Here is a 53,396-nt window from a genome sequence, read left to right as displayed (position 1 = left end):
TCGCCGCGGGTGGCGTGAGCTCCTCCTCCGCCTCGACCTGCTTCGTGGAGTCCACGGCGGGCGTCGGCGAGGGCGCCCGTACCGGGCTGGCGAGCGTGGTGAGCGGGCTGCTCTTCACGGTGGCGCTGTTCCTGACGCCGCTGGCGACGATGGTCCCCTCGCAGGCGGCCACCCCGGCACTGATCGCGGTCGGGTTCCTGATCCTCGCGGGCAACATCCGGGACGTCGACTGGAGCGACTACACGCTCGCCATCCCGGCCTTCATGGCCATGCTGATGATGCCGCTCACGTACTCGATCACCAACGGCATCGGCATCGGCTGCATCGCCTTCAGCGTGATGCGCCTGGCGGCGGGCCGGGGCCGGGAGGTCCCGGTGGCCATGTACGTGGTCTCCGCGGTCTTCGTCTTCTACTACGCGATGCCGGCGCTCGGCCTCACGTAGGCGCGTACGCGCGCAGTCCTCACCCCTGCGGGGCGGAGGCCCGTCATGTGACCCGGTCGGCCGGGTCCGGGTGACGGGTGTCCGCCCCGTAGAACTTCTCCGTCTCGTCGACGGCCGCGTGGAAGCGCTCGTCGAAATCGTCGCGGACGAGCGTCCGGACCACGTAGTCCTGGACGCTCATGCCGCGTCTGGCGGCGTGCTGGCGGAGCCGGTCGAGCAGCTCACCGTCTATGCGCAGGCTGAGCACTGTCGATCCCATGCCAAGCAGGGTCGCGGCACACGTGGCCTTTTCGCGGCTCTTTCCGCCTCATACTCACTCGTTCGGGTGATCAGTTTCTCGCGCGTGTACCACCAGTTGGTATTTAGCATGGCTAATGAGTTACGCTAAGGAACATGCCTGACCTGATCCACGACGGTGACAGTGCCGCCGCCGTGAGCTCCCTCCGCTCCGCCGTGATGCTGCTGGGCCGTCGCCTGAAGCACCAGCGTGTGGACGAGTCGCTGAGCCCCACCGAGATGTCGGTGCTCGGCACACTCGCCCGCTGCGGTTCCGCCACCCCCGGTGAGCTGGCCCGCAAGGAGCACGTGCAGCCGCCGTCGATGACCCGCATCGTCGCGCTGCTGGAAGCGAAGGGCCTGGTCAGACTGGAACCGCACCCTGATGACCGTCGGCAGAAGATGGTCAGCCGGACCGAGCAGGCGGAAGCCATGCTCGCCGAGAGCCGCGACAAGCGGAACGCCTGGCTGGCCAACCTCGCCGAGGGCCTGGACGAGGACGAGTGGGAGAAGCTGCGGGCCGCCGCGCCCGTGCTGGAGAAGCTCGCCCACCTGTGACCCCGACGGGCGCCGTCGGACCCCCTCACGGGTCCCGCAGCGCCCGCAGTCACGTCCCCGTCGGTAAGAACGCCGTATACGCCCGAGGAGGCGAACTCTTTTGAGTACGGGATCCGGAGCAGACTCCGCCCCCGCACCGACTTCCGCCCACGAGAGCAAGACCGGCGGGACCTTCTCGTCGCTGAAGATCCGCAACTACCGCCTGTTCGCCACGGGCGCCGTGATCTCCAACACCGGTACCTGGATGTCCCGCATCACGCAGGACTGGCTCGTCCTGAGCCTCACCGGGTCCGCAGCCGCCGTCGGTATCACCACGGCCCTCCAGTTCCTCCCGATGCTGCTCTTCGGCCTGTACGGCGGCGTCATCGCCGACCGGCTCCCGAAGCGGCGTCTCCTGCTCATCAGCCAGGCAGCGCTCGGCCTGTGCGGCATCGCACTCGCCGTCCTTACCCTCTCCGGCGTCGTCGAGGTCTGGCACGTCTACCTGATCGCGTTCCTGCTCGGCATGGTGACCGTCGTCGACAACCCGGCACGCCAGTCGTTCGTCTCCGAGATGGTCGGCCCCGCGCAGCTGCGCAACGCCGTCAGCCTGAACTCGGCGAACTTCCAGTCCGCCCGGCTCATCGGCCCCGCCGTCGCGGGTGTCCTGATCACGACGGTCGGCAGCGGCTGGGCGTTCATGTTCAACGGGCTGTCCTTCATCGCCCCGCTGGTCGGCCTGATGATGATGCGTACGAGCGAGCTCCACGCGTCCGTCACCGTCAAGCGCGCCAAGGGCCAGCTGCGTGACGGCCTGCGCTACGTCTCCGGCAGGCCCGAGCTGATCTGGCCGATCGTCCTGGTCGGCTTCGTCGGCACGTTCGGGTTCAACTTCCCGATCTTCCTGACGGCCTTCGCGGACGAGATCTTCCACGGCGGCGCCGGGATGTACTCGTTCTTCAACATCCTCATGGCGGCCGGCTCCCTCGCCGGGGCCCTCCTCGCCGCCCGGCGCCGCTCCTCGCGGCTGCGGATGCTGGTGGCCGCGGGCACCCTGTTCGGCCTGCTGGAGGTCGCCGCTTCCCTGTCGCCGTCCGTCTGGCTGTTCTCGCTGCTGCTGCTGCCGATCGGGATGATCGGCCTGACGACCAACATCAGCGCCAACACGAGCGTCCAGATGGCCGCCGACCCCGAGATGCGGGGCCGGGTGATGAGCCTCTACATGATGGTCTTCGCCGGAGGCACGCCGGTGGGCGCACCGATCGTCGGCTGGATCAGCGACACCTACGGCGCCCGGATCGGCATGGCGGCCGGAGGCGCGATCTCGATGGTGGCCGCGGTCGGTGTCGGCTTCATGCTGACCCGCGTCGGCGGCCTGCGCCTGAAGGTCGACCTGCGGCCGGGTCGCCCGCATGTGCGAATAGTCCCGCGCGAGCAGCTGGCCACGGCTGCCTGAACCGGCCCACGAGCGCTGCCCTTCCCGGTGGGGAGGGCAGTGTTCCCATTTTCAGTCGCGGGGGAAGCCGCCCGTCTCCAGCGTGAGGCCCACGACCGTCTCCGTCAGCTCGATCGCGGCGCCGAAGTCGAGACTCAGCGTGCTGCGGTACTCGTCGTCCTTGGGGAGCGTGTGGAGGTGCCACGTTCCCGTGTACGGGTCGACGATGAGGTACACGGGAACACCGGCAATGGCGTAGGTGGCCTTTTTGGAGCCGTAGTCGTTGGCGGCCGTGCCCTTGGAGATCACTTCGGCGACGAATTCGATGTCCTGGTAGCGCCAGTGCCCCTGAGGGTCCTTGGTGGCACCCTCGGTAAGGGCGACTACATCTGAGGCGAATCCGTTGAGCCGGCCCGGGAAATCGATCCGCACGTCCGTCTTCAGCCGCTTGCGCAGGTAGGCGGCGCGAAGTTGCTCCAAGAGGTCGAAAATGATGTCCCAGTGTGTGTCCCGTTGCGGCGACATGTAGACGTTCCCCTCGACGATCTCGACCTTGAATCCCTCGGGGGTGGGCTCAAGCCACTCGAACATCATGTCCAAGGTGCGCTCGTCGCTGGTGTCGGCCATCTCGATCCTGTCGTCGACGACGGTCATCGTGCCGCTCCTCCCCGCTGCCGCACAGGCGCGGGTAGCCGCGTAGTACAACGATAGGCGCGGCCCCCCCCGGACACGCCCGGACGCTGGGACACTCGCCGCATGAGCAGCCAGAGACTCTTCGCCGCCGTCCTGCCGCCGGAGCCCGCCGCCGACGAGCTGGCCAGGGCCGTCGGCACGCTGCACACGATCCCCGGCGCCGTGGACCTCCGCTGGACCGCCCGGCCCGGCTGGCACTACACGCTGGCCTTCTACGGGGAGGTCGGCGAGGAGCTGCTGCCGGAGCTGTACGGCCGGCTGGAGCGGGCCGCGCACCGGACCGAGCCCTTCCCGCTCCGGATCCACGGCGGTGGCCGGTTCGACGGGCGGGCGCTGTGGGCGGGGGCCGCGGGCGGCCTCGACACCCTGCGGCTGCTGGCGGCGCGGGCCCACGCCGCCGCGCGCAAGGCCGGTGTCCCGATGGAGGAGCCGCATCGCCACACCCCGCACCTCACGCTCGCCCGCAGCCGGGGCCACGCCGACCTGACCCCGTACACGGCGGCGCTGGAGGGCTTCGAGAGCGGGGAGTGGGAGGTGGGTGAGCTCGGTCTCGTACGCAGCAGACTTCCGGTGGACGGGGTGCCGGGGGAGCAGCCGCGCTACGAGGTGGTGCGGGCCTGGCCGCTGGGACGGTGAGCGGGGCGGTTACGCTCGACGGGTGGATCCGAAGACCAGAAACCGCATCATGGCCGCCGTGCTCGTACTGATGTTCGTCGTCGTCGCGGCGGCGTCCGCCCTCGGGGGCTGAGCCCGCCGAGGACGTACGCACGCACGCCGGCTACCAGGCGAAGTTCTCCGGCGACGGGCCCGGGCCGGGGAAGATCTCGTCGAGCGCCGACAGCACCTCGGACGACAGCTCCAGCTCCACCGCGCGCAGCGCCGAGTCCAGCTGCTCCCGGGTGCGCGGGCCGGAGATCGGGCCCGTGACGCCGGGGCGGGTGAGCAGCCAGGCCAGGCCGACCTCGCCGGGCTCAAGGCCGTGCTTCTCCAGCAGGTCCTCGTACGCCTGGATCTGCGCCCGCTGCTTCGGGTCGGCGAGCGCCTCGGCGGAGCGGCCGGAGGTGGACCGGGCGCTGCCGCCCGCACCCTCCTTGCGGATCGCGCCGCTGAGCAGCCCGCCGTGCAGCGGCGACCACGGGATGACCCCGAGGCCGTACTCCTGGGCGGCCGGGATGACCTCCATCTCGGCGCCGCGTTCCATCAGGTTGTAGATGCACTGCTCGCTGACCAGGCCGTAACTGCCCCGCTGCCTGGCCCGCTCGTTGGCCTGGGCGATCTTGTAGCCCGAGAAGTTGGACGAGCCCGCGTAGAGGATCTTGCCCTGCTGGATCAGTACGTCGATGGCCTGCCAGATCTCGTCGATCGGGGTGTTCCGGTCGACGTGGTGGAACTGGTACAGGTCGATGTGGTCCGTCTGGAGCCGCTTGAGGCTGGCGTCGACGGCTCGGCGAATGTTCAGGGCGGACAGCTTGTCGTGGTTGGGCCACGCCTCCCCGTCGGCGCCCATGTTCCCGTAGACCTTGGTGGCGAGGACGACCTTGTCGCGGCGGTCGCCGCCCTGTGCGAACCAGGTGCCGAGGATCTCCTCGGTGCGGCCCTTGTTCTCGCCCCAGCCGTAGACGTTCGCGGTGTCGAAGAAATTGACGCCGGCCTCCAGGGCGGCGTCCATGAGCGCGTGGCTGTCGCTCTCGTTGGTCTGGGGGCCGAAGTTCATCGTCCCCAGTACGAGGCGGCTGACCTTGAGTCCGGTGCGTCCGAGCTGCGTGTACTTCATGGGTCCCCAGCCAACTCCTTCGAGCGCGCTCGAAGCAAGGTCCGGCTCAGGCGCGCCGCGCGAACCGGTCCAGCGCGGCCAGCACGGCCCGGGTCGTCGCGGGGCCGCCGAGGTGGCCCGCCTCCTCGATCACCGTGAGTTCGGCGTCCGGCCAGGCCTTCGCCAGCTCCCAGGCCGTGGTCAGCGGGGAGCCCAGGTCGAAGCGGCCGTGCACCAGGACGCCGGGGATGCCCGCGAGACGGCCGGCGTCGCGGATCAGCTGCCCCTCCTCCAGCCAGGCGGCGTGCGAGAAGTAGTGCGCGCAGATACGGACGAACGCCAGCCGGTCGCGGCCCGGCCGCCCGCCGTACGGCGCCGGACCGGTGTGCGCCTCCATGGACAGCACCGCGTCCTCCCAGGCGCACCAGTCGGCCGTGGCCCCCGCCCGTACCTCCGGGTCGGGGCTCTCCGTCCGCCGGGCGTACGCGGTGAGCAGGTCCGGGGTCGCGTCGCTCGTGGCCTCCGGGACGCCCGCGCGGAACCGGTCCCACGCCTCGGGGAAGAGCTGCCCGGCGCCCCGGTACAGCCAGTCGATCTCGCTGCGCCGGGTCGTCGTCACCGCGGGGATCACGATCTCCGAGGCGCGCTCCGGGTGCTGCTCGGCGTACGCGAGGATCAGCGTCGAGCCCCAGGACCAGCCGTGCAGCAGCCACCGCTCGACACCGAGGTGGCGGCGCAGGGCCTCCATGTCGGCGACCAGGTGCGCGGTGGTGTTGTGCCGCAGGTCGGTTGCGGGGTCGCTCGCGTGCGGGGTGGAGCGGCCGCAGTTGCGCTGGTCGAAGAGGACGACGCGGTAGAGGTCCGGGTCGAAGGACCGCCGGGCCCCGGGCGTGCACCCCGAGCCCGGCCCGCCGTGGACGACGAGCGCGGGCTTGCCGACCGGGTTGCCGCAGACCTCCCAATACACGAGGTTGCCGTCACCGACGTCCAGCATCCCCTGGTCGTACGGCTCGATCGGCGGGTACGTCCCGTCGGGGTCACGGGGCATGGCGGCGGTCCCTCCCGGGGTCACCCGGTGACGGTGAACGGGGTGTCGGCCTGATTGTCCGTGTCCACGTCATCCAGGCTGTACACGCGGAACACGGGTGACTCGTCCCCCGTGCCCGTCTCGCTGGGCACGTGGACCTCGGCGGCGAAGCTCCCGTCGGGGCCGGCGGTGACATCCCGCAGATCCTTCTCAATCGCTGTCCCGGAAGGTGATGCGGATCTGTTCGTCCGGGGCGAATCCGGTGGCCTTCAGCGTTACCACCGTTCCCTCCGGTGCCCGGTCGGGGACGGCGATTAGGCGCGGCCTGCTGCGCGGGGTCGCGGTCGTCGGATCGGCCGGCAGGGTCTGGAGCGGCGGATCCGACGGTGTCGAGGCGGGTTCCGCGGAGGCGGAGGCGGACGCGGACGCGGAGGCCGTCGTCGGACCCGACGGACCCGCCGGGCCGGCCGCCGACGCCGTCGGTGGCGACGAGTCCCCGCCCGACATCGCCACGGCGGCGATGACCGCGGCGACGATCGTCGCCGCCGCCGTGATCACGGCGGCGGTCACATGCTGGCGTCCACCCTGGGGCGTCGGAGGGTGAGGCGGCGGCGGGGGGAACGGTTGCCCCGGAGGCATCGGCGGGTTGGGGCTGGACACGCGAATCCCCCTGCTGGCTCGTGAAGATCGTGGAGCCCGTCAGGATACCGGCCGGGGCGTGCCGCGTGCCGCTCAATTCGCCTTGGAGGAGGCGGAATTGCGCGGGCCTGCGAGCCTTACGGGGCGAGGGGCAGCCGGCGCTTGTGGTCGGTGAGGCGGTAGCGGGCGACGATCGTGTCGAAGGCTTCCTCGTCCACCGGCTTGCCCTCCAGGAAATCGTCGATGGTGTCGTAGGTGACGCCCAGCGCGTGCTCGTCGGCCTTCCCCGGGTCGAGCGTCTCCAGGTCGGCCGTCGGCACCTTCCCGACCAGCTCGGCGGGCGCTCCCAGCGCCTCCGCGACGGCGCGCACCCGGCGCTTGGTCAGCCCGGTCAGCGGGACCACGTCGGCGGCGCCGTCCCCGAACTTGGTGAAGAAGCCGGAGACCGCCTCGGCCGCGTGGTCCGTGCCGACGACGAGACCGCTGTGCGCCCCGGCCACCGCGTACTGGGCGATCATGCGCTGGCGGGCCTTGACGTTCCCGACCACGAAGTCCTGGTGGTGGGGGTCGCGGAAGGCCACGTCGCCGTCGAGCAGGGACTCCTGGGTGGCGTCGGTCGCGGGCTTGATGTCCACGGTCAGCACCTGGTCGGCCTTGATGAAGGAGAGCGCCAGCTGGGCGTCGTGCTCGTCGGCCTGGACCCCGTAGGGCAGCCGCATCGCGTAGAACCGGGCCTCGTGGCCCGCCGCCCTGGCCCGCTCGGTGGCGAGCTGGCACAGTCGGCCGGCCGTGGTGGAGTCGACGCCGCCGCTGATGCCGAGCACCAGGGAGCGCAGGCCCGTGGAGGTCAGCCGCTCGGCGAGGAAGGCCACGCGGCGCTCGATCTCCTGGTGGGGGTCGAAGGTCTCGGCGACCTCCAGCTCCCGGGCGATCTCCTGCTGCAGGACGATGTTCGCCGGCTCGCTCACGTCTGCTCCTCGGTCCGGTCCACGGTGTGCTGTCGCGCCCACCCTACCCAGGGCCCCTCGCCCGCCGGTCCGGGGCGGCGACGGACCCAGGGCGCCAGCTGAACGAGGCCGAAGGCCACCTCGGGGCCGAGGAACAGCCACAGCAGCTGCGGGCCACCGTGGGTGAGGGCGTACGCCTGCCACATCGCGAACAGGGCCCGGGCGGCACCGTCGTACAGTCCGTGCTCCGGCAGGGGCCTCACGAGGCGCAGGACGGCCCAGACGACCACGACCGAGCCCAGCAGGTTCGCGTACAGGGTCTGCATCGGGTCCTGCGCGGGCAGCGGGCCGAGACCGAGGGCGACGCCCAGGGACGAGAGCACGCCGTGCAGCAGGCCGTACGTCCATGGTGTGGCGAAGCCGGCGGTGACGACGAGGTCGTACCAGGCGCTCGTGCGTACGACGCGTAAGTAGCGGGCGGGGGGAAGACGCATGAGGGGCTCCCTGCGGTCTCGGACAAGCGATCGCCCGACGCTAAACAGTGGAGTACGGTCCAAGGTCAAGCCCGGCATCCGAGGGGGAGCGCCATGCTGATCGGTGAACTGGCCGCGCGGACAGGCCTGTCGAGGGACGCCATCCGGTTCTACGAGAGGAACGGGCTCGTCACCGGCGCCCGACTGCCCAGCGGCTACCGCGACTTCCCGCCGGAGACGGTGGCCTGGCTGCTCTACGTCCGCACCGCGCAGACGCTCGGTTTCTCCCTGGCGGAGATCGCCCGCCACGGCGACGAGCTGCGGGACGCGCCCGACCAGGCCGAGGCCCTGTCCGTGCTGCTGACGGAGAAGATCCGGGTGATCGACGCGCGTACGGCCGAACTCGCCTCCCTGCGCGCCGAACTCGTCGCCCGCGTCGGGACCGGGTGCCCGCTCCGGGGCGCCGGGGCCGTCAGCCCTTGACGGCCACGTGGTACGCCGACGCCCACAGCGTCACCGCGGAGGCCAGGCCCACCACGGCGCGCACGCTCCCGTCGGACAGACCGGCCGCGATGAGCACGAGACCGAGGACCGCGGCGGCGCAGAGCAGCACGGCCGTCCCCTTGTACTGCCACTGGTCGTAGAAGCGCGCCAGCGGGAAGAAGTGCAGGCCGACCACCAGCGCGATGGCCGGCGGGATGAACGCGGGGTGGCCCGAGGCGTTGGACGCCGCGATCACCGCGAAGATCGCCGCGAGTTCGACGGCGTTGACGATGCCGACCGACCGCGCCCAGTTCGCGGGCAGGTCGACCAGGCGGGGCGAAGGGGCCGCGCCCTTGCGGTAGGCGAGGAGGAGCGCCGCCACCGTGACCGGTACGGCGATGATCTCGACGGCCAGGGCGGCCCCCGAGGACGCCAGCCCGGACGCCCCGGCGAAGGCCCAGACGAGGGCGAACACCGACAGGACGACGGTGCCCCGGCGGCGCAGGGACCGGGTGAGCGCGACGCACTCGGCGTCCGTGGCCGTGGGGGGCGAGGGCGTCGGCTGGATCATCCGGCGAGAGTACAGCGGGTGTTGGGCCCGGTCGGCGGTTTCGGACCGGACCGGGAAGGCCTCCACTTGTGGAGGCCTTCCGTCCGGCTCTCCCCGCCCTGACCTGCCCGTTTCACGGCACCAGGACCAGTCGTCCCCGTACGCCGCCCTCCGCGAGGCGGGCGTGTGCGTCGGCTGCGCCCTCCAGCGGGTAGGTGCGGGCCACCCGGGGCGTCAGGGCGCCCTGGTCGACCAGCTTCACCAGCTCGGCGAGCCTGGTGCCGTCGGCGGCCACCTCGACCACCTGGACCCGGATGTCGCGCACGCTCGGCGGGCCCGCGTTCGGGATGACGCCCACGTAGTCCCCGCCGTCCCGCACGTACGCCAGCGCGTCCGCACCCAGTACGGCCGCGTCCAGCACCGCGTCGAACGGGCCCTGCACCGCGCCCCGTTCCACGAAACGGTCCGCGCCGAAGGACCGGACCAGCTCCTCGTCGGCCGCACCGGCCACCCCGGCGACGGTGATCCCGGCCCGGTGGGCGAGCTGCACCGCGTACCCGCCGACCGCGCCCGCCGCACCCGTGACCAGCAGCGTGGCGCCGGGGGCCAGGTCCAGCAGGTCGAGCGCCTGCGCGGCGGTCAGGGTGTTCAGCGGCACGGTCGCCGCGTGGACCGCGTCCACCGAGGCGGGCGCGGACGCGACCGCCGAACCGTCCACCACCACGTACTCCGCCTGGGCCTTGACCGGAGCCGGCCCGTACGCCAGGGCGACCACCTCGGCCCCGACGGCGAACGGCGCGCCCGCGCCCACCGCGTCCACGGTGCCCGCGACGTCCCAGCCGAGGCCGAGCACCCCGCCCTCGGGCAGCGGGACGAGGAAGCCCGCGCGGTACGCCGCGTCCACGGGATTGACGGCTGCCGCCGCCACCTTGATCCGCACCTGGCCCGGACGGGGCTCGGGTACCGCGGTCTCCACGAGCTCCACCGTCCCGGGACCGCCGAACGACTTGACCACCACTGCACGCATATCGATGACTCCCGTAATCCTGATCCTGGCGAACGCCGCGGGTTTCTCCCGCCCCACAAACCTAGGAAGAGTTACTCTCTTTCGGTAAGTACGTACTCCGAGGTGCGTAGGCCACCCACAGGTAGGACCGGAGGCGGACAGGCCATGGCGACCCGCACCGCGGCGCAGCGCCGCGAGGAAGCCCGAACCGCGTACGACGCGTTCCTGAGGGAGTGCCCGACGAACCAGCTGCTCGGCCGCCTCGGCGACAAGTGGGTCAGCCTGATCGTCAGCGCCTTGCGCGAAGGCCCCATGCGCTACAGCGACCTCGGGCGCAGGATCGCGGGGGTGAGCCAGAAGATGCTGACCCAGTCGCTGCGCTCCCTGGAGCGGGACGGGCTCGTCACGCGCACCGTGACGCCGTCGGTGCCGGTCCGTGTGGACTACGAGCTGACGGAGCTCGGGCACAGCCTCAGCGGCCTCCTGTTCGCCATGAAGAACTGGGCGGAGACCCACTTCGACCAGGTCCACGAGGCCCGCGAGCGCTACGACCAGGAGGCCGCGGCATGAGCGCCACCCCGCAGGTGCTCGCCGTGCTGGACGAGCTGCTCGCCTCCGCCGCCCCCGGCGAGCGCGGCGCCCTCTGGCACCTCGCCGAGCAGGGACGGGAGTTGGACGCCAACCTCGTCCGCCTCCCGCCGGGCGCCGGGGTGGGTGAGCACCAGGAGGACGTCCTGGACGTGCTGCTCGTCGTCCTCGCGGGCGGCGGCAGCCTGCGTACGGCCGGCGGCGACACCCTGGACCTCGCCCCGACGACGGTCACCTGGCTGCCCCGGACCTCGCGGCGGGCGCTGGAGGCGGGGCCCGACGGGCTGACGTACCTCACGGTGCACCGCCGCCGCCCCGGCCTCGCGATCACGCCGGCGGTGCGCACTCCCGCGTACGAGGGCGGCGAGGCGCCCTGCATGCTCGACCTGGTGTGCCCGGAGTGCGGGCGGCTGTCGGCGGACCGGGCGCCGAGGTTCTGCAGCGCGTGCGGGGAGCCGTTCCCCGAGCGCTGACACAGGCGCTGACCCGGGCGCGGCGCACGCGGCAGCAGCCCGGTGGGCGCTCCGGTGCCTCGCGCAAGCGCTCACGCAAGCGCTCACGCCAGCGAGAGGAACATCTTCTCCAGGCGGGCGCGCATCCGGTCCTTGTCGGCAGGCGTCCGACCCTCGTCGGCCAGACACTGTTCGAGCCCCGTGGCGATGACGGAGAACCCCGCCCGGTCCAGGGCCCGCGACGCGGCGGCCAGCTGTGTCACGACCTCCTCGCAGTCCCTGCCCTCCTCGATCATCCTGATGACACCGGCGATCTGGCCCTGGGCCCGGCGCAGCCGGTTGAGGACGGACTTCAGCTCGTCGGCCGCCATGTCGAGTTGCATGGTTCCTCCCGCGTTCGGGGCATACCCGTACGTATATACCCAGGGGGGTATCGTACCGGGGGCCTTCATCCGCCCTGGGTGCACCCAGCGCCACCCCGCACTCGGGGGCGTACGCCCAATGTGTCCGCCCGCTCCCGTCCGTAGCGTCGTCGACGGGGCGCGGAGTGCGCCCGACGAGCAGCGGGTGATGGGGGATGGCCATGTTCGATCGCAAGCGGAAGCCGGGGAGCCGGGCCGCGGAGGCCCTGCGTCTGGTCTCGGTGAGCAAGGTGTACGGGACCGGGGACGGCGCGGTGACCGCCCTGGACGGGGTGACCCTGAGCCTGCCGAGGGGCAGCTTCACCGCCGTCATGGGCCCCTCCGGTTCCGGGAAGTCCACGCTCCTCCAGTGTGCGGCGGGCCTGGACCGCCCGGACCGGGGGCAGGTCGTCGTGGACGGCGAGGAGATGAGCGGCGGCGAGGCGGCCCTCACGAAGTTCCGGCGGGACCGGATCGGCTTCGTCTTCCAGCAGTACAACCTGCTGCCCACCCTGACCGTCGAGGAGAACACCGCGCTGCCGCTCCGCCTCGCCGGCCGGAAGGCGGACCGCGGGAGCATCCGCGCGGTCCTCACCCAGGTGGGTCTCGGTGAGCGTCTCGGCCATCTCCCCGACGAGCTGTCCGGCGGGCAGCGCCAGCGGGTCGCGATCGCCCGCGCCCTGGTCACCCGGCCCGGCGTGATCTTCGCCGACGAGCCGACCGGTGCCCTGGACACCCGCAGCGCACGCGAGGTGCTGGGCCTGCTGAAGGAGACCGTCCGTCTGCACGGCAGCACCGTCGTGCTCGTCACCCACGACCCGGTGGCCGCCTCCTACGCCGACTCGGTGCTCTTCCTCGCCGACGGGCGGCTGGCAGGACACCTCCCCGCCCCCACCGCCGAGGCCGTCGCCGAACGCATGACCCACCTCGGGGACCGGGCGGCCGAACGGCGCGCGGACAACGGCCCCTTGATGGAGGTGTGAGAGATGCTGTTCCTGGCCGTGCGCTCGATCCGTAAGCGCCCGGGGCGCTTCCTCGCGACCCTGCTCTCGGCGTTCCTCGGCGCCGTGATCATCATGACGTTCGGCTCCCTGCACGACACGGCGGCGGCACCCGGCGTCGACAAGGTCAGTGCGGAGTCGATGACGATTTCCGCGAGCGTCGTCGGCGGATACGGCTCCCTCCTCGTCTTCTTCGCCATCGCCTCCACCCTCACCGTCGGCGTACGCCAGCGCGCCGAGGAGATCCAGCTGCTGCGCCGCACCGGAGCCACCCCCGCCCAGGTCACGCGGATGGTCGTCGGTGAGGCCGCCGTCGTGGCACTGGCCGGCGCGGCGCTCGCCGTCGGGCCCGCCGTGCTCGGCGGCCGGCTGCTGCTCGACCTGTTCAAGGACAGCGGCCAGGTCGCCGCGGGCGTCGACCCCGCCTTCGGTGCGATGGCCCTCGGCTCGGGCTTCGGCGTCGCGCTCCTCGCCTCCGTCGGCGCCGCGTTCCTCGCCGTACGCCGCGCCACCAGGGCCGCCGCCGGAGCACGTGGCCCGGCCCGGGGCCGGGGCCGCACCCTGGCGGGCTGCGCCGCCCTGGTGGCCGGCGCCGGGGGAGTCCTGACGACGTACGCCGTGGACCCGGCCGAGGAGATGCTGATGGCGTTCCCCGCCTACGGGGCGATCCTGCTCTCGGTCGGCTTCGCCGTCCTGGCCCCGGCCCTGCTCGGCAGGATCCTGGGACTGCTGCGGGGTCCGCTCGCGGCGGTGGGCGGCGCGGGCGGCTACCTGAGCGCCCGCAATCTGCGCCGCCGCCGTGCGGAGCTGGCCGGCGTGCTCATGCCGATGATCATCTTCACCGGCATGGCCACCGCGACCCTCTACATCCAGGGCGTCGAGAGCGACTGGGTGACCAGGTCCGGGCTGGACAGGACCGTCGAGGACAAGAACCTGGAGACCCTCAACCTGGTCGTCGTCGGCATCATCGTCGTCTTCTCCTGCATCATGCTCGTCAACAGCCTCTACGCGGCGACGACGTACCGCCGCCGCGAGTTCGGCCAGCAGCGCCTGGCCGGGGCGACACCGGGCCAGGTCCTGGGCGTGGTCGGCCGGGAGGCGGTGATCCTCACGCTGACCGGCCTGACCCTGGGCACGGTCGCGGGGATCGCGGGCATCATCCCCTTCACGATGGTCCGCACCGACCAGGTCCTGCCGGACCAGGGCCCCGGCACCTGGCTGGCCGTCATGGCCGTCGCCACGGCAGTCACCCTGGGTACGAGCCTCGGGACCGCGCGCAGAACGCTCACCACGCCGGCCATCGACGCGGTCACCGTGGCGGCGTGACGGTGGCGGGCCCCCGTGGGTGCGCGGGGGCCGTCACACAGGCTTCTCCCAGACCGAGACGTGGCGCCCGCTCTCGTTCGTGAACGGTGACCGGTCCCAGTCCTCCCACCGCTCCCGCAGCCGCAGGCCCGCGAGCCGGGCCATCAGGTCGAGTTCGGCCGGCCACACGTACCGGAAGGGGATCGACCGGAACGAGCCACGGCCGTCCTCGACCTCGATGTAGTTCGAGCTCATGGCCTGCGTGGCGACGTCGTACGCGTCGAACGCCCAGCGCGTCGCGGTCGCCTCGAACGGTACGAGGCTCTGCCCGGCCGGAAGCTTGCGCAGCTCGGGCACTGCCACCTCGACGACGAAGCAGCCGCCGGGGGAGAGATGTCCGGCGACGTTGCGGAAGCAGTCCACCTGGGCGTCCTGCGTCGTCAGGTTCATGATGGTGTTGAAGACCAGGTAGGCCAGGGAGAACGCACCGTCGACCCGCGTCGTGGCGAAGTCCCCGATGCTCACGCCGATGTCCTCGGCGCCCCCGCCCGGTTTGGCCCGCAGCCGGTCCACCATCGCCCGCGAGAGGTCGATCCCGTGGACCGGTACCCCGCGCGCGGCGAGGGGGAGCGCGATGCGGCCCGTACCGATGCCCAGTTCCAGGGCGCGGCCGTCGCCCGCCAGGCCGGCCAGGAAGCCGACGGCCGGGTCCACCACCGCCGGTTCGAACATCTCGCCCGACGACGCGTCGTACCTCGCCGCGACATGCTTTCCGAAGTAGCCGTCCTGGTCACTCATGGGCAGGACCGTACTGCCGAACGGCCCGGCCGCGCCCGGGGTTTTCGCGCCGGTGCAGGCGGGACGGCTCACCTAGCACCGTCCTGCTCCCCGGGCCCTCGGTGCCGGTGTCGGGCGGCGGCGGGGACGGCACGGCGTCCTTCGACGGGGCGACGGTCCGCCTCACCTGGAACTGGAAGGCCGAGGAGTCGAAGACCGCGGGCGGCGCGGTCACCCTGCCGCTGGCGGAGGTGACCGGGGTCCGCTGGATGCCCGCGATCGGGCTGGAGAACGGCTCGCTGCGTTTTGACCGGGGAGGTGCAGTCTCGGCCTCCCCGGCCAAATTCGACCCGTACTCCCTGGAGCTGTGGGGGCTGTCGAAGCGGGAGTACACGGCGGTGCTGGTCGCCGCCGCCGTCCTCGTACGGATGCCGGCGTCCGCCGAGCCCGCCGCGCTGGAAGCCGCCCCGGGGCCCGGGCCCGCGCCGTCCGCCGCGCCTGCCGACGACCACGACGTCCTGCTGCGGCGGCTCCGCGAGCTGGGGGAACTGCACGGGGCCGGCATCCTCACCGACGAGGAGTTCACCACCGCCAAACAGGCCGTGCTGAAGCGGCTCTGACCCGGGTGCGCCGTAACTGACCGGAGTGGTCGGCCTGCTGCCGGACCGAGGAGGGGGCACCGTCGGCGGTGTGCGCCTCCAGCACACCCGTACGAGCGCTCACCGGTCCTGGCGGACTGTGGGCGCGGCGGCGCGGCGCGGGACGTGTGCGGCGGGACGTAACGGGACAATGGCGCACGCGCCACCCAGAGGCGCCCGCGCCCTCTCCGGCCCTCGCGAACCGCTCGATGGTGTTCGCCGGGCACCGGATATGCGGCAGACCAAGGAGGACCCGTGGTGGATGTCCCGGTGGACCAAGTGACCGGTGCGGTCGACGGTGCGCGTACGCGGGCCCGTGGGCAGCTCCTCGACGCCGGCCTGGAGCTGTTCGGGGTGTACGGCTACGCGCAGACGTCGGAGTACGCCCTGTGTACGACGGCCGGAGTGCCGGAGGACGTGTTCCGGGAGGAATTCGGCTCCCGGGAAGGCCTGTTGATGGTCCTGCACAACCAGATCACGACGGCCGGACTGCGGGCCTCCGAAGTGGCCCTGCTCTCCGAGGGGATGGACGACTGCCCGCTGGAGCAGCGCTTCCGGAGGCTCTTCGACGCGTACGTGTCGGCGGTGACCCGGGACCTGCGCGAGGCGCGCGTGACGTTCGTCGAGGTGCTGGGCGTGAGCCCGGCGGTGGACGCGCACTGCAAGCGGTGGCGCGACCTGTGGACCGACTTCCTGACCGGCGAGGCCGAACGGGCGGCGGTGCGCGGCGAGGTGGAGGAGCGGGACCACCGGGTGGTGGTGATGGTGATGGTGGGTACGGTCCACGAGCTCATGGCGCACCACGCCCGCCGCCCGCGCAGGGCCAGGCCCGACGAGGTGTCGGAGGAGCTGACGAAGCTGGGGCTCGCCATGCTCGGGGTGGAGATGGCGGGCTGATTCCCGCCCCGGCACCCCTGCCTAGAACCTGATGTCCGCCGCTATGGGCAGGTGGTCGCTCCCGGTGGCGGGCAGCGACCGGACGCGGGTGACCGTCGCGGACCGGGTGAGGACCTGGTCGATCCGGGCCACCGGGAGCTTCGCGGGCCAGCTGAAGGCGAATCCGGGGCCCGGGGCGTCCATCAGCGAACTGACCGGTTCCAGGCCGCGGTCGTCCAGCGTGCTGTTGAGGTCCCCGAGGAGGATCACCCGGTCCAGGGGCTCGGCGGCGAGGGCCTTGCCCAGGAGAGCGGCGCTCTCGTCCCGCCGCCCCGAGGCCAGCCCGGTCGCCGGGCCGATCCGCACCGAGGGCAGGTGGGCGACGTACACGGCGACATCGCCCTCAGGGGTACGGGCGGTCGCCCGCAGCCCCCGGTCCCAGCCCTCCCCGACGTCCTTCGGCCTGATGTCCACCAGCCGTACGCCGGTGAGGGGGTACTTCGACCAGAGGCCGACCGTGCCCCGCGTCGCGTGGTGGGGATAGTCCGCGGCCAGCGCCGACTCGAAGGCCGGCAGGGCGGGGGCCGTCAGCTCCTCCAGGGCGATGAGGTCGGCGCCGGTGGCAGCCAACGCCCGTGCGGTGGCGGCCGGTTCGGGGTTCACATCGCTGATGTTGTGCTGGACCACGGTGAAGGTGGTGTCCGGTGCCCGGTCCCCGGTGAACAGCAGGCCCCCGAAGAGGGCGGCCCAGGCGACGGCGGGCAGCAGCAGCGCGGCCGTCGCCAGGAGCGAGCGGCGCAGGAGCGCCGGGACCAGCAGTACGGGGACGGCCAGGCCGAGCCAGGGGAGGAAGGTCTCCAGCAGACTGCCCACCCGGCCCGGGGCGTTGGGGACCAGGCCGGGGAAGAGCAGCAGGACGCCCGCCAGGAGGCCGAGCAGTGCGGTCACGCGGCCCCGCTGCCGGCGTCGGCCGGCCCGTTCCCTCGTCACAGGGTCCCTTCCGCCGTGGATGGTCAGGATCAGGCCGCTGCCAGGGCTCCCGCGTACGGGCCGCCCACGCCCCACGCCTGGTGCATCGCGTCGGCGAACGCCCCGGCCAGTTTGTGTTCGCCGGTGGGGCCGGGGTGGGTGCCGTCGTAGGTGTCCGTGTGGATGTCGTAACCCGTGGGGTGCGAGGCCAGCAGGACCGGGGAGGCGGGGGTGTCCAGATCGGCGACGGCCTTGGCGAGCAGTGTGTTGAAGCGGTCGCACTCGGCGGCGAAGGGGGCGTCGGACTCCGCCCGGATGTTCGGTATGACCGGGAGCAGCACCAGCCTGATCCGGGGGTTCGCGGTGCGCGCCGCGGTGATGAACTCCCGGGCGTTCGCGGCCGTCTGCGTGCTGTCCGTGTAGAAGCCGAGGTCTATCAGCCCGAGCGAGACCAGCAGGACGTCGGCGCGGGTCGCCGTGACCGTGTCCGCGATGACGGGGGCCATGTGGAGCCAGCCCTCGCCCCAGCCGGCCAGGTGCCGGCGGGCGGGCGCGGGGAAGGCCGCGTCGCCGTACGTGTGGGAGAGCGGGGCGTTCGCCTCGGTGTCGTACAGCTCGGTACGCGGGCCCGTGATCGCGTACCCGCCGTCGCCCAGGGTCGCTTCGAGGTGCTGCCACATCCGGTAGCGCCAGGTGAAGTCGCCGGCCTTGCCCACGGTCATGCTGTCGCCGACGAAGAGAAAACGCATGGCGACATCATGGCTGATCACTGCTCCGGCCTGCGACGTGACAGTGGACACTTGTGCCATGAGATCGCTGCTGACCGCCGCCGCTGCCGCCCTCCTGTTCCTGACGGGGACGGTGCCCGCCGTCGCGGACGACGGGGACGGGGCGGACCGGACCTTCACGATCGAGGACCCCCGGATCACCGAGTCCAGCGGTCTCGCCGCCAGCCGGCTCCACCCGGGGGTGTACTGGACGCACAACGACAGCGACGACGGGCCGTACGTCTACGCCGTCGACTCCCGGACCGGGAAGACCGTGGCGACGATCACCATGAAGGGCGTGGGGGAGCCCCGCGACGTGGAGGCGATCTCGCTCGGGCCCGACGGGAACCTCTACGTCGGTGACATCGGCGACAACCTCGACGGCACCTGGGACCACGTCTGGATCTACCGCTTCCCCGAGCCGAAGCGGCTCGCCGACGCCACCGTCCAGGCCACACAGTTCGACGTGACGTACGCGGACGGGGCGCGCAACGCCGAGGCGATGATGGTCCACCCCACGACGGGCCGGGTGTACATCGCCTCGAAGCGGGAGGGCGGCGGCGGGCTCTACGAGGGCCCGGAGAAGCTGACCGCCGGCGGGTCCAATGTGTTCCGGCGCGTGGGCGAGGTGCCGTGGGTGACCGACGGGGCGTTCTCGCCGGACGGCAAGGAGCTGGTGCTGCGCTCGTACTTCAGTGCCCGGCGCTACGCCTTCGAGAACGGCCGGCTCGGTGAGGACCATGCGGTGAGCGCGCCGCTCCAGGGGCAGTCCGAGTCGGTGACGTACACGGCGGACGGCTCGGCGATGATGTTCGGCTCCGAGGGGAAGAACAGCGAAGTGGCGCGCGTGGAGGTGGAGGGCGGCGGCAGCAAGGCGCCCTCCCCGAGCGGCGGGGGCGGCGGGACGACGTCCGGGGACGACGGGGACGACGGCGTTCCGTCGAAGGGCACCGCGACGGGCGGCGCCGTGGCCGTCGTCGTCATCGTGGTGGCCCTGATCGCCGCCAAGCGCCGCCGCGGGTAGCGCGTGCCGCCCCCGGCCGGGACGGCGCGAGCCGCTCAGATGTCGTCGGTGATCGGCCGCAGTTCGTAGTGGAGCGTGCGGTCCCGCTTCAGCCGGTGGACGAGGGGGACGGCCACCCCGTGGAGCGCCGGGTACTTCCGGGAGAGCGTCCGGGCGGCGTGCGTGTTCTCCTTCGAGTCCTGCTGGAGGAGCCGCGCCCACGCCTTCATCGGCGGTCCCGTCGGCGCGCCCCGCACGGTGCACGGCGCGATCTCCACCACCGGGTGGTTGCGCATCCGGTCGACCTTCCAGGCCGAGGAGAACGTACGGATGTAGGCGTGATCGCCCTCGACCGCGATGCTCACGGGGGTGTGGGCCGATGATCCGTCCGGCCTGCGGCTGCTGAGCAGGACGGCGTACTGCTTCACATAGGGCTCCAGCTCACGGATCGTCTCCATGTATCCCATGGTGCACGAAAAGGGGGTGAAACGGACCTCGGGCCGAGTCCGTGCGGTGCCGTCCGGCCCGCGTAGGCTCCGCCCCATGCCGGCCGAGCCCTTCTCCACCCTCCGTCTCGACGCGCTCCCGCTCGACGTCGCCCACGCGGACGAGATGGCCGCGGTCCTCCTCGACCCCGCGCTGCACACCTGGACCGGCGGTGCGCCGGAGGACGCGGACACCCTGCGGGCCCGGTACGCGCGCTGGAGCGCCGGTTCGCCCGACCCCGCCGAACTCTGGTGGAACTGGGTGCTCCGGGTGCGTACCGACGGCTGCCTGGCCGGATACGTCCAGGCCACCGTGCGCGGGGAGCGGGCCGAGGTGGCCTGGGTGGTCGGGACCCGTTGGCAGGGCCGGGGATACGCCAAGGAGGCGGCGGCCGGCCTGGTCGGGCACCTGCTGGATGCGGGCCCCGTCCGTACCGTCGTCGCCCATGTCCACCCGGACCACGCCGCGTCCGCCGCCGTGGCCTCGGCCGCGGGACTGCTTCCGGTGGACGAGTGGCAGGACGGCGAGATGCGATGGCGGCGGGACCGTCTCTGATCACGACATGGCGTGAATTGTCTTATACGGTCGTAAGGCGTGGTGTGTGGACACCGCGGCTCCTGCCGAGCGACCGACGGAGGCCCTGGGTGGGCGATCTGGGGAGGCTGGACGCCCTGCGGCTCGCGGGGCTCACAGCGGCGGCCGACCCGGGCATGGACCGGTTCGCGCGGCTGGTCGCCCGGTTCCTCAGCGTGCCCGTCTCGCTGGTCTCGCTGCTGGAGACCGACCGGCAGGTCTTCCCCGGCATGGTCGGACTCGCCGAGCCCTGGGCGGCACGGCGCGAGACCCCGCTGAGCCACTCGTTCTGCCAGCACGTCGTCATCGAACGCCGGCCGCTGGTCCTGGAGGACACCCGGGTGCACCCGCGCACCTGCGCCAGCCTGGCCATCCCCGACCTCCAGGTCATCGGGTACGCCGGAATGCCGCTCACCGATGCCGACGGACACGTCCTGGGATCGCTCTGCGCCATCGACCACGAGCCCCGGAAGTGGACCGCGGAGGAGCTGCAGGACCTCGGGGACCTCACCGCCGCCTGCTCGGTGGAGCTGCAGCTGAGGATCGCCACCGAGCGGATCCGGGAGGACCGCGACCACGCCGAACTGCTGCTGCGCGCCTCCGTGGAGCTGGGCCACTCCCATGACCTCGCCGACCTCACCCGGCGCCTGCGCCGCATGTTCGACGGCCCCACCGAGCCGTCCTTCGTGGGGCTGCTGCTGGCGGACGGCCAGGGCCTCTGGCGGGTGATCGACCCGGACGACGTACGGCCGGTGGAGGCCGCCATCGCGCGCCTGGACCTGGACGCCGGCTTCCCCAGCACCCAGGCCGTCCGTGAACAGCGCACCGTCTTCGTCCCGGACCGCGACGCGCTCGTGGCCGACTTCAGCCCCGAGGCCGTGGCCGGGTACGACGCGCTGGGGCTCCGTTCCGTGCTGTGCGTTCCGCTGCCCCGCGGCCGTGGCGCACTGATGTGGTGCTGGCCCGACCCCCATGTCCTGGCCGTGACGGAGGAGGCGGCCCTCACCGCCGTCGCCGGGTACGTCAGCCAGGCCGTGGACCGCACCCTCTTCGTCGAGACCCGGCTCAGCACCGCCGAACAGCTCCAGGCGGCGATGCTGACCGATCTCCCCACCGTGCCCGGCCTGGACATGTCCGCCCTCTACCTGCCGGCCACCGACCAGGACATGGTGGGCGGCGACTGGTACGACGCCTACCTCCTGCCGCGGCTCCCGGCCGCCGGGAAGCGCGCCCTGATGCTGTCGATCGGCGACATCATCGGCCACGACGTGCAGGCCGCGGCCGTGATGGGCCAGGTCCGCAGCATGCTCCGCCAGGCCACCCTCGGCCATCCCGCGCACTCACCCGCCGGTGCGCTGGACGCGGTCGACAGTGCCCTCGACGTGCTGCCCCTCGGCCCGGGCGCCACCGCCGTCCACGCCCGCCTCGACCCGGACGGCGACCGGTGGCGTCTGACCTGGTCCAACGCCGGACACCCACCGCCACTGCTGCGCACGCCCGACGGCCGCGTCTCGGCGCTGGACGCGCACGACCTGCTCCTCCTCGGCGCCGCCGGCGGGCTCGACCGGCACGACCACGAGCACGAACTCCCCCTGGGCAGCGTGCTCCTGTTGTACACCGACGGGCTCGTCGAACGCCGCGACAACGACATCGACGCGAGCATCGGGCAGACGGCGTCCATCCTGTCGGCACACGGCGACCAGCCCCTGCCGCAGCTCCTGGAGGCGCTCGCCCACGGACTGGCGGACGCCCCGCAACGGGACGACGTGGCCGTGCTCGTCGTCCGCGTCAGTGGCGGACCCGGGCCTCAGGAGGCGGGGTAGGCGCCGGCCGACCCGCCGGGGAAGCCAGCAGCCGGCACCGACAGCGGGACCGACCGCGGAACCGCCCGGAAGCCGCCTAGGCGTCGCCGCCTGCCTTGCCGGTCAGGAGCGCGCTCGCGACGACGTCGAAGAGGTGGTCCGCGCGGGGCGCGAGCGCCGGCTGGTCGCCGAGCCAGGCCAGCGCCGCCACCAGCGCGAACACATCGGCGCCGTCGACGTCGGTCCGCGCCGTGCCCGCCTCCTGGGCGCGGGCCAGGAGCCGTGCACCGGCCGCGCGCAGGGCGACGCACGACGCGTGCAGCGCGGACTCGGTGTCGTCGATGGCGGCCGCCATCAGCACGGTCACGCCCCGGTACTCCGTCGTCCACGCGACGCAGTCCCGCAGCCACGACACCAGGGCCTCGGCGGGCGCGTCCGACGTCTCCAGTGCGGCTGCCCGGGCCGTCATCTCGTCGAAGCTCGTACGGAGCAGGGCGTCGAGCAGCGCCTCGCGCGTCGGGAAGTGACGCAGCAGCGTCGCGAGTCCGACCTCGGCCCGGCGTGCGATGTCGCGCAGCGACACCTCTACGCCCTGCTCGGCGAGTGCGGTGCCCGCCACGGCGAGCAGGTGGTCGCGGTTCTTCCTGGCGTCGGCGCGCATCTCTTCCCCTTGACTATCTGGATCAGTGATCCGTATATTCGGATCAGTGGTTCGTTTATGTGGATCGCTGATCCGGATGAGTCTATCCCGCAGTGCGGGCAGGAGAGAACGATGCCGACAGACACGATGATGGCGGTCCGGCTGCATGAGCACGGCGGCCCCGACGTCCTACGTCAGGACGAGGTGCCGATTCCCGAGCCGGGGCCGGGCGAGGTGCTCGTCCGGGTGCACGCGGTCGGTGTCAATCCCCCCGACTGGTACCTGCGCGACGGGATGACCAATCTGCCCCCGGAGACCAGGCCGAAGTTCAGCCTGCCCGTGATCCCGGGGACGGACGTGTCGGGCGTGGTCGAGGCCGTCGCCCCGGACGTGGACGGGTTCGCCGTCGGCGACGAGGTCTTCGGGCTCCTGCGGTTCCCGAGCTTCGAGGGCGCCGCATACGCCGAGTACGTGGCCGCGCGCGCGTCGGACCTCGCGCACAAGCCGGCCGGGATCGATCATGTGCACGCCGCGGGGGCGCCGATGGCCGGGCTGACGGCGTGGCAGTTCCTGATCGAGCTCGGGCACGACCACCCCTCGCCCTTCCAGGCGGCGCGGCACCGCCCGGTGCCCCTCGGCCCCGGCACGACCGTGCTCGTCAACGGCGCCGCGGGCGGCGTGGGGCACTTCGCCGTACAGCTGGCGAAATGGAAGGGCGCACGGGTCGTCGCGGTGGCGTCGGGCGGGCACGAAGAGTTCCTGCGGGACCTCGGCGCCGACGAGTTCATCGACTACACCACGAGCCGTCCCGAGGAGCTCGTGCACGGCGCCGACCTCGTCCTCGACGCCGTCGGCGGCCCCCGCAGCAGCCGTTTCCTGCGCACGCTCAAGCGCGGCGGCTCCCTGTTCCCCGTCTTCTTCGGCGAGTTCGACGAGGAGGAGACAGCGAAGCTGGGCGTCACGGTCACGGGCACCCAGGTCCGCTCGAACGGCGCTCAGCTCGCCGAGCTGGGGCGGCTGCTCGACACGGGCGCGGTCCGCGTCGCGATCGACAGCACGTTCCCGCTCGCGGACGCCCGGGCCGCGCACGAGCGGGCCGCCGGGGGACACATCCGGGGCAAGATCGTGCTCACGGCCGCCTGAGACCCCTCCCGGCTCCCGGAACGAAGGGCCCCAGCGACGGACGGGACGACAGGGGCCAGGCGCAGAACGGCCCCGCACACCGAGGTGTGCGGGGCCGTTCCGGACGGGGTGACCGTCAGAGCTTGTCGATCACGTAGTCGATGCAGGCGGTGAGCGCCTGGACGTCCGCCGGGTCGATCGCCGGGAACATCGCCACGCGCAGCTGGTTGCGGCCCAGCTTGCGGTACGGCTCCGTGTCGACGATGCCGTTGGCGCGGAGCACCTTGGCGACGGCCGCCGCGTCGATGCCGTCCTCGAAGTCGATCGTGCCGATGACCTGCGAGCGCTTCGCCGGGTCGGTCACGAACGGGGTGGCGTGCTTGGACTCCTCGGCCCAGCCGTACAGGTGCTGCGAGGACGCGGCCGTGCGGCCGGTCGTGAACTCCAGGCCGCCCTGGGTGTTCATCCACTTCAGCTGCTCGTTCAGCAGGAAGAGGGTGGCCAGCGCCGGGGTGTTGTACGTCTGGTTCTTGAGGGAGTTGTCGATCGCCGTGGGCAGCGAGAAGAACTCCGGGATGTGCCGGCCCGAGGCGTGGATGCGCGCTGCGCGGTCCAGGGCCGCCGGGGAGAACACGCCGATCCACAGGCCGCCGTCGGAGGCGAAGGACTTCTGCGGGGCGAAGTAGTAGACGTCCGTCTCGGTGATGTCGACCGGCAGGCCGCCCGCGCCGGAGGTGGCGTCCACCAGGACGAGGGAGCCCTCGTCGGCGCCCGCGACCCGCGCGACCGGGGCCGCGACACCGGTGGAGGTCTCGTTGTGGGTGAAGGCGTAGACGTCGACCCCCGCCTCGGCCTTCGGGTCCGGGTGGGTGCCCGGGTCCGAGGCGATGACCGTCGGGTCGGCCAGCCACGGGGCGAGCTTGGCGGCCTTCGCGAACTTCGACGAGAACTCGCCGAAGTTCAGGTGCTGGGACTTCGACTCGATCAGACCGTGCGTCGCGACGTCCCAGAAGGCGGTGGACCCGCCGTTGCCCAGGATGACCTCGTAGCCCTCGGGGAGGGAGAAGAGGCTGCGCACGCCGTCACGTACCTCGCCGACCAGGTTCTTCACGGGAGCCTGGCGGTGGGACGTACCGAGAAGGGAGGTGCCGGTCGCGGCCAGCGCGTCGACCGCCTCCGTCCGCACCTTGGAGGGCCCGGCGCCGAATCGTCCGTCGGCGGGCTTGAGGTCTGCGGGAATCTGGATGTCAGCCACGATCCGGAGCGTAGTCCCTCCCGGAAGCGGTCGAGGACCGTGTCCGTCCGGTGAGACACATGCTCCGGATCGTGGGCGGCGGTACCGGGCCCTGGATCAGCCCAGGTCGACCGGGAGCTCGTACAGGTCGTTCTGCGTCACGATCGGCTTGTTCCGCAGCTCGGAGGCCGGTACGGCGAGGTCCAGGTCGGGGAAGCGCTCGTACAGCGCGGGCAGGGCGACCCCCGCCTCCAGCCGGGACAGCGCGGCGCCCGGGCAGACGTGCGGGCCGTGGCCGAAGGCGATGTGGCGGTTGGGGGAGCGGGTGATGTCGAACTCGCCCGCGGTCTCCCCGTACTGCTTCTCGTCACGGCCCAGCGCGCCGAACGAGACGATGAGGGCCTCGCCCTTCGGCAGCACCTTGTCGCCGACCTCGATGTCCTCGGTGGCGAAGCGGATCAGGACGTGCGAGGTCGGGGTGTTCCAGCGCAGCGTCTCCTCGATGACGTTCTCCCAGGGCACCTCGCCGCTCAGCACGCGCTTGCGCTGTTCGGGGTGGGTCTGGAGCGCCTCGACGACGTTGACGACCAGGCTGATCGTGGTCTCGTGACCGGCCGCGATGATCAGCTGCAGCGTGTTGACGATCTCCTCGTCGGTGAGGTGGTCGCCCTCCTCGGAGGCCGCGATCAGGGCGCTGGTCAGGTCGTCGCCCGGGTTCGCCCGCTTGTCGTCGACGATCTTCGTGAACAGGCTGCCGAGGTCCGCCATCATCTGCGGGACCTCCTCCGGCGGGGTCTGCGTCGAGAAGAACTTCTCGAACAGCTCCTTCAGCCGGGGGTGGTCGGCCGCGTCCACGCCCATCAGCTCGCTGATGACGTTCATCGGCAGCGGGTACGCGAACTCCGCCTTCAGGTCGACGGTCTCACCCTTGGGCAGCGCCGCCAGCCGGTCCAGGGAGGCGTTCGTCAGCGCCTCGATGCCGGCCCGCAGCCGCTCCACCCGCTTCACCGTCAGCGCCTGCGCGACCAGGCTGCGCAGCCTGCGGTGCTCGGTGCCGTCGACCGTCAGCATGGAGCGGCCCGGGTTGGCGAGGCCGATCAGCGGCCAGTCCATCGGGATCTCGCCGCGCTGCCAGGCGTTCCACACATTGATGTCCTTGACGACACGGCTGTCGGTGAGCAGCCGGCGCGCCTCGGCGTGGTGCGTCACCGCGTAGCAGTGGACCCCGCCGGGGAGCTCCACCTCGGCCAGCGGTCCCGCGGCGCGCAGTGCGGCGCTTTCGGCGTCGAGGTCGGCGACGAGGGGATCGAGGGCGATCCGGGTCATTTCTGGCCTCCAAGGGCGGGAGTGGGCGTGAAGTGCACCGGCAGCTCCGTCAGCCCCCGCAGCCACGGGGACGGGCGCCGGGTCAGCTTGTCCTCGGGGATGGCGAGGTCCACGTCCGGGAGCCGGTCCAGGAGCACCTCGATCCCCGTACGGGCGATGACCTCCGCGGTCTCCTGCGCCGGGAACGGGCAGCGGTGCTCGCCGTGTCCGAAGGAGAGGAACGCGTTGTTCCCGCCGGTCAGGGCGGAGCCGTCGGTGCGTACCTGCGGATCGCCGTTGGCGGCGGCGATGCCGAGGAGCAGCAGGTCGCCGGAGCGGATGTGGCGTCCGCCGAGATGGGTGTCGCGGGACGCCCAGCGGCCCGCCACGTTCTGGGTGGGGGTGTCCTCCCAGAGCACCTCGTTCATGGCCTCGGCGACGCTGTGCCGGCCGCCGGACAGGGACGCGGCGAAGCGGTCGTCGGTGAGCATCAGCCGCAGCGAGTTGCCCATCCAGTCGGCGGTCGGCTGGTGGCCCGCCGCCATCATCACCATGAGGTCCTGGGCGACCTCCTCGTCGGTGAAGCCGCCCGGGTCCTCCAGCATCCGGGACGCGACGTCGTCACCGGGTTCGGCGTGCTTGTCGGCGAGCAGCTGGAACATGGCCCCGCCCAGGTGCTGCTGTCCGGCCAGGGCCCGTTCACGGCCGTCGATCATGTCGTTGAGCGCGCCGACGAGCGGCCCCCCGACCTCGTCGCTGAAGCCGTAGATCTTCGCGAGGACGCGGGCCGGGAGCAGCATCGCGTACTCGGCGATGATGTCGGTCCGGCCGGTGGAGCAGAAGCCGTCGATGAGGTCGTCGGCGAACTCCTCGGCGTACCGCTTGAGCGCGAACGGGTCGACGCTCTCCAGCGCGTTGCTGATCATGGCCGCGCGGACGGTGTGCCGCTCACCGACCGTGTAGAGGATCGACGGCTGCTTGCGCCCGATCATCGGCAGCAGCGGCCAGTCGTCCGGGATGTGCTCCCACTGGTTCCACAGGTCCGAGTCCCGGCTGAAGAGCACCGGGTCGTTGGTGACCTGGTGGAGTTCGCGGTAGCCGAGGATCAGCCAGGCGGGTATGTCGCCGTCGAGCACCACGGGGGCCACGGAGCCCTGGTCGCGGCGCATGTCCCGGTACAGCTGCACGGGGTCCGTCTGGAACCGCGGTCCGGACAGGGGTACGGAACCGTGGGGTACAGGGCACTTGGTCACGGGGTGCGCTCCGGGGTCATCGCCGCGGCGCCCTGACCGCCCGCGAGCGCCGCGTCGGCGTCCTTCGACCGGGCGAGGGAGAGCGCGTGGAGGTGCTCGACCAGCGTGATCAGGACGTACTTGCTGGAGGAACGGTCCCGGGCGTCGCACTCGACGAGCGGGACGTCGGGGGAGAGGTCGAGGGCCTCGCGGATCTGCTGCTCGGTGTGGAGCGGGCCGCCGAAGTCGTTGCACGCCACGATGAACGGCGTGCCGTGGTGCTCCAGCCGGTCGATCGCGTACCAGGAGTCGGCGAGCCGCCGGGTGTCGACGAGCACGACGGCGCCCAGGGTGCCGGAGAAGAGGCGGTCCCACAGGAACCAGAAGCGTTCCTGCCCGGGTGCGCCGAAGAGGTAGAGGACCGACCGCGCGTCGAGCGTGATGCGGCCGAAGTCGAAGGCGACCGTGGTGGACGTCTTGGAGTGCACGCCGTCCAGGTCGTCGACGGCCTCGCCCGCGCGGGTCATGGTCTCCTCCGTGTTGAGCGGACGGATCTCGCTCACGGATCGGACCATGGTGGTCTTGCCGACCCCGAAGCCGCCGACAACGACGATCTTCAGTCCGTTGTCGGCCGTCGCCTGCAGGGCGGCACGGTCAGAGGTTGCGGAGTCCAACGAGCACCTGTTCCAGGGTGTCGGTGTCGGGGAGCCGGTCCTCGACACGTGCAGTACGGGGGTGGCGGGCGCTGATCCGGCCGGTGTCGAGCAGGTCGCACAGCATGATGCGCACGATGCTGACCGGCAGATTCAGGGTGGCCGAGATCTCGACGACCGCGGTGGGGCTGTGGCACATCCGCAGGATCGCGACGTGCTCCGACTGCATCCCGGGGTTCGGTTCGCACTCGGCGACGACGAGCGTCACCAGGTCGAACGCGGCCGAGTCGGACCGGCTGCGGCCACCCGTCAGGGTGTACAGCCGGTCCGGGTCGTCGTCGCGTCCGGGGCGGGGGCGCGGGACGGGTGTCATACGTCCGCGGTTTCCGTGGCCGGGGCGTCGCGCGGCGGGGCGACGAGGTGCTCGCCGAGCTGCTCGACGAGCTCACTCATGTTGTGGCCGACGAGGCCGACGTCGGAGTCCTCCGCCGCCACGACCGCCAGGTGGGCGCCCGCGCCCGCCTCGACGATGAACAGCACCCCGCCGTAGAACTCGGTCATCGCGGACCGTACGCCGCCGGTGCCGTCACCGAACTCGATGGACGCGCCGTGCGACAGGCTCTGGATGCCGGCGGAGATCGCGGCCAGCTGGTCGGCCTGGTCGACGGAGAGTTCGGGGGTGCGGCACAGCTTGAGGCCGTCCCGGGACAGGACGAGGGCGTGCCGGGCGCCGGGCGTGCGGTCGAGCAGCCCCTCCAGCAGCCAGTTCAGCTTCTCGTCGGTGGTCGCGCTCATCGGGTGTTGCCTTCCGGGTGCGGGGAATTGGCTCGTACCGCCTGGCTGAAGGTGCTGAAGCGGGCAGCCTGCACCTTCGGGTCGGTGGTACGGGGCCTGGGGGCTTCGGCTGCGCCGGGGGCGGCTTCGCCGGTACGGGCTTCGGCGGCGGCCAGGGTGCGGCCGCGGCGGCGCTTGGGCAGCCCGCTCTCGCCGAACTGCGGGACGGCACCGGTGGATTCCGACGCGGACTCGGAGGTCCGGGCCGCGGCCTCCCCCGGCGCGTCCGTGTGCGATGCGGACCCGGGGGAGTCCGCAGCGGTGGCAGGGGTCCGGCTCTCCGTCCCCGGCGTGGCGTGGTCCGGCTCGGGCTCCGGGTGCCGGGCCGGCTCGGAGCGGGGTGCGGGCATGGGCAGGGACGTACGGGAGATGAGCTCCTGCGGCAGCATCATCAGCGCGCCCGTGCCGCCGCGCGCCGACGGCCGGAAGGAGACGGTCAGTCCGTGCTTCCTGGCCAGCCGGCCGACGACGGCGAGGCCGAGCCGGGTGCCGGAGAGCGCCGTGAGGTCCTGCTTGTCGGCGGACACGGCCCGCTCGGCGCGGCGCAGCTGCACATCGCTCATCACCAGGCCGCTGTCCTCGACGGTGACGACGATGCCGGCCGGCACCTCCTCGACGTACACGTGCACCTCGGCGGTGGGCGGCGAGAAGTTGGCAGCGTTGTCGAGGAGTTCGGCCAGGGCGTGCATGACGCCCTCGGCGGCGTGGCCCGCGATCGCGACATCACTGGTCGAGTGGAGCCGGATGCGCTGGTAGCCGCCGATCCGGCCCATCGCGCCGCGCAGGATCGACTCCATCACGATCGGCTTGGCCCAGCGGCGCCCGGAACGCGCCCCGGTCAGCACGGCGATGGAGTCGGCGAGGCGGCCCGCCTGGGCGGTGCGGTGGTCCAGGTGCAGCAGATCGCCGAGCACGTCCTCGGCGGTGTGCCGGTGCTCCATCTCGCGCAGGTCGGCGAGCATGCTCGTGGCCAGGGCCTGCATCCGGCCGGCGGCGTTGGCGCAGGCGGCGATCGCGGCGGACCGCTCGGTCTCGCTGCGCCGGGCGCGGGCGGTGAGCCGCGCGGTCTCGGCGGTGAGCCGCTCGTGCTGCTCGGCGGCGTCGGCGGTGATCCGGGCGACCCGGTCGTCGGCCTCGGAGGTGGCCCGGGCGGCCTCGGCGGAGGCGGCCGATCTGATCCGGGCGGTCTCCGCGGTGAAGCGCTGCGCCTCGGCGGCGGAGGTCGAGACGAGGCGGGAGGTCTCGGCGGTGAAGCGCTCGGAGTCGGCGGCCCGGAGGGCGCGCAGATGCCGGGCGGTGGCGAGCGTGTGGACCGTGACGGCCACCGCGACGCACAGCAGCACGGCGGCTGCGCCCGTTCCCCAGGCGAGCGGGGCCCGTACCGAGGCGGGAGCGGCGGCGACCGCCCACAGGCACAGAGCACCGGTTACGGCTGCCGAGATCAGCAGGGCGAGTGCGGTCGGCCGGAGTGTAGGGCGCAATCGGAGTCCTCGGGGCGGACGGTGCGGCGGGAGGGGCAGGTGCGGCGAAGGGACAATCGGGACACATCGGTGTGGTGATGGTGAAAGAACCACAACTGGAGCTGATTGTTCCTGATCAAGTCACGGCAACTATAGGAGAATTGGCGACTTGTTTGGGGATTCCTTGTGGCCACTTCTGTATGAAATCTGGCTTGAAGTGGTTCCTTTCGTGTCCTGCGATGCGTGTGCGCCGGAGTGGGCGGCGCGTCGGGTGGGTAAGTAGTGGTGAATGTGTCGCTATGTCCCCTGTGTGAAGCTTGATTTGTCACGATCGTCGCTCGTGGGCCGGTGGCCAGCTAGTGTGAGCGCTCCGGTGCGGCCGACCTCCCAGGTCGGCACTGCCGTAAGACACACCGCGCGCCTTGAAGGGGGAGGCGCCGCGTGGCCCCGACGGAGGACGCAGCAACCGTGGACGCGCAAGGCCGTGGGCGGGACGAGGGCATCGACCCCGCAGACCAGTGGGTACTCAACCCCGACACCGGTGATTACGAACTGCGACTGACCCCTTCCTCAGGGCGATCATCCGCGTCGGCCGGTACGTCCGAGGCCAGAACGGCCGGGCCGCGCCGCAGGTCGAAGCCGGAGACGGCACCGCCCGGCGACCGCGCTTCCGTGCCCCCCCAGCGTGGTGGCCGCCGGGCCGCCGGCGGCGGACGCGGGGACCGGGACGAGGCGCGCAAGCCGGGCGGCCGGGCGGCGCCCCCCGCCACCGGGCGCCGCAAGGCGAAGCCCAGGAAGTCCCGTAAGAAGAAGGCCCTGGTGTGGACCGGTGGCGTGCTCGCCTTCCTGCTGCTGGGCACCGGCACCGCGGGGTACCTCGTCTACCAGCACTTCAACGGCAACATCACGGCCGTCTCCACCGACGGGGCGGGCACCGGTGGCTTCAGCAAGGACCGCGCGATCAACGTCCTGGTGATCGGGACCGACAAGCGGACCGGCGAGGGCAACGAGGGCTACGGGGACGCGGGAAGCGTCGGCCACGCCGACACCAACATCCTGTTCCATGTCTCCAAGGACCGTACGAACGCGACCGCGCTGAGCATCCCGCGTGACCTGATAACGGACATCCCGAACTGTCCGACCAAACTGGAGGACGGCTCCGAGAAGGACATCCCCGCGACCTCCGGCGACCGCTTCAACACCAGCCTCGGACAGTCCGACCGCACCCCCAGCTGCACCATGCGGACCGTCACCGAGCTCACCGGCCTGAAGGTCGACCACTTCATGGTGGCCGACTTCAACGCGGTCAAGTCCCTGACTACGGCTGTCGACGGTGTGAAGGTCTGTCTCGCCAAGGACATCGACGACAAGGACTCGCACCTCAAGTTGTCCAAGGGCGAACACACCCTCCAGGGCGAGCAGGCCCTCGCCTTCCTGCGCACCCGGCACTCCGTCGGCTTCGGGAGCGACCTGAGCCGCATCGAGATCCAGCAGCAGTTCCTGAGCTCGCTGATGCGCAAGCTGAAGTCCAACGACACCCTGACCAGCCCCACCAAGATGTGGACGCTCGCGGAGGCGGCCACCAAGGCCCTCACCGTCGACGACAACATCGCCGACATAAACCAGCTCCGCAAGCTGGGCATGGAGCTGGCGTCGGTCGACCCGAAGAACATCACGTTCACCACGGTCCCGGTGCTGGACAACCCGGACGACAAGGCGACCGTCATCCTCGACAAGTCCAAGGCGCCGCAGGTCTTCTCGATGATGCGTGAGGACGTCTCCTTCACCGCGGTGGAGAAGCAGGAGAAGGCCGCGGCGAAGGCCAAGAACGACGCCAAGCTGAAGGGCGAGATGGCCGACGCGGCGGACGTGCGGGTCGACGTCTTCAACGGCGGCGCCCCCGCCGGCTCCGCGCAGAGCGCCCTGGACTGGCTGCAGAACGAGGAGGGCGTGCTGAAGTCCACGAACAAGGCGAACGCGCCCGAGAACGTGAAGAAGACCCAGCTCGTCTACGCCCCCAACCAGGCGGACCAGGCCCGCCGACTGGCCGACATGATGGGCCTGTCGGCCTCGGCCCTCAAGCCGACGACGACGGACGCGGGCGAGATGGACCCGATGGTGCTGACCCTCGGCCCGGACTTCAAGGAAGCGGGCAGCCCGCTCTCGGCCCCGCAGAAGGCACCGGACGACATCCAGCGAGTGGAAGCGGACAAGGCAGTCTGCGCGAAGTAACCGACCGGCCCCCCAGACCGACGCCGCCCCGGCACCCGCGGCCCAACCGGCCAATTCAAGCCCGTCCGGCGTTTGAGGACGGAACCCTCACGCCAGGCCCCGGGTGAGCGCGGCGTCCGGGCCCGCCACCTCGCCGAGGTACTGGCGGAGGGCCTCGACGGCTGACGGCTCTACGGCCTGCGGGCCGAGCCGAGCCGAGCTGAGCGGAGCCGACCCGGGTCAGAGCGTCACGACGGCCTCGCTCACCGCCGCCGACAGCCGCTCGTTCTCCGGGGCAGCCCCGCCCGGGAGGGCGAAACGGCGCCGGGTGTAGCCGTAGGCCACACCGTTGACAGGATCGGCGTACGCCTGCGAACCCGCCGCTCCCGAATGCCCGAACGCGCCCTCGCCCAGGGCCGGGTAGTGACCCCGCTGCGCCTCGAAGCCCAGGGCGAAGGGGTCGGCCACGGCGGTCACCACATCGGTCCCCTTCCACCGCACCCGCCCCACCTCGGCCACCGTCTCCGGTGTGAGCAGCGGCGCCCGGCCGTCCAGCCCGGAGACGGCAGCCGCGTACATCCCCGCGAGGCCGCGCGCCGAGCCCACCCCGCCGACCGAGGCCGGGCCGAGCGCGCGTACCGCCCGGGTGTTGGCGAGGGCGACCAGGTCGAGCGGCGGGTCCTCGGCGAAGCCGAACGCGAGCGCCATCAGGCTGTCCAGGTCGAGCGGGTTCGCCGCGGCCTCCGCGGCCTGCTCGGGGGTGGCCACGCCGGGCCGGATGTCCACGTAACGGGGTTCGAGCTCCTCGGGCAGGCCCAGGTGGAGGTCCAGCCCGTACGGGGCGCGCACCCGCTCCTCGTAGATCTCCTGGATCGACCGCCCGGTGGCCCGCCGTACGACCTCGCCGGTGAGGGCGCCGATCGTCAGCGCGTGGTAGCCGGCCTCCGTGCCGGGCGTCCAGTACGGCCGCTGGCCCGCCAGCCGCGCGGCGATCAGGCGGTCGTCGGCCAGCTCCTCGATGCTGAACCCGCCGTCCGCCCAGATCAGTCCGGCACGGTGCGACATCAGCTCCCGCACGGTCAGCTCGCCCTTGCCCTCGGCGGCGAACTCCGGCCAGTAGGACGCGACCGTACGCTCCGGATCGATGACGCCGTCCTGGACGAGCAGCGCGACGACGAGATGGGCGGCGCCCTTGGTCGAGGAGTACACGGCGGGCAGCGAGTCCCCGGTGATGCCCTCCCCGGCCCACAGGTCCACGACGAGGCGGCCGTGGTGGTACACGGCGAGCTGGCTGCCCGGCTCGGTGTGGTCCGCGGCGAGTACGGCGGCGTACTCCTCCCGTACGCCCTCGAAGCCCGCCGCGACCGTGCCCCGCACGGTGATGGTGGTGTCAACGGTGTCCGTCATGGAACGCCCCCTGGAGTGATCGGCCCGATCGGTACAGGAACCCCCAACTCCCTTACGTCAGGCCTTCATTCCCGCTCGCCGACGGAATTTCCGGGCCGTGTCCGCTGTTCACGCGCGACGATCTCCCGGGCCAGCGCCGCCAGTCGGGGCAGCGCGGGATGGCCGGGCCCGTCCCGGCGGGCCAGCAGGACGGGCAGCGGAGGGGCGTCGTCCAGCGGCACATAGGTGACCCCCGCGTGCGGATGCATCTGGGCGGTGGAGGCCCCCGAGACCCCGGCGCCGCGCCCGGCCGCGATGGCGGTGAGCCAGTCGTCGGTGTTGGCGACGGTGACGGTGCCGGCCGGCCGGGCCCCCGGAGGCCACAGGGCGAGCGTGGTGGCTCCCGAGACGGTGTTCAGGACGACTGCGTCACCGGTCAGATCGGCCAGCGACAGCGAGGCGCGGGCGGCGAGCGGGCCGTCGGCGGCGACGGCCGCCACCCGGGTCTCCGTGAACAGCACCTCGGTGACGAGCCCCGGGGCGTCCACGGGCCCGCGCAGCAGTGCCGCGTCCACCTCGCCCCTGGTGAGACCGGCTGTGCGGTCGTCGATGCGCAGAAGTTCGAGCGGGGTCCCCGGGTGGCGCTGCTGCCAGGTCCGCAGCAACGGCGTGGTGTACGGGCCGAACGCCGACCAGGCGTGACCCACCCGCAGCGGCCGGTCGTGCAGCCGTCCCGGGTCGAGGGCGTCGTCGAAGGCGCCGACCGCCGCGGCCGCCTTGTCGCGGAAGGCGACGCCTTCGGGGGTGAGGGCGAGGTGGTGGGTGGACCGGTCGACGAGCCGGAAGCCCAGGTGCCGCTCCAGGGCCGCGAGCGTACGGGAGACGACGGGCTGGGTGACCCGGAGCCGGGCGGCGGCGCGGGTGACGCTGCCCGCGTCGGCGACGGCGAGGAAGGCCCGCAGATGCCGGACCTCGATGGAGCGCCCGCCGCTCCCCGTGCCCTGTCCAGTGCTCATGCCTGCGGAGCATAACGGGAGCGCAATCGGCATTTCACGGGAGGCGCGCGGGTCCCTACGGTGAGGAAGTGACCGACGCCGTTCCGGTGTCGTACTGTAAACCTTCTGGTGCACTGTATTGAACTCGATGGAAGGTTCCCGGTGAATGACCCGCGTGCTGCCGCAGAGCCGGCGGCTGCCGTTTCCGTACCCGAGGCGGTCTCCGCGCTCGACGAGCCCGGCCACGGCCGGCCAGGGCGCCCCGGCGCCCGTAGAGCGGCACTCGGTCCGGTCGCGCTGGTCGTGGCGGGCGGGCTCTCGGTGCAGTTCGGCGCTGCGGTCGCCGTCCTGCTGATGCCGAAGGCGGGCGCGCTCGGCGTCGTCACCCTGCGGCTCGCCGCCGCCGCGCTCGTCCTGCTGGTCGTCTGCCGGCCGAAGCTGCGGGGGCACTCGCGCGCCGACTGGGGCACCGTGCTCGCCTTCGGCGTCGCCATGGGCGGCATGAACACGCTCTTCTACCAGGCCGTCGACCGCATCCCGCTGGGCGCGGCCGTCACCCTGGAGGTGCTCGGCCCGCTGGTCCTGTCCGTCGTCGCCTCCCGCCGCCTGGTCAACCTCCTCTGGGCGGTCCTGGCGCTCGGCGGCGTGGTCCTGCTCAGTGGCGGCGGCTTCGACCGGCTGGACCCGGTCGGCGCGGTGTACGCCCTGAGCGCGGGCGCCATGTGGGCGGCGTACATCGTCTTCAGTGCACGCACGGGCCGCCGCTTCCCGCAGGCGGACGGGCTGGCCCTCGCCATGGTCGTGGCCGCCGTCCTCTCGCTGCCCCTCGGCATCATGGAGTCCGGCTCGAAGCTCCTGGTCCCCACCACCCTGGGCCTCGGCGTGGCCGTCGCGCTGCTGAGCTCGGTCCTTCCGTACACCCTCGAACTCATGGCGCTGCGACGGCTGCCCGCGCCCACCTTCGCGATCCTGATGAGCCTCGAACCGGCCATCGCGGCCACGGCGGGCTTCCTCCTGCTCGACCAGGCGCTCTCCACGACCGACGCGCTGGCCATCGCCCTGGTCATCGGCGCGAGCATGGGCGCCGTGCGCAGCCAGACGCGGCGCTCCCGGAAACGGTGAGCCCCCGGGGGTGATCTGTTCGTTCCGCCTGCGCCGCCGGACGCCGAATCCTAGGGTGGTCGTGACGGCCGACCTGGAGGAACACATGCCCGAACGCGACGATCTGCTGGCGCTCGTGACCGATCAGCGCACCAACTTTCTCTACACCGTCGCGGGACTCGACGACGCCGGGGCCCGCGCCCGGACGACGGTCAGCGAGCTGACCCTCGGCGGACTGCTGAAGCACCTCGGAGGCGTGCAGCGCAGCTGGCTCGACGTCGTCGAGGGCACCGCCCCGGCCAAGATCGACTGGGCGGACCTCGACCCCGACGGCAACCGGATGACCGACGCGGAGACGGTGCCCGGACTGCTGGAGGCCTTCCACGCGGCGGCCGCCGACTTCGACCGTACGGTGCGCGAGGAGGCCGACCTCGACCGTGAGGTCACGCTGCCCGCGTACCCCTGGTCGCCCCCGGAGCCGGTCGTCTGGACCGTCCGCCGCGTCCTGTGGCACATCTTCCGCGAGATCGCCCACCACAGCGGCCACGCCGACATCATTCGCGAGGCGCTGGACGGTGCCAGCACCACGGCGAAGATGGCCGAGGCGGCGTCGAAGGGGCAGTAGCGGGCGCCCTGCCGTGCGAGCCGGATGCGCCCGCCCCGCGCCACCGTGCCGGGAGCGGGCGCGGGAGGCACGATGGAAGGGAGCGGAGGAAGGAGGCCCGCGCATGGGATCCGCCAAGGGAACCGACGAGTACGACGGGCTGTACTCGCACACCCCCTCGCAGGCCGAAGGGGAACGAGACGAACCGGCCGTGCGCGGAACGGCCTCCGAAACACACCCCGACGTCCCCCGCACCGAACCCTCGCAGGCGGAGGGTGACCGCGCGGAGTAGACGGCCCACGGAGTGGACGGCCCACAGGGGGCGTGTTCCGGTCCTAAAATCATGCAAGCATGCTTGCTTGTTTTACGGGGCGCTGGCATGCTCCGGGGCACACCGCCACGCCCCGAGGGGAGCGCACCGTGCCCGACGCATCGGCCGTGACCGCCGCCGTGCTCGACGACATGCGGGAGGAGAGCGACGAACTCGACCTGTTGGTAGCCGGGTTGAGCGCCCACGAGTGGACCGCGCCGACCCCTGCCGAGGGGTGGACCGTCGCCCATCAGATCGCCCACCTCAACTGGACCGACGAGGTGGCCCTGACCGCCGCCACCGAGCCCGACGCCTTCGCCGCCGAGGTCGAGAAGGCGCTCGCCGCCCCCGAGACCTTCGTAGACGAGGCCGCCGAGGAGGCCGTCACCGCCCTCACCCCCGAGGCGCTGCTCGTGGAATGGCGGGAGGGCCGCGCCCGGCTCCAGAAGGCGCTGCGCGAGGCACCCGCCGGGACGAAGATCCCCTGGTACGGCCCGCCCATGAGCGTCGCCTCGATGGCGACCGCCCGCCTCATGGAGACCTGGGCCCACGGCCAGGACATCGCCGACGCGCTCGGCGTCACCAGGAAGCAGACCGCCCGGCTGCGGCACGTCGCCAGGATCGGCGTACGCGCCCGGGACTACGCCTACTTCGTACGCGGACTGCAGCCGCCCGCCGAGCAGTTCCGCGTCGAACTGCGTGCCGAGGACGGCGGACTGACCGTGTACGGGCCCGAGGACGCCGCCCAGCGCGTCACCGGCCCGCTCCTCGACTTCTGCCTGCTCGTCACCCAGCGCGCGCACCGCGACGACCTCGCCGTCGAGGCGGTCGGCGCGGACGCCGGGCAGTGGCTGGACATCGCGCAGGCCTTCGCCGGGCCCGCGGGACCCGGGCGCCCCCGGCAGGCGGACCGGTGACCCGGCCGCTGCGCATCGGCAACGCCTCGGGTTTCTACGGCGACCGCTTCGACGCCCTGCGCGAGATGCTCACCGGCGGCCCGCTCGACGTCCTCACCGGGGACTACCTCGCCGAACTCACCATGCTGATCCTCGGCCGCAGCCGCCTCAAGGACCCGGCGCGCGGATACGCGACGACCTTCCTGCGACAGCTGGAGGAGAGCCTTGGCCTCGCCCACGAGCGCGGCGTGAAGGTCGTCACCAACGCCGGCGGGCTGAACCCGGCCGGACTCGCCGACGCCGTGCGGGAGCTGGCCGACCGGACGGGCGTACCCGTACGCGTCGCGCATGTCGAGGGCGACAGCTGGCCGGTGCCCGACGGATACCTCACCGCCAACGCCTACCTCGGCGGCGGAGGCATCGCCGCCTGTCTGCGCGCCGGGGCCGACATCGTCGTCACCGGCCGGGTCACCGACGCCGCCCTCGTCACCGGGCCCGCCGCCGCCCACTTCGGCTGGGGGCCCGACGCCCACGACGCCCTCGCCGGGGCGGTCGTCGCCGGGCACGTCCTGGAGTGCGGAACCCAGGCCACCGGCGGGAACTACGCCTTCTTCGGCGACCACGACGTCCGCCGCCCCGGCTTCCCGCTCGCCGAGATCCACCAGGACGGCAGCAGCGTCATCACCAAGCACGACGGCACGGGCGGCGTCGTCGACACCGGCACCGTCACCGCACAGCTGCTGTACGAGACCGGCGCCGCCCGCTACGCCGGACCCGACGTCACCGCCCGGCTCGACACCGTACGGCTCACGCAGGACGGGCTCGACCGGGTGCGGATCAGCGGCGTACGCGGCGAGGCCCCGCCGCCCACCCTCAAGGTCGGGCTCAACCGGCTCGGCGGGTGGCGCAACGAGGTCGTCTTCGTGCTGACCGGACTCGACATCGAGGCCAAGGCCCGGCTCGTGCAGGATCAGTTCGCCGACGCCCTCGACCGTGCCGGTTCGAAACCCGCCGAGGTGCGCTGGGAGCTCGCCCGCACCGACCGGGCCGACGCCGGCACCGAGGAGACCGCGAGCGCCCTGCTCCGGCTCGTCGTACGCGACCCGGACGCCGAGGCCGTCGGCCGGGCCGTGTCCGGGGCGGCCGTCGAGCTGGCACTCGGCAGCTACCCGGGCTTCCATGTGACCGCCCCGCCCGGCAAGGGCGCGCCCTACGGGGTGTTCGAGGCCGCGTACATACCCGCCGGGGAGGCCGAGCACATCGCCGTGCTGCCCGACGGGACCCGCTCGGCCGTTCCGACGGCGGGCCCGTACAAGGACATCGAGGACGTCGCCGAACCGGAACTGCCCGAACCGCTGCCCGCCGGGCCCACCCGCACCGCACCCCTCGGACGGATCGCGGGCGCCCGCAGCGGCGACAAGGGCGGGGACGCCAACGTCGGGGTGTGGGTCACCACGGACGACGCCTGGCGGTGGCTGGCCCACGAACTGACCGTGGCGCGGTTCCAGGAGCTGCTGCCGGAGACCGCCGGGCTCACCGTCGTCCGCCATGTCCTGCCGAATCTGCGGGCGTTGAACTTCACCGTCCACGGACTCCTCGGCGAGGGCGTCGCCGCGCAGGCCCGCTTCGATCCGCAGGCCAAGGCGGTGGGGGAGTGGCTGCGGTCCCGGCACGTCCCCGTGCCCGTACGGCTGCTGGAACGACCGGAGGTGCACGCATGACCGTCCTGCCCACCGTCCTCGACACCACGGGGCCCGAGTACGCGGCGAACCGCGAGGCGATGCTCGCGAAACTCGCCGAGCTGGACACCGAGCACGCCAAGGCCCTGGCGGGCGGCGGTGAGAAGTACGTGAAGCGGCACCGCTCGCGTGGCAAGCTCCTGGCCCGCGAGCGGATCGAGCTGCTGGTCGACGCGGACACCCCCTTCCTGGAGCTGTCCCCGCTCGCCGCCTGGGGCAGCGACTATGCGGTCGGCGCCTCGCTCGTCACCGGGATCGGGATCGTCGAGGGCGTCGAGTGCCTGATCACCGCCAACGACCCGACCGTGCGCGGCGGCGCCTCCAATCCCTGGACCCTGAAGAAGGCCCTGCGCGCCAACGAGATCGCCTTCGCCAACCGGCTGCCCTGCATCTCCCTGGTGGAGTCCGGCGGTGCGGACCTGCCCTCGCAGAAGGAGATCTTCATCCCCGGCGGGGCGCTCTTCCGCGACCTCACCCGGCTGTCGGCGGCCGGCATCCCCACCGTGGCCGTCGTCTTCGGCAACTCCACGGCGGGCGGCGCGTACGTCCCCGGCATGTCCGACCACACCGTGATGATCAAGGAGCGGTCCAAGGTCTTCCTCGGCGGCCCGCCCCTGGTCAAGATGGCCACCGGCGAGGAGAGCGACGACGAATCGCTCGGCGGCGCCGAGATGCACGCCCGTACCTCCGGCCTCGCCGACCACTACGCCGCCGACGAGCACGACGCCCTGCGCCAGGCCCGCCGGATCGTCGCCCGGCTCAACTGGCGCAAGGCGCACCCCGATCCGGGGCCCGCCGAACCGCCGAAGTACGACGAGGACGAGCTCATCGGGATCGTGCCCGGCGACCTCAAGGTCCCCTTCGACCCGCGCGAGGTCATCGCCCGGCTCGTCGACGGCTCGGACTTCGACGCCTTCAAACCGCTCTACGGGACCAGCCTGGTCACCGGCTGGGCGCGCCTCCACGGCTACCCGGTCGGCATCCTCGCCAACGCGCAGGGCGTGCTGTTCAGCGAGGAGTCGCAGAAGGCCGCGCAGTTCATCCAGCTCGCCAACCAGCGCGACATCCCGCTCCTCTTCCTGCACAACACCACCGGCTACATGGTCGGCAAGGAGTACGAGCAGGGCGGCATCATCAAGCACGGCGCGATGATGATCAACGCGGTCTCCAACTCCAAGGTGCCGCACCTCTCCGTGCTGATGGGAGCCTCCTACGGCGCCGGGCACTACGGCATGTGCGGCCGGGCCTACGATCCCCGCTTCCTCTTCGCCTGGCCCAGCAGCAAGTCCGCCGTCATGGGCCCCCAGCAGCTCGCCGGCGTCCTCTCGATCGTCGCCCGCGCCTCCGCCGCCGCGAAGGGCCTGCCCTACGACGACGAGGCCGACGCAGGACTGCGCGCCATGGTGGAGCAGCAGATCGAGTCCGAGTCGCTGCCGATGTTCCTCTCGGGGCGGCTGTACGACGACGGGGTCATCGACCCGCGCGACACCAGGACCGTCCTCGGGATGTGTCTGTCAGCGATCCACACGGCAACGGTCGAGGGCGCGCGCGGCTTCGGCGTCTTCCGGATGTGAGGCCCCCCATGATGCGTGTGCTCCTTGTCGCCAACCGGGGCGAGATCGCCTGCCGGATCTTCCGCACCTGCCGTGAGCTGGGCATCTCCACCGTCGCCGTGCACTCCGACGCGGACGCCGACGCCCTGCACGTACGGGAGGCCGACACCGCCGTACGGCTGCCGGGGGCCGCACCGGCCGACACCTATCTGCGCGGCGACCTCGTCGTCGCCGCCGCGCTCGCGGCGGGCGCCGACGCTGTCCACCCCGGGTACGGCTTCCTCTCCGAGAACGCCGGGTTCGCCCGGGCCGTCGAGGACGCCGGTCTCGTCTGGGTCGGGCCGCCGGTCAAGGCCATCGAGCTGATGGCCTCCAAGACCCGGGCCAAGGAGCTGATGGCCGCCGCCGACGTGCCCCTGCTCGCCCCCGTCGACCCGGGGAACGCCACCACCGCCGATCTGCCCCTGCTGCTGAAGGCGGCGGCGGGCGGCGGCGGGCGCGGGATGCGGATCGTGCGCGAACTGGCCGCCCTGGAAGGCGAGCTGACCGCAGCCTCCGCCGAGGCCGCCTCTGCCTTCGGGGACGGCGAGGTCTTCGCCGAGCCGTACGTCGAGCGGGGCCGGCACGTCGAGGTCCAGGTCATGGCGGATGCCGAGGGCACGGTCTGGGCGCTCGGAACCCGCGACTGCTCGCTCCAGCGCCGCCACCAGAAGGTCATCGAGGAGGCCCCGGCACCCGGCCTCGACGACGGACTCCGACAGCGGCTGCACCAGGCGGCGGTGGCGGCCGCACAGGCGGTGGGCTACCGGGGCGCGGGGACCGTCGAGTTCCTCGTATCGGCCGAAGGACGCCCGTACTTCCTGGAGATGAACACCCGCCTCCAGGTCGAACACCCCGTCACGGAAGCCGTGTTCGGCCTCGACCTCGTCGCCCTGCAACTACGGATCGCGGAGGGCGGGCCACTCCCGTCCGCCGAGCCCCCGTCGCCGTCCGGGCACGCCGTCGAGGCCCGGCTGTACGCCGAGGACCCGGCGCGAGACTGGCAGCCACAGACCGGAGCACTGCTCACACTCGATGTGGACGGCGGACCCGGTATCCGCCTCGACACCGGATACACCGGCGGCGACACCGTCGGGGTGCACTACGACCCGATGCTCGCCAAGGTCATCGCCCACGCCCCCACCCGCACCGAGGCCGTCCGCCTCCTCGCCCGCGCCCTGGAACGCGCCCGCATCCACGGCCCGGTCACCAACCGGGAGCTGCTCGTACGCTCCCTGCGCCACTCGGACTTCGCCGCGGCGCGCCTCGACACCGGCTTCTACGACCGGCACCTGGCGGCCCTGACGGCGACCGGCACTCCCGGAGAGGAAGCCGCCCGCCGCCTCGCCGCCACCGCCGCCGCGCTCGCGGGAGCCGCCGACCGCCCCGCGACCGGCCCCGCCCGCTTCGGCGCCTGGCGCAACCTCGCCTCGCAGCCGCAGACCATGCGCCTCCGGAGCGAGCCCGACGGCACCGAGTACGAGATCGCCTACCGCACGGGCCGCGACGGCATCCCCGCCCCCGCATCCGGCGAGCGGGTCCTCGCCGCCCGCCCCGGCGCGGTCGCCCTCGAAACCGGCGGGGTGACCCGGCACTTCACCGTCACCACCCACCGCGACCGGGTGTACGTGGACACGGCCGCCGGCGCGTACACCTTCACCGCCCTGCCCCGCTTCACCGATCCCGCCGAACGCACCGAACCCGGCTCCCTGCTCGCCCCCATGCCCGGCACCGTCGTCCGGCTCGCCGACGGCCTCGCGCCCGGCGCGGCCGTCGCGGCCGGGCAGCCGCTCATCTGGCTGGAGGCGATGAAGATGGAACACCGCATCCTCGCCCCCGCCTCCGGCACCCTCACCGCACTGCACGCCGCCCCCGGACTCCAGGTCGAGGTCGGCGCCCTGCTCGCCGTCGTACAGGACGCACCACCCGCGCACTCCGCAGCAGACGCACCCGCGCACCAGGAGGAGACGACCCCATGAGCACCGTCCTCGAAACCGCAGAGCACCAGGCCCTCCGCGCCGCCGTCGCCGCCCTCGGCAAGCGCTTCGGCCGCACCTACACCACCGAGCTGTTCCGCAACGGCGAGCACCCCCGCGAACTCTGGGAAGAGGCCGGCAAGCTCGGCTACCTCGGCGTCAACCTCCCCGAGGAGTACGGCGGCGGGGGCGGCGGCATGGCCGAACTCTCCATCGTCCTGGAGGAACTCGGCGCGGCAGGCAGCCCCCTGCTCATGATGGTCGTCTCCCCGGCGATCTGCGGCACCGTCATCGCCCGCTTCGGCACCGAGGAGCAGAAGCAGGCCTGGCTGCCCGGCCTCTCCGACGGCTCCCTGACCATGTCCTTCGGCATCACCGAACCCGACGCCGGCTCCAACTCCCACCGCATCACCACCACCGCCCGCCGCGACGGAGGGGACTGGATACTCAACGGCCGCAAGGTCTTCATCTCCGGCGTCGACATCTCCGACGCCACCCTGATCGTCGGCCGCACCGAGGACGCCAGGTCCGGCAGCCTCAAGCCCTGCCTCTTCATCGTGCCCCGCGACACCCCGGGTTTCTCCCGCACGCAGATCGACATGGAACTCCAGGCGGCCGAGAAGCAGTTCGAGCTGGTCCTCGACGACGTACGGCTGCCCGCCGGCGCGCTCGTCGGCGAGGAGGCGGACACGGGACTGCTCCAGCTCTTCGCCGGTCTGAACCCCGAGCGCATCATGGGCGCCGCCTTCTCCATCGGCATGGGCCGCTACGCGCTCGAACGCGCCGTGGACTACGCGAAGACCCGCACCGTCTGGAAGGGCGCCCCCATCGGCGCCCACCAGGCCATCGCCCACCCGCTCGCCCAGGCGCACATCGAGCTGGAGCTCTCCCGGCTGATGATGCAGAAGGCCGCCAGGCTCTACGACGACGGCGACGACATCGGCTCGGGCGAGGCCGCCAACATGGCGAAGTACGCCGCCGCCGAAGCCTGCGTCAGGGCCGTCGACCAGGCCGTCCACACCCTCGGCGGCAACGGCCTCACCCGCGAGTACGGGCTCGCCTCCCTGATCACGGCCGCGCGTGTCTCCCGTATCGCCCCCGTCAGCCGGGAAATGATCCTGAACTACGTATCCCACCAGACCCTGGGCCTGCCGAAGTCGTACTGACGGTCATCGGTCGTGTCCCGGACCTCCCCATCCGCCCCCGCAGGGGCGATTCTGGCTCTCCACCCGCGTCGAAGGGGACCGCCATGGTGTTCCACAGCGAGTACGCAGACGTCCAGCCCCTCGAAACACCCATCCACGAAGCCGTCCTCGGGAGCGCCGCGGACTTCGGTGACACACCCGCGCTGATCGACGGCACCAACGGGATGACCGTCACCTACGGCCAGCTCGACACCTTCCACCGGCGCATCGCCGCCCACCTCGCCGCGAACGGCCTGCGCAAGGGCGACGTCCTCGCCCTGCACAGCCCCAACACCATCGCCTACCCGCCCGTCTTCTACGGGGCGACCCGGGCCGGCGCCACCGTCACCACGATCCACCCGCTCGCCACCCCCGAGGAGTTCGCCAAACAGCTGGCGGACTCCGGGGCCCGCTGGATCGTCACCGTCTCCCTGCTCCTCGACGTCGCCCGCCGGGCCGCCGAACTCGCCGGCGGCGTCCAGGAGATCTACGTCTGCGACCAGGCCGAGGGCCACACCTCCGTACTCGACATGCTGGGCACCACCGCCCCCGAACCGGACATCGCCTTCGACCCCGCCGAGGACATCGCCGTCCTGCCGTACTCCTCCGGGACCACCGGCACCCCCAAGGGCGTCATGCTCACCCACCGCTCCATCGCCACCAACCTGGAGCAGCTGCGGCCCCTCGTCCCCCTCGGCGAGAACGAACGCATCCTCGCGGTGCTGCCCTTCTTCCACATCTACGGGCTGACCGCCCTCATGAACGGGCCGCTGCGCTACGGCGCCACGGTCGTCGTCCTGCCCCGCTTCGACCTCACCCAGTTCCTCGAAACGATCCAGACCCACCGCATCACCGGCCTGTACGTCGCCCCGCCCATCGTCCTGGCCCTCGCCAAACACCCGCTCGTCGGCGACTACGACCTCTCTTCGATCGAGTACATCGTCAGCGCCGCCGCCCCCCTGGACGCCGAACTCGCCGTCGCCTGCTCGAAACGGCTCGGCGTCCCCGCCGTACGGCAGGCCTACGGCATGACGGAGCTCTCGCCCGGCACCCATGTGGTGCCCCTCGACGCGGAGAACCCGCCGCCCGGCGCGGTCGGGAAGCTGCTGCCCGGCACCGAGATGCGGATCGTCTCGCTCACCGACCCCGGCATCGACGTCGCCGGCGACACCGACGGCGAGATCCTCATCCGCGGCCCCCAGGTGATGAAGGGCTACCTCGGCCTCCCCGACGCCACCGCCGCCATGATCGACCCCGACGGCTGGCTGCACACCGGGGACGTCGGCCGGGTCGACGCGGACGGCTGGCTGTACGTCGTCGACCGGGTCAAGGAACTCATCAAGTACAAGGGCTACCAGGTCGCCCCCGCCGACCTGGAGGCCCTCCTCCTCACCCACCCCTCGATCGCCGACGCCGCCGTCATCGGGGTGTACGACACCGACGGCAACGAGGTCCCCAAGGCCTACCTGGTCCGCGGGCCCGGCGCGGGCGGCCTCACCGAGGACGACGTCATCGCGTACGTCGCCGACCGCGTCTCCCCGTACAAGAAGGTCAGACAGGCCGAATTCATCGAGGCCGTACCCCGCGCGGTGTCCGGCAAGATCCTGCGGCGCGAGCTGCGCGACCGGGAGAAGCCGCGATGACCCTGGCACCCCCCGCCCACGACCGCGGAATCACCACCCTCACCCTCGACTCCCCGGCCAACCGCAACGCGCTCTCGGCCCGCCTCGTCGGCGAACTCACCGAGGCGCTGGCCGGCTGCGCGGCCGACGACGAAGTACGGGCCGTCGTCCTCACCCACACCGGCACCACGTTCTGCGCGGGCGCCGACCTGACCGCACCGCCCGAACCCGCCGCGTTCGTTTCCCTGATGCGCGCGGTCGTCGCCCTGCCCAAGCCGGTCGTCGCCCGGGTCACCGGGCACGTACGGGCCGGCGGCCTGGGGCTCCTCGGGGCGTGCGACATCTCGGCGGCCGGACCGGACGCCACCTTCGCCCTCACCGAGTCCCGACTGGGCCTGGCCCCCGCCGTCATCTCCCTGCCCCTGCTGCCCCGGCTCGACCCGCGCGCCGCCACCCGCTACTACCTCACCGGGGAACGCTTCGACGCGGTGGAAGCCGCCCGGATCGGCCTCATCACCGTCGCCGCCGGGCCCGAGGACGTGGACAAGGCGCTCGTACCGGTACTCGACGGACTCCGCAGGGCCTCACCGCAGGGGCTGAAGGCATCGAAGGAGCTGGTCACGGCTACTGTGCTGCAGAGTTTCGACAGTCACGCCGAAGACCTCATCGCCCGCTCGGCCGCGCTCTTCGCCTCCGACGACGCACGGGAGGGGATGACGGCCTTCCTGGAACGACGGGATCCCCCATGGGTGCTGTGACGCCCCCGAAGCAGGACAGAAGCCGCGCCACCCGGCAGCGTCTCCTGTCCTCGGCGGTCGCCTGCCTCGCCGAACACGGCTGGGCGGGCTCCACGGTCTCCGTCGTCGCCGAACACGCAGGGGTCTCACGGGGCGCCGCGCAGCACCACTTCCCGACCCGCGAGGACCTCTTCACCGGCGCCGTCGAGTACGTCGCCGAGGAACGCTCCGCCGCCCTGCGCGCCCTGCCCGTCCAGGGCCGCACGGCGGTGGTCGCCGCCCTCGTCGACCTCTACACGGGCCCGCTGTTCCGCGCCGCGCTCCAGCTCTGGGTCGCCGCGTCGAACGAGCCCCAGCTGCGGCCCCGGGTCACCGAACTCGAAGCGCGCGTCGGCCGCGAGACCCACCGCATCGCCGTGGAACTCCTCGCCGCCGACGAATCCCGCCCCGGAGTACGCGAAACGGTCCAGGGCCTCCTGGACATGGCCCGCGGCCTGGGCCTGGCCAACGTCCTCACGGACGACCGCGCCCGCCGGGAGCGGGTCGTCGCGCAGTGGGCGGCCCTCCTCGACGACGCGCTGGGCTGAGCTGCGGTGCGGGCCGCCGGCCGTACGCGACCGGTCCTTTGCAACTTAGCTCAGGGTGTGGCGAGTTGTTCAAAAAATGTGACTAACGGTGAGCAATTCCAGTGCTACGGTCACGCTGCTGTCCGGTTTTTACTTCGTGGGGGGCCTCGTTAACCGTGCGTCAGCTGTGTGACAGCCGTCAGGAAGATCGTCGTGGACACGACCAAGGCCGACTGATCCCGCCGGGCCGCTGCGCATCCTGCGCGGCGGCCCGCCTTGTATTTTCTTGAGGCTCCATGCGCTTCCGCACCGCACTACGCACCCACGCCGCCGTGCTGGCTCTGCCGGTGACCGGTTTCTTCTTCGCCTACGTCTTTTTTGCGACCAGGGGGAGGATGGGGCACTTTGCCATGCTTCCCTGGCCGACCGAGGCCGTGGCCTTCGCCCTACACGCACCGGTTCCCCTGGCCGCCGCCGCTGCGGCGGGGCTGGCCGCAGTGGAGGCGACACGACTACGGGCCCTCGGCGCCTGGGAGATGGGCCCCGCGCGTAGCGATTTCCGAGTCGCCGTTCAGCCGGTCCTCATCGTGGTGCTCACGCTGGCGGCCCTCCTGGCCGGCATCACGGCCGGCGCGCTGCTGCTTGCCGGAGTCGCTCCCGACGTGTACGTGCTGAACCTGTTCGGGATCGCCGTGGTCCTGCTCACCGCGCACGCGGCCATCGGATTCCTCCTCGGGAGGCGCCTCCACGCGTTGTACTCCGCACCGGTCGTGTCCATAGCCGTGTTCATCGGCATCAGTTACCCCTTGGGCACGAGCACGTGGTGGGCGCACCACGTGACCGGGGCTGTCGGCCAGATCAATTTCGGTGAGGCGTACACCCTCCCCATGACGATCGCTGCCGTTCTGCCGACGGTCTGCCTGGCTCTCGCCCTCGCCGTGGCCATCGGTCCTCGGCGTATACGTGTCGGTGCTGTCGTGCTGTCCCTCGTCGTCGCCGGCTGCGGGCTTCTGGTCGCCTACGGCATCACCCGCGAGTGGACCTCTTTCGCTCCCGCTGCCAAGGGGCTGGCCCCGGTCGTCTGCGAGGGCCGCGCACCCGAGGTGTGCATGCCTGCCGCAGGTTCCGAAGACCTCGGAGAGATCCAGGCCGCACTTTTCGGCATGACGGCGAAACTGAAGGCCAAAGCGATCATTGCGGAGATCCCCACGCGTATCACTGACATAACGGTATCCAGGCCTCAGCTGCCGGACACCGGGGGAGAGACGTGGACACTCGACCTTGCGGCCGGGAGGCCGGACGGTATCTCCTGGGCTGACGTGGCCATCGACGTCGTAGGAATGCCCTGCGAGAACCCGGACTGGAACACCTTGCACTACGGCACTCTCTGGACCGCCCGGACCACAGGGAAAGCGGATGACTACCTCGCCTGGCTCTCCCGCGAGTCGCAGTCGGTCCGGACCGGAGACAGCAAGGAACAGCTCCTCGCGGAGATGGACAGGGTCGACGGCCTTCCGCTGAACGAGCAGAAGGCCTGGTACGTCGAGCAGCTCCGGCTCTCCTGCCAAGGCGGCCGGGCGGGATGATCTGGTGGTTGCGCCAACGCGGCGCCCTCGGCCTGCTGCCCGGCGCGCTGTTCGCCTTCGTCCTGAGCATCGCTCTCACGTCGGATCTCGTCCTCGTTCTCCCTGCGTTTCTGGGCAGTCGACCCATCCCGACCACATTGAGCAACTTCTTCTGCCTCGTTCCTTCTGTCGCCCTCGTCGCATGCCTCGAAAGGCGCCTGCCCGGCATGGAGCGATCCGCTGTGCGCCGACTCGACTCGATGGACATCGCCCTGGTGACGGGGTTCGCCCTCCTGGCCAGCGCGGCGGCGGCGGTCATGACTTCACTGGACTCGGATGCGATGTGGACGGCCGCCCGCAACAACCTGCTCTTCTGCGGTCTCACCCTGGGAAGCTGGCCTCTCCTCAAACACCGGGCAGCCCTTGTACCCGTGTTCTGGATGATCCTCGCCATGTTCACCGGGGGCAGACAGCTCGACGACCCTTATCCCTGGGTGATCGTCACCGAGAAGGCCGATGTCGCCCACGCCGCGACGGGCGCCGCCCTTGTCTTCCTGACGGGGCTTGTCCTCCTCACCTGCCTCGTGCCAAGGACCGACCGATGACTCTGCTGCTCGACCGCGTCACCTTCACCTACCGCCGCGGGCTGCGCCCCGTCCTCTCCCAGCTCACCTACGAGGTGCCCGACCAGGGTCTGACGATCCTGCTCGGCCCCAACGGAGCGGGGAAGTCCACGACGCTGGCCCTTCTCGCGGGGACGGTCGAGCCGACGGTAGGCAGAGTCCTGTTCAGCGACACGAACGTCACCTCCGCCACCCGTGAATTCCGCCGCCACGTGGCCTGGCTCCCCCAACGGGTACCCACGTCACCGCAGCTGACCTCTCGCGAGTACGTGGCGTACATCGCCTGGCTCAAGGGCGAGAACCGCGTCCAGGCGTGGAAGCGGGCCGGGGCCGCCCTCGAACAGGTCGGCCTCGCCGAACAGTCCGGGCAGAAGACGGCCAGTCTCTCCGGGGGGCAACTCAGGCGTGTCGGCATCGCCTGTGCCCTGGCCCACGACGCCCGTGTGATCCTGTTGGACGAACCGACAGCGGGTCTCGACCCTCATCAGCGTTCTGTGTTCCGTGAAGTCCTGGGAGACGTCGCGGCGAGCACCCCGGTGCTGATGTCCACCCATGACGTGATCGACCTGGCCGAAGAGGCCGACACCGTCACCCTCATGGAGTCGGGGAAGGTGCGCCACCACGGAGGGACCCAGAGTTTCCTCGACCACGCCCGCCCCGAGGCCGCCCCTGGGCGCAAGGCGGAGTCGGCTTACTCCGCCCTCATGCGCCTCGACGGTTGACGGTGGGCGGCCCGCCGCAGCGCCCTGCGGGCGGCCGGAGCCAGGGTCCGGGCTCCGGCCGCCCGCCGGGTGGGTGCGGGGGCGCCCCGCCCCCGCCAGTTCCCCAGCTGGTCGTAGCCCGGGATCGAGCGGGGGTCGCGGGTGCCCGGGCCGACGTACGTCGCCGAGGGGCGCACCATGCGGCCCGTCAGCCACGCCCACATCGGCGTCACCGCCGGCGTCTACGCCCGCGTCCGGCTCCGCCTCCAGCGCCAAGCCATCGACACCCTGGCATGGTGTTTCACCTTGGTGGGCCTCGCGGTCGCGATCACGCTGGGCGCACGGTGTATCCGCGACATCCGGGTGCTGGAACACCAACGCCCGGTGTTCCCGAGACTTGGCCCTGGGCCACGGTGATCATCCGCGCTTTCGAACGGACCCTCGCTCAGCCCCGCCCAGACCAACGCGCTGGGCGGGCTCCACGGTCTCCGTCGTCGCCGAACGTGCCGGGGCCTCACGGGGCGCCGCGCAGCACCACTTCCCGACCCGCGAGGACCTCTTCACCGGCGCCGTCGAGTACGTCGCCGAGGAACGCTCCGCCGCCCTGCGCGCCCTGCCCGTCCAGGGCCGCACGGCGGTGGTCGCCGCCCTCGTCGACCTCTACACGGGCCCGCTGTTCCGTGCCGCGCTCCAGCTCTGGGTCGCCGCGTCGAACGAGGCCCAGCTGCGGCCCCGGGTCACCGAACTCGAAGCCCGCGCCCGCCGGGAGCGGGTCGTCGCGCAGTGGGCGGCCCTCCTCGACGACGCGCTGGGCTGATCCGTTCGCGGTCGTCGAGGACGGGATGCCCGGCGCCGACAGGGAACGGAGGTCAGCTGGTCCAGAGGACCGGGCTGTCGGTGTACGCGTCACCCTCGTCGAACGAAGCGGCCGCGACGGGCTCGGTCTTCGTGGCGCTGAGCGAGCAGGTCTCGTACGACGCACCCTTCGTGGTGAAGTCGCGGGGGGCCGTCTCGCTGTCGCACTTGCCCGGGAGGTCGCCGATCAGGATGACACCCGTGGGGCCGCCGCCCGCCAGCTGCCCGCGCAGCCTCAGCGACGCGTACGACAGGTCGGTGCCGCCGACGTTCTCCACCTTCATCCGGATGTAATAGGGCGTCATGCCCTTCGCCTTCGCGCCGAACTTGTCCATGTCGGCCTCGGCGCCCTTCTCGATCGCCGTGACCGTCACGGCGATGGTGCCCTTCTTGTCCGTCCCGTACGTGAACGGCAGGACCGCCTTGTCGCCGACCTTGAGCTTCGAGCCCGGTGCGGTGACGTCCCCGTCGGCCGGAGCGGCGCCGTCGTCGCTGGGCTCCGCGGACGGGCTCTCGCTGCCCGGATCGGACGACGCCGGGGCGGAGGCCGACGGTGAGTCCGGTGCCGATGCCGAGTCGTCGCCGTCGTCGCAGGCCGTGAGCCCGAGCGTCATGGCGGTGATCGCGGCAGCGAAGACGATGCGTCCCTTGTGTGTCATTTTTGACCTAACTGTCAGTGAGGGCTGCCCCGCAGGGCAGCCGGAGCGTTCAACGACTGGGCGCCCCGGTGACGGCGGTCCGTCACCGGGGCGCGCCGTGACGCGTCTCAGGATGCCGGTAGGAATGACACAGGCCAGCCACAGGCATGCGACGACTGCGGCACGACCCGGCCCGGCGCGTTGTCAGTTCCCCAGGTCCGCCGGCTGGTCGTAGCTGAACATCGACGTGAACATGTGCGCCGGGACCTCCGCGAAGTCCAGCACGATCACCGCCCACTGATCTCCACGAGCAGCTCTTCGCCCCTGATACCGGCGGGCACACCGTCTCGCCCGATGCCGGCGCCCTGGTGGTCGACCGGCGGAACGGCAAGGTGGGCGTGGTGATGGGACATGTGGGGCCGTATGTGCAGCTTGGCGAATTCCAGGAATTCCGAATGTGTCAAGCGGCTTTGTCGTGCGGGGTGAGCCTCAGGTCGCTGGGGCGGCGATGGTGACGGTGGGCTCGTCTCCGCCGGCGAGGTGCACGTCCACGGTGAGGTCCAGTGCGCGGGCCAGGCGCATGATGACCGCGATGGGTGGCAGTTCGGTGGCTGTCTCGATGCCTTCGATGTCATCGACGTCGACGTGCATGCGCTCGGCGAGGTCGGCCTCGCTCAGGACCAGCTGCTTACGCCGGCTATGGACGGCTTTGCCCAACGTCATGGCGAGACCGGCCTCTTCGTAGACCCGGTCGTACTCGGGGTCGGCGTCCAGGTGTTCGCCCAGCAGCCGGCGGTGGTGACGGGTCCTCCATTCGCTGTGGTTCATCGGTTCTCCTTCAGGTTACGGCTGTAGAGGCCGTGCTCGGTGGCGGCTTTGTGCTCTGCCTCGCACAATCGCTGTGCGGCGTGGGCGAGGTCCACTTCGGCCTGCTCGCGCATCTTGGTCTTGCGGAACACGGTGAGCAGCACGACGCGTCGGCCGGGCGCCAGCCAGTAGGTGATCCGCTGATGGGCATCGCCGAGGCGGAAGCGCACCTGATATGTGGCACGGGGGTAAGAGCGCGACTTCGCAGTTCAGGCCGTGTGCCGTTGCCGCGATCGCAGCACACCGGCGTCGCACGCCCCTGTGGTCTTTCGATGAGCGGCCCGAGAACGGTGGCCCCCGGAGTACGCGAAACGGTCCAGGGCCTCCTCGACATGGCCCGCGGCCTGGACTCGCCAACCTGCTGACGGACGACACCGTGCGGCGCGAGAGGGTGGTCACCCAGTGGGCCGCCCTGCTCGACGGCGCCCTGGACCGACGGCACCGGAGGCCACACGTGACACGTACGCGCGACACCCCCGCACCCCGGCGACGCCCCTGGTACCGCTCCGCACCGACGAGCTCACGCACCTTCGTGCTCGGAATGTGCATGGCGGTCGGCGGGATCGCCGGCTCCATCCGGGGCGCCATGGAAGGCGCGCGGCTCCTCGAAACCGCCGGACTGCTCGGACTGGGCCTGCTCGGAGTGCTGCTGACGGTCGCCTGGATCCTGAATCACTCCACGAAGCGGTGACGGCCGAGGCAGGCCGCCCCCGCCGCACGGAGGGGTGCCCGTGGAGGCCGTCCGCCCCCAGGGGCGCCCGCCCCGCCCCGGTCAGTTCCCCAGGTCCGCCAGCTGGTCGTACCCCTCGATCGAGCGGGGGTCGCGCGTGCCCGGGCCGATGTACGTC

Annotated in this window: 59 protein-coding genes and 4 pseudogenes (2 of these 63 cut by a window edge); 34 read left to right on the top strand and 29 right to left on the bottom strand. The window is 71.9% G+C overall.

The features are described from left to right. Positions 1-443 carry the end of an NCS2 family permease gene (locus ACIRD8_RS09135; protein WP_403988272.1) on the top strand. Its footprint begins 1,009 nt before the window's first position, so 443 of the gene's 1,452 nt are visible here — the last part of the coding sequence; the start codon falls outside the window, past its left edge; the stop codon is at positions 441-443. A gap of 43 nt (positions 444-486) precedes the next feature. On the opposite strand, the gene ACIRD8_RS09130 is transcribed toward ACIRD8_RS09135, so the two are convergent. Next, positions 487-702: a hypothetical protein gene (locus tag ACIRD8_RS09130; protein WP_187327166.1), complete on the bottom strand. Its 216-nt coding sequence runs from the start codon at positions 700-702 to the stop codon at positions 487-489. A gap of 134 nt (positions 703-836) precedes the next feature. Between ACIRD8_RS09130 and ACIRD8_RS09125 the strand changes: the two genes are divergently transcribed. Both ACIRD8_RS09125 and ACIRD8_RS09120 read left to right on the top strand, forming a co-directional pair. Then, positions 837-1,277, top strand: coding sequence for a MarR family winged helix-turn-helix transcriptional regulator (locus tag ACIRD8_RS09125; RefSeq protein WP_403988270.1), 441 nt, complete (start codon positions 837-839; stop codon positions 1,275-1,277). 100 nt (positions 1,278-1,377) lie between these two features. After that, complete coding sequence (locus ACIRD8_RS09120) at positions 1,378-2,712, top strand: MFS transporter (protein WP_403988268.1); 1,335 nt, start codon at positions 1,378-1,380, stop codon at positions 2,710-2,712. Between the two features lie 51 nt (positions 2,713-2,763). Here ACIRD8_RS09120 and ACIRD8_RS09115 read toward each other — a convergent pair whose 3' ends face one another. After that, positions 2,764-3,345, bottom strand: coding sequence for a Uma2 family endonuclease (locus tag ACIRD8_RS09115; RefSeq protein ID WP_403988266.1), 582 nt, complete (start codon positions 3,343-3,345; stop codon positions 2,764-2,766). A gap of 102 nt (positions 3,346-3,447) precedes the next feature. Here ACIRD8_RS09115 and thpR point away from each other — a divergent pair, with 102 nt between their 5' ends. Beyond that, complete coding sequence (thpR, locus tag ACIRD8_RS09110) at positions 3,448-4,020, top strand: RNA 2',3'-cyclic phosphodiesterase (protein ID WP_403988264.1); 573 nt, start codon at positions 3,448-3,450, stop codon at positions 4,018-4,020. A 142-nt stretch (positions 4,021-4,162) separates the two neighbouring features. Here thpR and ACIRD8_RS09105 read toward each other — a convergent pair whose 3' ends face one another. Continuing rightward, positions 4,163-5,158, bottom strand: a complete 996-nt coding sequence (locus tag ACIRD8_RS09105) for an aldo/keto reductase (protein ID WP_403988262.1) — start codon at positions 5,156-5,158, stop codon at positions 4,163-4,165. A gap of 46 nt (positions 5,159-5,204) precedes the next feature. Next, positions 5,205-6,185, bottom strand: a complete 981-nt coding sequence (pip, locus tag ACIRD8_RS09100) for a prolyl aminopeptidase (protein WP_403988261.1) — start codon at positions 6,183-6,185, stop codon at positions 5,205-5,207. Positions 6,186-6,426: 241 nt separating this feature from the next. Here pip and ACIRD8_RS09095 point away from each other — a divergent pair, with 241 nt between their 5' ends. Next, positions 6,427-6,768, top strand: a complete 342-nt coding sequence (locus ACIRD8_RS09095) for a hypothetical protein (protein ID WP_403988259.1) — start codon at positions 6,427-6,429, stop codon at positions 6,766-6,768. 172 nt (positions 6,769-6,940) lie between these two features. Here the strand turns inward: ACIRD8_RS09095 and nadE are convergent, their stop codons facing one another. Next, positions 6,941-7,771 carry an ammonia-dependent NAD(+) synthetase gene (gene nadE, locus ACIRD8_RS09090; RefSeq protein WP_403988257.1) on the bottom strand — a complete coding sequence of 277 codons (831 nt, stop codon included), beginning with the start codon at positions 7,769-7,771 and terminating at the stop codon, positions 6,941-6,943. Beyond that, positions 7,768-8,244: a hypothetical protein gene (locus ACIRD8_RS09085; RefSeq protein ID WP_403988255.1), complete on the bottom strand. Its 477-nt coding sequence runs from the start codon at positions 8,242-8,244 to the stop codon at positions 7,768-7,770. Before ACIRD8_RS09085 ends, nadE begins: the two co-directional genes overlap by 4 nt. Before the next feature lie 93 nt (positions 8,245-8,337). Here ACIRD8_RS09085 and ACIRD8_RS09080 point away from each other — a divergent pair, with 93 nt between their 5' ends. Continuing rightward, positions 8,338-8,706, top strand: coding sequence for a MerR family transcriptional regulator (locus ACIRD8_RS09080; RefSeq protein WP_403988253.1), 369 nt, complete (start codon positions 8,338-8,340; stop codon positions 8,704-8,706). Here the strand turns inward: ACIRD8_RS09080 and ACIRD8_RS09075 are convergent. Together ACIRD8_RS09075 and ACIRD8_RS09070 are read right to left on the bottom strand one after the other, a co-directional pair. Further along, positions 8,696-9,277, bottom strand: coding sequence for a DUF7010 family protein (locus ACIRD8_RS09075; protein ID WP_403988251.1), 582 nt, complete (start codon positions 9,275-9,277; stop codon positions 8,696-8,698). The genes ACIRD8_RS09080 and ACIRD8_RS09075 overlap by 11 nt on opposite strands. A 112-nt stretch (positions 9,278-9,389) precedes the next feature. Continuing rightward, positions 9,390-10,283, bottom strand: coding sequence for an NADP-dependent oxidoreductase (locus tag ACIRD8_RS09070; RefSeq protein ID WP_403988249.1), 894 nt, complete (start codon positions 10,281-10,283; stop codon positions 9,390-9,392). A 144-nt stretch (positions 10,284-10,427) separates the two neighbouring features. Here ACIRD8_RS09070 and ACIRD8_RS09065 point away from each other — a divergent pair, with 144 nt between their 5' ends. Continuing rightward, positions 10,428-10,832 (top strand): winged helix-turn-helix transcriptional regulator, encoded by a 405-nt coding sequence (locus ACIRD8_RS09065; RefSeq protein ID WP_403988247.1) that lies wholly within the window; start codon positions 10,428-10,430, stop codon positions 10,830-10,832. Beyond that, positions 10,829-11,323 carry a hypothetical protein gene (locus ACIRD8_RS09060; RefSeq protein WP_403988245.1) on the top strand — a complete coding sequence of 165 codons (495 nt, stop codon included), beginning with the start codon at positions 10,829-10,831 and terminating at the stop codon, positions 11,321-11,323. Before ACIRD8_RS09065 ends, ACIRD8_RS09060 begins: the two co-directional genes overlap by 4 nt. A gap of 83 nt (positions 11,324-11,406) precedes the next feature. Here the strand turns inward: ACIRD8_RS09060 and ACIRD8_RS09055 are convergent, their stop codons facing one another. Beyond that, positions 11,407-11,685 carry a metal-sensitive transcriptional regulator gene (locus tag ACIRD8_RS09055; protein ID WP_403988243.1) on the bottom strand — a complete coding sequence of 93 codons (279 nt, stop codon included), beginning with the start codon at positions 11,683-11,685 and terminating at the stop codon, positions 11,407-11,409. A gap of 200 nt (positions 11,686-11,885) precedes the next feature. On the opposite strand from ACIRD8_RS09055, the gene ACIRD8_RS09050 reads away from it, so the two are divergent. Next, a complete protein-coding gene (locus ACIRD8_RS09050) occupies positions 11,886-12,686 on the top strand; it encodes an ABC transporter ATP-binding protein (RefSeq protein WP_403988242.1) in 801 nt (266 codons plus the stop codon). A 3-nt stretch (positions 12,687-12,689) separates the two neighbouring features. After that, positions 12,690-14,030, top strand: coding sequence for an FtsX-like permease family protein (locus ACIRD8_RS09045; RefSeq protein ID WP_403988240.1), 1,341 nt, complete (start codon positions 12,690-12,692; stop codon positions 14,028-14,030). A 33-nt stretch (positions 14,031-14,063) separates the two neighbouring features. On the opposite strand, the gene ACIRD8_RS09040 is transcribed toward ACIRD8_RS09045, so the two are convergent. Beyond that, positions 14,064-14,807, bottom strand: coding sequence for a class I SAM-dependent DNA methyltransferase (locus tag ACIRD8_RS09040; protein ID WP_403988238.1), 744 nt, complete (start codon positions 14,805-14,807; stop codon positions 14,064-14,066). A gap of 62 nt (positions 14,808-14,869) precedes the next feature. On the opposite strand from ACIRD8_RS09040, the pseudogene ACIRD8_RS09035 reads away from it, so the two are divergent. Then, positions 14,870-15,406, top strand: a pseudogene (locus ACIRD8_RS09035) (DUF4429 domain-containing protein); the annotation flags it as partial. A gap of 273 nt (positions 15,407-15,679) precedes the next feature. Continuing rightward, complete coding sequence (locus tag ACIRD8_RS09030) at positions 15,680-16,321, top strand: TetR/AcrR family transcriptional regulator (RefSeq protein ID WP_403988236.1); 642 nt, start codon at positions 15,680-15,682, stop codon at positions 16,319-16,321. A gap of 21 nt (positions 16,322-16,342) precedes the next feature. Here ACIRD8_RS09030 and ACIRD8_RS09025 read toward each other — a convergent pair whose 3' ends face one another. Together ACIRD8_RS09025 and ACIRD8_RS09020 are read right to left on the bottom strand one after the other, a co-directional pair. Continuing rightward, complete coding sequence (locus ACIRD8_RS09025) at positions 16,343-17,290, bottom strand: endonuclease/exonuclease/phosphatase family protein (protein ID WP_403988234.1); 948 nt, start codon at positions 17,288-17,290, stop codon at positions 16,343-16,345. Positions 17,291-17,319: 29 nt separating this feature from the next. Next, a complete protein-coding gene (locus tag ACIRD8_RS09020) occupies positions 17,320-18,078 on the bottom strand; it encodes a GDSL-type esterase/lipase family protein (protein ID WP_403988232.1) in 759 nt (252 codons plus the stop codon). Here ACIRD8_RS09020 and ACIRD8_RS09015 point away from each other — a divergent pair. After that, the gene (locus tag ACIRD8_RS09015; RefSeq protein WP_403988230.1) at positions 18,077-19,060 is read left to right on the top strand and encodes a WD40 repeat domain-containing protein; all 984 of its coding nucleotides are present in this window, start codon (positions 18,077-18,079) and stop codon (positions 19,058-19,060) included. The genes ACIRD8_RS09020 and ACIRD8_RS09015 overlap by 2 nt on opposite strands. Before the next feature lie 35 nt (positions 19,061-19,095). On the opposite strand, the gene ACIRD8_RS09010 is transcribed toward ACIRD8_RS09015, so the two are convergent. Continuing rightward, positions 19,096-19,497 (bottom strand): PPOX class F420-dependent oxidoreductase, encoded by a 402-nt coding sequence (locus ACIRD8_RS09010; protein WP_403988228.1) that lies wholly within the window; start codon positions 19,495-19,497, stop codon positions 19,096-19,098. A gap of 85 nt (positions 19,498-19,582) precedes the next feature. Here ACIRD8_RS09010 and ACIRD8_RS09005 point away from each other — a divergent pair, with 85 nt between their 5' ends. Together ACIRD8_RS09005 and ACIRD8_RS09000 are read left to right on the top strand one after the other, a co-directional pair. Further along, complete coding sequence (locus ACIRD8_RS09005; RefSeq protein ID WP_403988227.1) at positions 19,583-20,080, top strand: GNAT family N-acetyltransferase; 498 nt, start codon at positions 19,583-19,585, stop codon at positions 20,078-20,080. Positions 20,081-20,169: 89 nt separating this feature from the next. After that, positions 20,170-21,921 (top strand): GAF domain-containing SpoIIE family protein phosphatase, encoded by a 1,752-nt coding sequence (locus ACIRD8_RS09000; protein ID WP_403988225.1) that lies wholly within the window; start codon positions 20,170-20,172, stop codon positions 21,919-21,921. Between the two features lie 76 nt (positions 21,922-21,997). On the opposite strand, the gene ACIRD8_RS08995 is transcribed toward ACIRD8_RS09000, so the two are convergent. Further along, positions 21,998-22,561: a TetR/AcrR family transcriptional regulator gene (locus ACIRD8_RS08995; protein WP_403988223.1), complete on the bottom strand. Its 564-nt coding sequence runs from the start codon at positions 22,559-22,561 to the stop codon at positions 21,998-22,000. A 111-nt stretch (positions 22,562-22,672) separates the two neighbouring features. On the opposite strand from ACIRD8_RS08995, the gene ACIRD8_RS08990 reads away from it, so the two are divergent. After that, entirely contained in the window at positions 22,673-23,683 is a 1,011-nt protein-coding gene (locus tag ACIRD8_RS08990) for an NADP-dependent oxidoreductase (protein WP_403988221.1), read from the top strand. Positions 23,684-23,798: 115 nt separating this feature from the next. Here ACIRD8_RS08990 and serC read toward each other — a convergent pair whose 3' ends face one another. The 7 genes from serC to ACIRD8_RS08955 all read right to left on the bottom strand — a co-directional run bounded on the left by serC (position 23,799) and on the right by ACIRD8_RS08955 (position 30,401). Continuing rightward, complete coding sequence (gene serC, locus ACIRD8_RS08985; protein WP_403988220.1) at positions 23,799-24,917, bottom strand: phosphoserine transaminase; 1,119 nt, start codon at positions 24,915-24,917, stop codon at positions 23,799-23,801. Between the two features lie 96 nt (positions 24,918-25,013). Next, positions 25,014-26,222, bottom strand: coding sequence for a cytochrome P450 (locus tag ACIRD8_RS08980; protein ID WP_403988218.1), 1,209 nt, complete (start codon positions 26,220-26,222; stop codon positions 25,014-25,016). Continuing rightward, positions 26,219-27,454 carry a cytochrome P450 gene (locus ACIRD8_RS08975; protein ID WP_403988216.1) on the bottom strand — a complete coding sequence of 412 codons (1,236 nt, stop codon included), beginning with the start codon at positions 27,452-27,454 and terminating at the stop codon, positions 26,219-26,221. The genes ACIRD8_RS08980 and ACIRD8_RS08975 overlap by 4 nt, the downstream gene beginning before the upstream one ends. Then, positions 27,451-28,107, bottom strand: a complete 657-nt coding sequence (locus ACIRD8_RS08970) for a GTP-binding protein (protein ID WP_403988214.1) — start codon at positions 28,105-28,107, stop codon at positions 27,451-27,453. Before ACIRD8_RS08970 ends, ACIRD8_RS08975 begins: the two co-directional genes overlap by 4 nt. Continuing rightward, positions 28,088-28,459: a DUF742 domain-containing protein gene (locus tag ACIRD8_RS08965; RefSeq protein WP_403988212.1), complete on the bottom strand. Its 372-nt coding sequence runs from the start codon at positions 28,457-28,459 to the stop codon at positions 28,088-28,090. The genes ACIRD8_RS08970 and ACIRD8_RS08965 overlap by 20 nt, the downstream gene beginning before the upstream one ends. After that, complete coding sequence (locus tag ACIRD8_RS08960; RefSeq protein ID WP_403988210.1) at positions 28,456-28,881, bottom strand: roadblock/LC7 domain-containing protein; 426 nt, start codon at positions 28,879-28,881, stop codon at positions 28,456-28,458. The genes ACIRD8_RS08965 and ACIRD8_RS08960 overlap by 4 nt, the downstream gene beginning before the upstream one ends. Continuing rightward, positions 28,878-30,401, bottom strand: a complete 1,524-nt coding sequence (locus ACIRD8_RS08955; RefSeq protein WP_403988209.1) for a sensor histidine kinase — start codon at positions 30,399-30,401, stop codon at positions 28,878-28,880. Before ACIRD8_RS08955 ends, ACIRD8_RS08960 begins: the two co-directional genes overlap by 4 nt. A 447-nt stretch (positions 30,402-30,848) precedes the next feature. Between ACIRD8_RS08955 and ACIRD8_RS08950 the strand changes: the two genes are divergently transcribed. After that, positions 30,849-32,612: an LCP family protein gene (locus ACIRD8_RS08950; RefSeq protein WP_403988693.1), complete on the top strand. Its 1,764-nt coding sequence runs from the start codon at positions 30,849-30,851 to the stop codon at positions 32,610-32,612. 219 nt (positions 32,613-32,831) lie between these two features. Here the strand turns inward: ACIRD8_RS08950 and ACIRD8_RS08945 are convergent, their stop codons facing one another. Continuing rightward, positions 32,832-33,998 carry a serine hydrolase domain-containing protein gene (locus ACIRD8_RS08945; protein ID WP_403988207.1) on the bottom strand — a complete coding sequence of 389 codons (1,167 nt, stop codon included), beginning with the start codon at positions 33,996-33,998 and terminating at the stop codon, positions 32,832-32,834. A 65-nt stretch (positions 33,999-34,063) separates the two neighbouring features. Further along, positions 34,064-34,993, bottom strand: coding sequence for a LysR family transcriptional regulator (locus tag ACIRD8_RS08940; protein ID WP_403988205.1), 930 nt, complete (start codon positions 34,991-34,993; stop codon positions 34,064-34,066). Positions 34,994-35,134: 141 nt separating this feature from the next. Here ACIRD8_RS08940 and ACIRD8_RS08935 point away from each other — a divergent pair, with 141 nt between their 5' ends. From ACIRD8_RS08935 to ACIRD8_RS08870, 14 genes are all read left to right on the top strand, one after another. Continuing rightward, on the top strand, positions 35,135-36,094 hold the full coding sequence (locus ACIRD8_RS08935) for an EamA family transporter (protein ID WP_403988203.1): 960 nt from the start codon (positions 35,135-35,137) through the stop codon (positions 36,092-36,094). Positions 36,095-36,179: 85 nt separating this feature from the next. Then, positions 36,180-36,698: a DUF664 domain-containing protein gene (locus tag ACIRD8_RS08930; RefSeq protein ID WP_403988201.1), complete on the top strand. Its 519-nt coding sequence runs from the start codon at positions 36,180-36,182 to the stop codon at positions 36,696-36,698. Between the two features lie 103 nt (positions 36,699-36,801). After that, positions 36,802-36,969 carry a hypothetical protein gene (locus tag ACIRD8_RS08925; RefSeq protein WP_403988199.1) on the top strand — a complete coding sequence of 56 codons (168 nt, stop codon included), beginning with the start codon at positions 36,802-36,804 and terminating at the stop codon, positions 36,967-36,969. 128 nt (positions 36,970-37,097) lie between these two features. Beyond that, positions 37,098-37,904 carry a TIGR03084 family metal-binding protein gene (locus tag ACIRD8_RS08920; RefSeq protein ID WP_403988197.1) on the top strand — a complete coding sequence of 269 codons (807 nt, stop codon included), beginning with the start codon at positions 37,098-37,100 and terminating at the stop codon, positions 37,902-37,904. Then, the gene (locus ACIRD8_RS08915) at positions 37,901-39,604 is read left to right on the top strand and encodes an acyclic terpene utilization AtuA family protein (protein ID WP_403988195.1); all 1,704 of its coding nucleotides are present in this window, start codon (positions 37,901-37,903) and stop codon (positions 39,602-39,604) included. The genes ACIRD8_RS08920 and ACIRD8_RS08915 overlap by 4 nt, the downstream gene beginning before the upstream one ends. Next, complete coding sequence (locus tag ACIRD8_RS08910; protein ID WP_403988193.1) at positions 39,601-41,196, top strand: acyl-CoA carboxylase subunit beta; 1,596 nt, start codon at positions 39,601-39,603, stop codon at positions 41,194-41,196. Before ACIRD8_RS08915 ends, ACIRD8_RS08910 begins: the two co-directional genes overlap by 4 nt. Before the next feature lie 8 nt (positions 41,197-41,204). After that, positions 41,205-43,193: an acetyl/propionyl/methylcrotonyl-CoA carboxylase subunit alpha gene (locus ACIRD8_RS08905; RefSeq protein ID WP_403988191.1), complete on the top strand. Its 1,989-nt coding sequence runs from the start codon at positions 41,205-41,207 to the stop codon at positions 43,191-43,193. After that, positions 43,190-44,356 (top strand): acyl-CoA dehydrogenase family protein, encoded by a 1,167-nt coding sequence (locus ACIRD8_RS08900; RefSeq protein ID WP_403988189.1) that lies wholly within the window; start codon positions 43,190-43,192, stop codon positions 44,354-44,356. Before ACIRD8_RS08905 ends, ACIRD8_RS08900 begins: the two co-directional genes overlap by 4 nt. 83 nt (positions 44,357-44,439) lie before the next feature. Continuing rightward, positions 44,440-46,017, top strand: a complete 1,578-nt coding sequence (locus ACIRD8_RS08895) for a 4-coumarate--CoA ligase family protein (protein ID WP_403988187.1) — start codon at positions 44,440-44,442, stop codon at positions 46,015-46,017. Beyond that, entirely contained in the window at positions 46,014-46,754 is a 741-nt protein-coding gene (locus ACIRD8_RS08890) for an enoyl-CoA hydratase family protein (RefSeq protein WP_403988185.1), read from the top strand. Before ACIRD8_RS08895 ends, ACIRD8_RS08890 begins: the two co-directional genes overlap by 4 nt. Continuing rightward, positions 46,742-47,320, top strand: a complete 579-nt coding sequence (locus ACIRD8_RS08885; RefSeq protein ID WP_403988183.1) for a TetR/AcrR family transcriptional regulator — start codon at positions 46,742-46,744, stop codon at positions 47,318-47,320. The genes ACIRD8_RS08890 and ACIRD8_RS08885 overlap by 13 nt, the downstream gene beginning before the upstream one ends. Before the next feature lie 275 nt (positions 47,321-47,595). Beyond that, the gene (locus ACIRD8_RS08880; RefSeq protein ID WP_403988181.1) at positions 47,596-48,885 is read left to right on the top strand and encodes a magnesium transporter; all 1,290 of its coding nucleotides are present in this window, start codon (positions 47,596-47,598) and stop codon (positions 48,883-48,885) included. Next, the gene (locus tag ACIRD8_RS08875; RefSeq protein ID WP_403988179.1) at positions 48,882-49,469 is read left to right on the top strand and encodes a hypothetical protein; all 588 of its coding nucleotides are present in this window, start codon (positions 48,882-48,884) and stop codon (positions 49,467-49,469) included. The genes ACIRD8_RS08880 and ACIRD8_RS08875 overlap by 4 nt, the downstream gene beginning before the upstream one ends. Further along, on the top strand, positions 49,466-50,209 hold the full coding sequence (locus tag ACIRD8_RS08870) for an ATP-binding cassette domain-containing protein (protein ID WP_403988177.1): 744 nt from the start codon (positions 49,466-49,468) through the stop codon (positions 50,207-50,209). Before ACIRD8_RS08875 ends, ACIRD8_RS08870 begins: the two co-directional genes overlap by 4 nt. Here ACIRD8_RS08870 and ACIRD8_RS08865 read toward each other — a convergent pair. Then, positions 50,179-50,421 carry a hypothetical protein gene (locus ACIRD8_RS08865; RefSeq protein ID WP_403988727.1) on the bottom strand — a complete coding sequence of 81 codons (243 nt, stop codon included), beginning with the start codon at positions 50,419-50,421 and terminating at the stop codon, positions 50,179-50,181. The genes ACIRD8_RS08870 and ACIRD8_RS08865 overlap by 31 nt on opposite strands. Here ACIRD8_RS08865 and ACIRD8_RS08860 point away from each other — a divergent pair. Together ACIRD8_RS08860 and ACIRD8_RS08855 are read left to right on the top strand one after the other, a co-directional pair. Further along, positions 50,396-50,605: pseudogene (locus ACIRD8_RS08860) on the top strand (hypothetical protein); the annotation flags it as partial. The gene ACIRD8_RS08865 and the pseudogene ACIRD8_RS08860 overlap by 26 nt on opposite strands. Then, positions 50,586-51,005 carry a TetR family transcriptional regulator gene (locus ACIRD8_RS08855; protein WP_403988175.1) on the top strand — a complete coding sequence of 140 codons (420 nt, stop codon included), beginning with the start codon at positions 50,586-50,588 and terminating at the stop codon, positions 51,003-51,005. The pseudogene ACIRD8_RS08860 and the gene ACIRD8_RS08855, both read left to right, overlap by 20 nt. A 52-nt stretch (positions 51,006-51,057) precedes the next feature. On the opposite strand, the gene ACIRD8_RS08850 is transcribed toward ACIRD8_RS08855, so the two are convergent. From ACIRD8_RS08850 to ACIRD8_RS08835, 4 genes and pseudogenes are all read right to left on the bottom strand, one after another. Further along, positions 51,058-51,702: a hypothetical protein gene (locus ACIRD8_RS08850; protein WP_403988173.1), complete on the bottom strand. Its 645-nt coding sequence runs from the start codon at positions 51,700-51,702 to the stop codon at positions 51,058-51,060. Between the two features lie 266 nt (positions 51,703-51,968). Beyond that, positions 51,969-52,145, bottom strand: a complete 177-nt coding sequence (locus ACIRD8_RS08845) for a hypothetical protein (RefSeq protein ID WP_403988171.1) — start codon at positions 52,143-52,145, stop codon at positions 51,969-51,971. Between the two features lie 25 nt (positions 52,146-52,170). Then, on the bottom strand, positions 52,171-52,509 hold the full coding sequence (locus ACIRD8_RS08840; protein ID WP_403988169.1) for a helix-turn-helix domain-containing protein: 339 nt from the start codon (positions 52,507-52,509) through the stop codon (positions 52,171-52,173). Continuing rightward, positions 52,506-52,721: pseudogene (locus tag ACIRD8_RS08835) on the bottom strand (type II toxin-antitoxin system RelE/ParE family toxin); the annotation flags it as partial. The pseudogene ACIRD8_RS08835 and the gene ACIRD8_RS08840, both read right to left, overlap by 4 nt. Before the next feature lie 123 nt (positions 52,722-52,844). Between ACIRD8_RS08835 and ACIRD8_RS08830 the strand changes: the two are divergent. Next, a pseudogene (locus ACIRD8_RS08830) lies at positions 52,845-52,978 on the top strand (TetR/AcrR family transcriptional regulator); the annotation flags it as partial. Positions 52,979-53,320: 342 nt separating this feature from the next. Here the strand turns inward: ACIRD8_RS08830 and ACIRD8_RS08825 are convergent. Next, positions 53,321-53,396, bottom strand: partial view of a citrate synthase 2 gene (locus ACIRD8_RS08825; RefSeq protein ID WP_403988166.1) — the end only. The gene runs 1,034 nt beyond the window's last position; the window shows 76 of its 1,110 coding nt (coding positions 1,035-1,110); its start codon lies off the right edge, out of view — the gene reads right to left on this strand; its stop codon occupies positions 53,321-53,323.

This window comes from Streptomyces sp. NPDC102451, from assembly GCF_044765485.1.
GTDB lineage: Bacteria > Actinomycetota > Actinomycetes > Streptomycetales > Streptomycetaceae > Streptomyces.
The sequence above is the reverse complement of the archived record's forward strand: the minus strand, read 5'-3'. Positions and strand labels throughout refer to the sequence as shown.

Excerpts from the sequence above, each read along its gene's own strand:
- ACIRD8_RS09130 (WP_187327166.1), bottom strand. The coding sequence starts at position 702 with ATGGGATCGACAGTGCTCAGCCTGCGCATAGACGGTGAGCTGCTCGAC.
- ACIRD8_RS09125 (WP_403988270.1), top strand. The coding sequence starts at position 837 with ATGCCTGACCTGATCCACGACGGTGACAGTGCCGCCGCCGTGAGCTCC.
- ACIRD8_RS09115 (WP_403988266.1), bottom strand. The coding sequence starts at position 3,345 with ATGACCGTCGTCGACGACAGGATCGAGATGGCCGACACCAGCGACGAG.
- thpR (WP_403988264.1), top strand. The coding sequence starts at position 3,448 with ATGAGCAGCCAGAGACTCTTCGCCGCCGTCCTGCCGCCGGAGCCCGCC.
- ACIRD8_RS09105 (WP_403988262.1), bottom strand. The coding sequence starts at position 5,158 with ATGAAGTACACGCAGCTCGGACGCACCGGACTCAAGGTCAGCCGCCTC.
- pip (WP_403988261.1), bottom strand. The coding sequence starts at position 6,185 with ATGCCCCGTGACCCCGACGGGACGTACCCGCCGATCGAGCCGTACGAC.
- ACIRD8_RS09085 (WP_403988255.1), bottom strand. The coding sequence starts at position 8,244 with ATGCGTCTTCCCCCCGCCCGCTACTTACGCGTCGTACGCACGAGCGCC.
- ACIRD8_RS09080 (WP_403988253.1), top strand. The coding sequence starts at position 8,338 with ATGCTGATCGGTGAACTGGCCGCGCGGACAGGCCTGTCGAGGGACGCC.
- ACIRD8_RS09075 (WP_403988251.1), bottom strand. The coding sequence starts at position 9,277 with ATGATCCAGCCGACGCCCTCGCCCCCCACGGCCACGGACGCCGAGTGC.
- ACIRD8_RS09070 (WP_403988249.1), bottom strand. The coding sequence starts at position 10,283 with ATGCGTGCAGTGGTGGTCAAGTCGTTCGGCGGTCCCGGGACGGTGGAG.
- ACIRD8_RS09065 (WP_403988247.1), top strand. The coding sequence starts at position 10,428 with ATGGCGACCCGCACCGCGGCGCAGCGCCGCGAGGAAGCCCGAACCGCG.
- ACIRD8_RS09060 (WP_403988245.1), top strand. The coding sequence starts at position 10,829 with ATGAGCGCCACCCCGCAGGTGCTCGCCGTGCTGGACGAGCTGCTCGCC.
- ACIRD8_RS09055 (WP_403988243.1), bottom strand. The coding sequence starts at position 11,685 with ATGCAACTCGACATGGCGGCCGACGAGCTGAAGTCCGTCCTCAACCGG.
- ACIRD8_RS09050 (WP_403988242.1), top strand. The coding sequence starts at position 11,886 with ATGTTCGATCGCAAGCGGAAGCCGGGGAGCCGGGCCGCGGAGGCCCTG.
- ACIRD8_RS09045 (WP_403988240.1), top strand. The coding sequence starts at position 12,690 with ATGCTGTTCCTGGCCGTGCGCTCGATCCGTAAGCGCCCGGGGCGCTTC.
- ACIRD8_RS09040 (WP_403988238.1), bottom strand. The coding sequence starts at position 14,807 with ATGAGTGACCAGGACGGCTACTTCGGAAAGCATGTCGCGGCGAGGTAC.
- ACIRD8_RS09015 (WP_403988230.1), top strand. The coding sequence starts at position 18,077 with ATGAGATCGCTGCTGACCGCCGCCGCTGCCGCCCTCCTGTTCCTGACG.
- ACIRD8_RS09020 (WP_403988232.1), bottom strand. The coding sequence starts at position 18,078 with ATGGCACAAGTGTCCACTGTCACGTCGCAGGCCGGAGCAGTGATCAGC.
- ACIRD8_RS09010 (WP_403988228.1), bottom strand. The coding sequence starts at position 19,497 with ATGGAGACGATCCGTGAGCTGGAGCCCTATGTGAAGCAGTACGCCGTC.
- ACIRD8_RS09005 (WP_403988227.1), top strand. The coding sequence starts at position 19,583 with ATGCCGGCCGAGCCCTTCTCCACCCTCCGTCTCGACGCGCTCCCGCTC.
- ACIRD8_RS08995 (WP_403988223.1), bottom strand. The coding sequence starts at position 22,561 with ATGCGCGCCGACGCCAGGAAGAACCGCGACCACCTGCTCGCCGTGGCG.
- ACIRD8_RS08990 (WP_403988221.1), top strand. The coding sequence starts at position 22,673 with ATGCCGACAGACACGATGATGGCGGTCCGGCTGCATGAGCACGGCGGC.
- ACIRD8_RS08980 (WP_403988218.1), bottom strand. The coding sequence starts at position 26,222 with ATGACCCGGATCGCCCTCGATCCCCTCGTCGCCGACCTCGACGCCGAA.
- ACIRD8_RS08965 (WP_403988212.1), bottom strand. The coding sequence starts at position 28,459 with ATGACACCCGTCCCGCGCCCCCGCCCCGGACGCGACGACGACCCGGAC.
- ACIRD8_RS08960 (WP_403988210.1), bottom strand. The coding sequence starts at position 28,881 with ATGAGCGCGACCACCGACGAGAAGCTGAACTGGCTGCTGGAGGGGCTG.
- ACIRD8_RS08945 (WP_403988207.1), bottom strand. The coding sequence starts at position 33,998 with ATGACGGACACCGTTGACACCACCATCACCGTGCGGGGCACGGTCGCG.
- ACIRD8_RS08940 (WP_403988205.1), bottom strand. The coding sequence starts at position 34,993 with ATGAGCACTGGACAGGGCACGGGGAGCGGCGGGCGCTCCATCGAGGTC.
- ACIRD8_RS08930 (WP_403988201.1), top strand. The coding sequence starts at position 36,180 with ATGCCCGAACGCGACGATCTGCTGGCGCTCGTGACCGATCAGCGCACC.
- ACIRD8_RS08925 (WP_403988199.1), top strand. The coding sequence starts at position 36,802 with ATGGGATCCGCCAAGGGAACCGACGAGTACGACGGGCTGTACTCGCAC.
- ACIRD8_RS08910 (WP_403988193.1), top strand. The coding sequence starts at position 39,601 with ATGACCGTCCTGCCCACCGTCCTCGACACCACGGGGCCCGAGTACGCG.
- ACIRD8_RS08905 (WP_403988191.1), top strand. The coding sequence starts at position 41,205 with ATGATGCGTGTGCTCCTTGTCGCCAACCGGGGCGAGATCGCCTGCCGG.
- ACIRD8_RS08900 (WP_403988189.1), top strand. The coding sequence starts at position 43,190 with ATGAGCACCGTCCTCGAAACCGCAGAGCACCAGGCCCTCCGCGCCGCC.
- ACIRD8_RS08895 (WP_403988187.1), top strand. The coding sequence starts at position 44,440 with ATGGTGTTCCACAGCGAGTACGCAGACGTCCAGCCCCTCGAAACACCC.
- ACIRD8_RS08890 (WP_403988185.1), top strand. The coding sequence starts at position 46,014 with ATGACCCTGGCACCCCCCGCCCACGACCGCGGAATCACCACCCTCACC.
- ACIRD8_RS08885 (WP_403988183.1), top strand. The coding sequence starts at position 46,742 with ATGGGTGCTGTGACGCCCCCGAAGCAGGACAGAAGCCGCGCCACCCGG.
- ACIRD8_RS08880 (WP_403988181.1), top strand. The coding sequence starts at position 47,596 with ATGCGCTTCCGCACCGCACTACGCACCCACGCCGCCGTGCTGGCTCTG.
- ACIRD8_RS08875 (WP_403988179.1), top strand. The coding sequence starts at position 48,882 with ATGATCTGGTGGTTGCGCCAACGCGGCGCCCTCGGCCTGCTGCCCGGC.
- ACIRD8_RS08870 (WP_403988177.1), top strand. The coding sequence starts at position 49,466 with ATGACTCTGCTGCTCGACCGCGTCACCTTCACCTACCGCCGCGGGCTG.
- ACIRD8_RS08850 (WP_403988173.1), bottom strand. The coding sequence starts at position 51,702 with ATGACACACAAGGGACGCATCGTCTTCGCTGCCGCGATCACCGCCATG.
- ACIRD8_RS08840 (WP_403988169.1), bottom strand. The coding sequence starts at position 52,509 with ATGAACCACAGCGAATGGAGGACCCGTCACCACCGCCGGCTGCTGGGC.